Origin of the sequence: Luteibacter sp. W1I16 (genome assembly GCF_050434905.1) — a bacterium.
Taxonomy (GTDB): domain Bacteria; phylum Pseudomonadota; class Gammaproteobacteria; order Xanthomonadales; family Rhodanobacteraceae; genus Luteibacter.
Genome location: NZ_JBNDJJ010000001.1, coordinates 3616502 through 3674172, shown reverse-complemented (window position 1 = coordinate 3674172; position 57671 = coordinate 3616502). Strand labels below are relative to the sequence as shown.

Annotated in this window: 52 protein-coding genes, 2 tRNA genes and 2 pseudogenes (2 of these 56 running past the window's edge); 33 read left to right on the top strand and 23 right to left on the bottom strand. The window is 62.8% G+C overall.

The window, feature by feature from the left end; all coding sequences use genetic code 11:
* Positions 1-1809 carry the 3' portion of an aconitate hydratase AcnA gene (acnA, locus tag QFZ41_RS16130; RefSeq protein ID WP_429199672.1) on the top strand. It extends 936 nt beyond the left edge of the window, so the window shows 1809 of its 2745 coding nt (coding positions 937-2745); the start codon falls outside the window, past its left edge; the stop codon is at positions 1807-1809.
* A 73-nt stretch (positions 1810-1882) separates the two neighbouring features.
* On the opposite strand, the gene QFZ41_RS16125 is transcribed toward acnA, so the two are convergent.
* Complete coding sequence (locus tag QFZ41_RS16125; protein WP_429199671.1) at positions 1883-2314, bottom strand: hypothetical protein; 432 nt, start codon at positions 2312-2314, stop codon at positions 1883-1885.
* A 125-nt stretch (positions 2315-2439) separates the two neighbouring features.
* Here QFZ41_RS16125 and QFZ41_RS16120 point away from each other — a divergent pair, with 125 nt between their 5' ends.
* Positions 2440-4137 carry an AMP-binding protein gene (locus QFZ41_RS16120; protein ID WP_429199670.1) on the top strand — a complete coding sequence of 566 codons (1698 nt, stop codon included), beginning with the start codon at positions 2440-2442 and terminating at the stop codon, positions 4135-4137.
* A gap of 202 nt (positions 4138-4339) precedes the next feature.
* Here the strand turns inward: QFZ41_RS16120 and QFZ41_RS16115 are convergent, their stop codons facing one another.
* Both QFZ41_RS16115 and dinB read right to left on the bottom strand, forming a co-directional pair.
* Entirely contained in the window at positions 4340-4696 is a 357-nt protein-coding gene (locus QFZ41_RS16115; protein WP_429200270.1) for a PilZ domain-containing protein, read from the bottom strand.
* A 132-nt stretch (positions 4697-4828) separates the two neighbouring features.
* Positions 4829-6016, bottom strand: coding sequence for a DNA polymerase IV (gene dinB / locus QFZ41_RS16110; protein WP_429199669.1), 1188 nt, complete (start codon positions 6014-6016; stop codon positions 4829-4831).
* A 394-nt stretch (positions 6017-6410) separates the two neighbouring features.
* Between dinB and QFZ41_RS16105 the strand changes: the two genes are divergently transcribed.
* The 3 genes from QFZ41_RS16105 (at position 6411) to QFZ41_RS16095 (ending at position 9644) form a co-directional block, all read left to right on the top strand.
* Positions 6411-7217, top strand: a complete 807-nt coding sequence (locus QFZ41_RS16105; RefSeq protein WP_306850689.1) for a segregation and condensation protein A — start codon at positions 6411-6413, stop codon at positions 7215-7217.
* Between the two features lie 100 nt (positions 7218-7317).
* Positions 7318-8094 (top strand): SMC-Scp complex subunit ScpB, encoded by a 777-nt coding sequence (scpB, locus tag QFZ41_RS16100; protein ID WP_429199668.1) that lies wholly within the window; start codon positions 7318-7320, stop codon positions 8092-8094.
* The gene (locus tag QFZ41_RS16095; protein WP_429199667.1) at positions 8091-9644 is read left to right on the top strand and encodes a pseudouridine synthase; all 1554 of its coding nucleotides are present in this window, start codon (positions 8091-8093) and stop codon (positions 9642-9644) included. Before scpB ends, QFZ41_RS16095 begins: the two co-directional genes overlap by 4 nt.
* A gap of 357 nt (positions 9645-10001) precedes the next feature.
* On the opposite strand, the gene hisIE is transcribed toward QFZ41_RS16095, so the two are convergent.
* The 9 genes from hisIE to QFZ41_RS16050 are packed head-to-tail and all read right to left on the bottom strand — an operon-like array spanning position 10002 to position 17340.
* Positions 10002-10607 carry a bifunctional phosphoribosyl-AMP cyclohydrolase/phosphoribosyl-ATP diphosphatase HisIE gene (gene hisIE / locus QFZ41_RS16090; protein ID WP_429199666.1) on the bottom strand — a complete coding sequence of 202 codons (606 nt, stop codon included), beginning with the start codon at positions 10605-10607 and terminating at the stop codon, positions 10002-10004.
* Positions 10604-11374, bottom strand: coding sequence for an imidazole glycerol phosphate synthase subunit HisF (hisF, locus tag QFZ41_RS16085; RefSeq protein WP_429199665.1), 771 nt, complete (start codon positions 11372-11374; stop codon positions 10604-10606). The genes hisIE and hisF overlap by 4 nt, the downstream gene beginning before the upstream one ends.
* Positions 11368-12120 (bottom strand): 1-(5-phosphoribosyl)-5-[(5-phosphoribosylamino)methylideneamino]imidazole-4-carboxamide isomerase, encoded by a 753-nt coding sequence (hisA, locus tag QFZ41_RS16080; protein WP_429199664.1) that lies wholly within the window; start codon positions 12118-12120, stop codon positions 11368-11370. Before hisA ends, hisF begins: the two co-directional genes overlap by 7 nt.
* Positions 12117-12707 carry an imidazole glycerol phosphate synthase subunit HisH gene (gene hisH / locus QFZ41_RS16075; protein ID WP_429199663.1) on the bottom strand — a complete coding sequence of 197 codons (591 nt, stop codon included), beginning with the start codon at positions 12705-12707 and terminating at the stop codon, positions 12117-12119. The genes hisA and hisH overlap by 4 nt, the downstream gene beginning before the upstream one ends.
* Complete coding sequence (gene hisB / locus QFZ41_RS16070; RefSeq protein WP_429199662.1) at positions 12707-13771, bottom strand: bifunctional histidinol-phosphatase/imidazoleglycerol-phosphate dehydratase HisB; 1065 nt, start codon at positions 13769-13771, stop codon at positions 12707-12709. Before hisB ends, hisH begins: the two co-directional genes overlap by 1 nt.
* Positions 13768-14832, bottom strand: a complete 1065-nt coding sequence (hisC, locus tag QFZ41_RS16065; RefSeq protein ID WP_429199661.1) for a histidinol-phosphate transaminase — start codon at positions 14830-14832, stop codon at positions 13768-13770. The genes hisB and hisC overlap by 4 nt, the downstream gene beginning before the upstream one ends.
* Positions 14829-16136 (bottom strand): histidinol dehydrogenase, encoded by a 1308-nt coding sequence (hisD, locus tag QFZ41_RS16060; protein ID WP_429199660.1) that lies wholly within the window; start codon positions 16134-16136, stop codon positions 14829-14831. Before hisD ends, hisC begins: the two co-directional genes overlap by 4 nt.
* A complete protein-coding gene (gene hisG, locus QFZ41_RS16055) occupies positions 16133-16996 on the bottom strand; it encodes an ATP phosphoribosyltransferase (protein ID WP_429200268.1) in 864 nt (287 codons plus the stop codon). Before hisG ends, hisD begins: the two co-directional genes overlap by 4 nt.
* 26 nt (positions 16997-17022) lie before the next feature.
* Positions 17023-17340 carry a YerC/YecD family TrpR-related protein gene (locus QFZ41_RS16050; protein ID WP_429199659.1) on the bottom strand — a complete coding sequence of 106 codons (318 nt, stop codon included), beginning with the start codon at positions 17338-17340 and terminating at the stop codon, positions 17023-17025.
* Between the two features lie 146 nt (positions 17341-17486).
* On the opposite strand from QFZ41_RS16050, the gene QFZ41_RS16045 reads away from it, so the two are divergent.
* Positions 17487-18182: a response regulator gene (locus tag QFZ41_RS16045; RefSeq protein WP_429199658.1), complete on the top strand. Its 696-nt coding sequence runs from the start codon at positions 17487-17489 to the stop codon at positions 18180-18182.
* A 3-nt stretch (positions 18183-18185) separates the two neighbouring features.
* Here QFZ41_RS16045 and QFZ41_RS16040 read toward each other — a convergent pair whose 3' ends face one another.
* The gene (locus QFZ41_RS16040; RefSeq protein ID WP_429199657.1) at positions 18186-20078 is read right to left on the bottom strand and encodes an HAL/PAL/TAL family ammonia-lyase; all 1893 of its coding nucleotides are present in this window, start codon (positions 20076-20078) and stop codon (positions 18186-18188) included.
* A 35-nt stretch (positions 20079-20113) separates the two neighbouring features.
* Complete coding sequence (hisS, locus tag QFZ41_RS16035; RefSeq protein ID WP_429199656.1) at positions 20114-21499, bottom strand: histidine--tRNA ligase; 1386 nt, start codon at positions 21497-21499, stop codon at positions 20114-20116.
* A 154-nt stretch (positions 21500-21653) separates the two neighbouring features.
* Here hisS and QFZ41_RS16030 point away from each other — a divergent pair.
* A tRNA-Pro gene (locus tag QFZ41_RS16030) sits at positions 21654-21730 on the top strand.
* 255 nt (positions 21731-21985) lie between these two features.
* Here QFZ41_RS16030 and QFZ41_RS16025 read toward each other — a convergent pair.
* The 6 genes from QFZ41_RS16025 to QFZ41_RS16000 form a co-directional block, all read right to left on the bottom strand.
* Positions 21986-22078 (bottom strand) — tRNA-Ser (locus tag QFZ41_RS16025).
* A gap of 71 nt (positions 22079-22149) precedes the next feature.
* On the bottom strand, positions 22150-22347 hold the full coding sequence (csrA, locus tag QFZ41_RS16020) for a carbon storage regulator CsrA (protein WP_072323041.1): 198 nt from the start codon (positions 22345-22347) through the stop codon (positions 22150-22152).
* Between the two features lie 304 nt (positions 22348-22651).
* A complete protein-coding gene (alaS, locus tag QFZ41_RS16015; protein ID WP_429199655.1) occupies positions 22652-25285 on the bottom strand; it encodes an alanine--tRNA ligase in 2634 nt (877 codons plus the stop codon).
* Between the two features lie 71 nt (positions 25286-25356).
* Entirely contained in the window at positions 25357-25863 is a 507-nt protein-coding gene (locus tag QFZ41_RS16010) for a regulatory protein RecX (protein WP_429199654.1), read from the bottom strand.
* On the bottom strand, positions 25850-26890 hold the full coding sequence (gene recA / locus QFZ41_RS16005; protein WP_371023277.1) for a recombinase RecA: 1041 nt from the start codon (positions 26888-26890) through the stop codon (positions 25850-25852). Before recA ends, QFZ41_RS16010 begins: the two co-directional genes overlap by 14 nt.
* A 97-nt stretch (positions 26891-26987) precedes the next feature.
* Positions 26988-27497, bottom strand: a complete 510-nt coding sequence (locus tag QFZ41_RS16000) for a CinA family protein (RefSeq protein ID WP_429199653.1) — start codon at positions 27495-27497, stop codon at positions 26988-26990.
* 1160 nt (positions 27498-28657) lie between these two features.
* Here QFZ41_RS16000 and QFZ41_RS15995 point away from each other — a divergent pair.
* From QFZ41_RS15995 to mutS, 26 genes and pseudogenes are all read left to right on the top strand, one after another.
* Positions 28658-29002: pseudogene (locus tag QFZ41_RS15995) on the top strand (hypothetical protein); the annotation flags it as partial.
* Positions 29003-29161: 159 nt separating this feature from the next.
* Positions 29162-30190, top strand: a complete 1029-nt coding sequence (locus tag QFZ41_RS15990) for a VirB8/TrbF family protein (RefSeq protein WP_429199652.1) — start codon at positions 29162-29164, stop codon at positions 30188-30190.
* An 89-nt stretch (positions 30191-30279) separates the two neighbouring features.
* Positions 30280-31002, top strand: a complete 723-nt coding sequence (locus tag QFZ41_RS15985; protein ID WP_429200266.1) for a TrbG/VirB9 family P-type conjugative transfer protein — start codon at positions 30280-30282, stop codon at positions 31000-31002.
* Positions 30999-32264: a TrbI/VirB10 family protein gene (locus QFZ41_RS15980; protein WP_429199651.1), complete on the top strand. Its 1266-nt coding sequence runs from the start codon at positions 30999-31001 to the stop codon at positions 32262-32264. The genes QFZ41_RS15985 and QFZ41_RS15980 overlap by 4 nt, the downstream gene beginning before the upstream one ends.
* Before the next feature lie 7 nt (positions 32265-32271).
* On the top strand, positions 32272-33312 hold the full coding sequence (gene virB11, locus QFZ41_RS15975) for a P-type DNA transfer ATPase VirB11 (RefSeq protein ID WP_429199650.1): 1041 nt from the start codon (positions 32272-32274) through the stop codon (positions 33310-33312).
* Between the two features lie 38 nt (positions 33313-33350).
* Positions 33351-33851, top strand: a pseudogene (locus QFZ41_RS15970) (lytic transglycosylase domain-containing protein); the annotation flags it as partial.
* A gap of 703 nt (positions 33852-34554) precedes the next feature.
* Positions 34555-34983: a TrbC/VirB2 family protein gene (locus QFZ41_RS15965; RefSeq protein WP_429199649.1), complete on the top strand. Its 429-nt coding sequence runs from the start codon at positions 34555-34557 to the stop codon at positions 34981-34983.
* The gene (locus tag QFZ41_RS15960) at positions 34976-35290 is read left to right on the top strand and encodes a type IV secretion system protein VirB3 (protein ID WP_429199648.1); all 315 of its coding nucleotides are present in this window, start codon (positions 34976-34978) and stop codon (positions 35288-35290) included. The genes QFZ41_RS15965 and QFZ41_RS15960 overlap by 8 nt, the downstream gene beginning before the upstream one ends.
* 57 nt (positions 35291-35347) lie before the next feature.
* Positions 35348-37813: a VirB4 family type IV secretion/conjugal transfer ATPase gene (locus tag QFZ41_RS15955; RefSeq protein WP_429199647.1), complete on the top strand. Its 2466-nt coding sequence runs from the start codon at positions 35348-35350 to the stop codon at positions 37811-37813.
* A gap of 33 nt (positions 37814-37846) precedes the next feature.
* Positions 37847-38644 (top strand): hypothetical protein, encoded by a 798-nt coding sequence (locus tag QFZ41_RS15950; protein WP_429199646.1) that lies wholly within the window; start codon positions 37847-37849, stop codon positions 38642-38644.
* 79 nt (positions 38645-38723) lie between these two features.
* Positions 38724-39809: a type IV secretion system protein gene (locus QFZ41_RS15945; protein ID WP_429199645.1), complete on the top strand. Its 1086-nt coding sequence runs from the start codon at positions 38724-38726 to the stop codon at positions 39807-39809.
* An 8-nt stretch (positions 39810-39817) separates the two neighbouring features.
* Positions 39818-40315 (top strand): DUF4189 domain-containing protein, encoded by a 498-nt coding sequence (locus tag QFZ41_RS15940; RefSeq protein ID WP_429199644.1) that lies wholly within the window; start codon positions 39818-39820, stop codon positions 40313-40315.
* Between the two features lie 158 nt (positions 40316-40473).
* A complete protein-coding gene (locus QFZ41_RS15935) occupies positions 40474-40872 on the top strand; it encodes a DUF4189 domain-containing protein (RefSeq protein ID WP_429199643.1) in 399 nt (132 codons plus the stop codon).
* A 92-nt stretch (positions 40873-40964) separates the two neighbouring features.
* A complete protein-coding gene (locus QFZ41_RS15930) occupies positions 40965-41438 on the top strand; it encodes a DUF4189 domain-containing protein (protein WP_429199642.1) in 474 nt (157 codons plus the stop codon).
* Positions 41439-41656: 218 nt separating this feature from the next.
* Complete coding sequence (locus tag QFZ41_RS15925) at positions 41657-41959, top strand: DUF4189 domain-containing protein (RefSeq protein WP_429199641.1); 303 nt, start codon at positions 41657-41659, stop codon at positions 41957-41959.
* Between the two features lie 60 nt (positions 41960-42019).
* Positions 42020-42535, top strand: a complete 516-nt coding sequence (locus QFZ41_RS15920) for a DUF4189 domain-containing protein (protein WP_429199640.1) — start codon at positions 42020-42022, stop codon at positions 42533-42535.
* A 75-nt stretch (positions 42536-42610) separates the two neighbouring features.
* Complete coding sequence (locus QFZ41_RS15915) at positions 42611-43255, top strand: hypothetical protein (RefSeq protein ID WP_429199639.1); 645 nt, start codon at positions 42611-42613, stop codon at positions 43253-43255.
* A gap of 80 nt (positions 43256-43335) precedes the next feature.
* Positions 43336-44628 carry an XVIPCD domain-containing protein gene (locus QFZ41_RS15910; RefSeq protein ID WP_429199638.1) on the top strand — a complete coding sequence of 431 codons (1293 nt, stop codon included), beginning with the start codon at positions 43336-43338 and terminating at the stop codon, positions 44626-44628.
* A 171-nt stretch (positions 44629-44799) separates the two neighbouring features.
* The gene (locus tag QFZ41_RS15905; protein ID WP_429199637.1) at positions 44800-45402 is read left to right on the top strand and encodes a hypothetical protein; all 603 of its coding nucleotides are present in this window, start codon (positions 44800-44802) and stop codon (positions 45400-45402) included.
* Positions 45399-46829 (top strand): XVIPCD domain-containing protein, encoded by a 1431-nt coding sequence (locus tag QFZ41_RS15900; RefSeq protein WP_429199636.1) that lies wholly within the window; start codon positions 45399-45401, stop codon positions 46827-46829. The genes QFZ41_RS15905 and QFZ41_RS15900 overlap by 4 nt, the downstream gene beginning before the upstream one ends.
* 70 nt (positions 46830-46899) lie before the next feature.
* Entirely contained in the window at positions 46900-47421 is a 522-nt protein-coding gene (locus tag QFZ41_RS15895) for a hypothetical protein (RefSeq protein WP_429199635.1), read from the top strand.
* Positions 47418-48851, top strand: a complete 1434-nt coding sequence (locus QFZ41_RS15890; protein WP_429199634.1) for an XVIPCD domain-containing protein — start codon at positions 47418-47420, stop codon at positions 48849-48851. Before QFZ41_RS15895 ends, QFZ41_RS15890 begins: the two co-directional genes overlap by 4 nt.
* A gap of 36 nt (positions 48852-48887) precedes the next feature.
* Positions 48888-50570, top strand: coding sequence for a type IV secretory system conjugative DNA transfer family protein (locus QFZ41_RS15885; RefSeq protein WP_429199633.1), 1683 nt, complete (start codon positions 48888-48890; stop codon positions 50568-50570).
* A gap of 53 nt (positions 50571-50623) precedes the next feature.
* On the top strand, positions 50624-51166 hold the full coding sequence (locus tag QFZ41_RS15880) for a hypothetical protein (RefSeq protein ID WP_429199632.1): 543 nt from the start codon (positions 50624-50626) through the stop codon (positions 51164-51166).
* Between the two features lie 42 nt (positions 51167-51208).
* Positions 51209-52501: an XVIPCD domain-containing protein gene (locus QFZ41_RS15875; protein ID WP_429199631.1), complete on the top strand. Its 1293-nt coding sequence runs from the start codon at positions 51209-51211 to the stop codon at positions 52499-52501.
* 264 nt (positions 52502-52765) lie between these two features.
* Positions 52766-55351: a DNA mismatch repair protein MutS gene (gene mutS / locus QFZ41_RS15870; protein ID WP_429199630.1), complete on the top strand. Its 2586-nt coding sequence runs from the start codon at positions 52766-52768 to the stop codon at positions 55349-55351.
* A 192-nt stretch (positions 55352-55543) separates the two neighbouring features.
* Here mutS and QFZ41_RS15865 read toward each other — a convergent pair whose 3' ends face one another.
* From QFZ41_RS15865 to htpG, 3 genes are all read right to left on the bottom strand, one after another.
* The gene (locus QFZ41_RS15865; RefSeq protein ID WP_429199629.1) at positions 55544-55942 is read right to left on the bottom strand and encodes an RNA-binding S4 domain-containing protein; all 399 of its coding nucleotides are present in this window, start codon (positions 55940-55942) and stop codon (positions 55544-55546) included.
* 39 nt (positions 55943-55981) lie between these two features.
* On the bottom strand, positions 55982-56887 hold the full coding sequence (locus QFZ41_RS15860) for an AEC family transporter (RefSeq protein ID WP_429199628.1): 906 nt from the start codon (positions 56885-56887) through the stop codon (positions 55982-55984).
* A gap of 307 nt (positions 56888-57194) precedes the next feature.
* Positions 57195-57671, bottom strand: partial view of a molecular chaperone HtpG gene (gene htpG / locus QFZ41_RS15855; RefSeq protein WP_429199627.1) — the 3' end only. The gene runs 1389 nt beyond the window's last position; only the last 477 of its 1866 coding nucleotides appear in the window; its start codon lies beyond the right edge, outside the window; it ends in the stop codon at positions 57195-57197.

Genomic DNA, 57671 nt, shown 5'->3' with positions numbered 1-57671 from the left:
ATCTTCCCGATCGACCAGGAAGCGCTCAACTACATGCGCCTGTCCGGCCGCGACGAGGCGCTGATCGCCCTGGTCGAGACCTACGCCAAGGCCCAGGGCCTGTGGCACGACGCGAACACGCCGGAAGCCGAATTCACCACCACGCTCGAACTCGACCTCGCCGACGTTCGCCCGTCGCTGGCCGGCCCGAAGCGTCCGCAGGACCGCGTGCTGCTGGAGTCGGTCAAGGACAGCTTCCTCGATGCCGTCGGTCCGCTCACCGCGAACCGCAAGCCGAAGAACGGCGACGTGGCCCGCTTCAACAATGAAGGCGGCGGCACGGCCGTCGGCAACGAAGCCAACGCCGTGGACGGCGAAGGCGTGCTCGTCGAGAGGAACGGCAAGTCGTTCCGCCTCAACGACGGCTCGGTCGTGATCGCCGCGATCACCTCGTGCACGAACACCTCCAACCCCGCCGTGATGCTCGCCGCCGGCCTGGTGGCGAAGAAGGCCGCCGCGCGTGGCCTCACCTCCCAGCCGTGGGTGAAGCCCTCGCTCGGACCAGGCTCGCTGGTCGTGACCGAGTACCTGAAGAAGACCGGCCTGCTCGGGGAACTCGAGAAGGTGGGCTTCTACGTGGTCGGCTATGGCTGCACCACCTGCATCGGCAACTCCGGCCCGCTGCCGGTCGAGATCAGCAAGGGCATCGCCGATGGCGATCTCGCCGTGGCCTCGGTGCTCTCGGGCAACCGCAACTTCGAGGGCCGCGTGCATCCCGAAGTGAAGATGAACTACCTGGCCTCGCCGCCGCTGGTCGTCGCCTACGCGCTGGCCGGCACGCTGAACATCGACCTGACCAAGGACGCGATCGGCACCGGCAGCGACGGCAAGCCGGTCTACCTCAAGGACATCTGGCCGAGCAACCAGGAAGTCTCCGACGCCATCGCCGGCGCGATCAGCCCGCAGATGTTCAAGGACAGCTACGCCGACGTCTTCAAGGGCGACAGCCGCTGGAACGCCATCGCCTCGCCGGATGGCAAGACCTACGCCTGGGACGATTCCACCTATATCAAGAACCCGCCTTACTTCGACGGCATGACCGCCGAGGCCGGCACCATCGAGGACATCCACGGCGCGCGCGCCATGGGCATCTTCGGCGACTCGATCACCACCGACCACATCTCGCCGGCCGGCTCGATCAAGAAGGACAGCCCGGCGGGCCGCTTCCTGATCTCCAGGGGCGTGGAGCCGAAGGACTTCAACTCCTACGGTTCGCGTCGTGGCAACGACGACGTGATGGTGCGCGGCACCTTCGCCAACATCCGCATCAAGAACCTGATGCTCGATGGCGTCGAAGGTGGCTACACCAAGTACATCCCGACCGGCGAAGAAATGGCGATCTACGACGCCGCCATGAAGTACAAGGCCGACGGCACCCCGCTGGTCGTCCTCGCCGGCAAGGAATACGGCACGGGCTCGTCGCGTGACTGGGCCGCCAAGGGCACCTTGCTGCTGGGCGTCAAGGCGGTGATCACCGAGAGCTTCGAGCGCATCCACCGCTCGAACCTGGTCGGCATGGGCGTGCTGCCCTGCCAGTTCCAGGACGGCGAGAACGCGCAGACGCTCGGCCTGAAGGGCGACGAAGTGTTCGACATCACCGGCCTCAATGGCGGCGAGTCGAAGACCGCGACGGTCAAGGCCACGCGTCCGGACGGTTCGGTCAAGGAGTTCACCGTGAAGGTGCTGCTGCTGACCCCGAAGGAGCGCGAGTTCTTCCGCCACGGCGGCATCCTGCAGTACGTGCTTCGCCAGCTGGCGAAGGCGGCGTAAAAAACATCGCCGACAGGGTCGGCTCCCACCAGGGCTTCTTGCCTGGTGGGAGCCGACCCTGTCGGCGACGTGGTTACAACGCGCGCTTCCAGCTCGCCGTAAAGCAACGCCACTCGCGCCCTTCCTTCCGCCAGCCCGTCTCCACCACATACGCTCCGGCGTTATCGGGCAACACGCCCGCCCCGGCGGTCAGGGTGACGGTGAACGTCGCCACCAGCCGCTCGCCGCGCTTCTCGACTTCCGTCGGCCCCATCAGCACGTGGACCTTCTGCCCGCGCAGCGCATAAACGCGGACGAGGTTCGCCAGCGACGTGCGATCGAGCTGGCCCGCGTTGCCATCGAAGTCGTCGGTCAACGCCGCGACGGTATCCCCCGCCTTGCCTGCCTCGGCGCCTTCCGAAGCAGCCGTTATCGCCGCGCGCACCTGTTCTTCGTCCGGCGCATGCCGGCACCCCGTGACACCCGCCAAGGCGAGGAAGACCAGCAACGTTCCCGCTTTCCACATCGTGCTTTCCTCCCATCAAAACGCGCTGCAATGCGGCTTGCCGCTATACGCGGGCGTATGCTCCAATGCCACGGCCTTATGACGATGCGCCGTGCATCCGTCACTTCCTGGAGTTCGTCCGATTCATGAGCATTGAGCGTCCGTGGCTCGACCACTACCCTGCCGGCATTCCCGCCGACATCGACGTCAACGCGTACCGCTCCGTGGCGGCCGTCTTCGAAGACTCCTTTAAGAAATTTCGTGACCGCCCCGCGTTCGCGAACTTCGGCAAGGTCCTGAACTACGGCCAGGTCGACGAACTTTCGCGCGACTTCGCGGGTTATCTCTCCGGCGAACTCGGCCTGAAGAAGGGCGACCGCCTGGCGATCATGCTGCCGAACCTGCTGCAGTACCCCATCGCCCTGTTCGGTGCGTTACGCCTCGGCCTTACGGTAGTAAACACGAATCCGCTGTACACCGCGCGCGAACTGCATCACCAACTGGAAGACTCGGGCGCGCAGGCGCTGCTGGTTCTGGACAACTTCGCCGCCACGGCGCAACAGGCCGTGGAAGGCACGCAGGTACGCCATGTCATCACCACGGCCGTCGGCGACATGGTCGGCTTCCCGAAGGGCAACATCATCAACTTCGTGGTGAAGACGCTGCGCAAGGAAGTGCCGCCCTTCAAGCTGCCGAAGGCGGTGCGGTTCCGCGACGCGCTCGCCCGCGGCAAGGCGCACCCGTTGCCGGCCGTGGAGATCGGCCACGACGACATCGCCTTCCTGCAGTACACCGGCGGCACCACCGGCGTGGCGAAGGGCGCGATGCTCACCCACCGGAACATGATCGCGAACATGCTGCAGACCCGCCCCTGGGTCGCTGGCCACGCCACGCCCGGCGAGGAAACGATCATCACGGCGCTACCGCTGTATCACATCTTCTCGCTGACGGTGAATTGCCTGATCTTCACCAGCCTCGGCGGCCTCAACCACCTGATCACCAATCCGCGCGACATGCGCGGCTTCGTGAAGGAGTTGCAGAAGACGAAGTTCACGGCCATCACCGGCGTCAACACGCTGTTCAACGGCCTGTTGAACACCCCCGGCTTCGACCAGGTCGACTTCTCGCACCTGCACCTTTCCATGGCCGGCGGCATGGCGCTGCAACGGGCGGTGGCCGAGCGCTGGAAGAAGGTCACCGGCCATCCCATCATCGAGGGCTATGGCCTCACCGAGACCTCGCCCGTCGCATTCGCCAATCGCGTCGACATCAAGGACTACACCGGGTCCATCGGCTATCCCATCCCGGACACCGATGCCCAGATCCGGGACGAGGACGGCAAGGTGCTTCCGATCGGCGAAGTCGGTGAACTGTGCATTCGCGGTCCGCAGGTGATGAAGGGCTACTGGCAGCAGCCGGAAGAGACGGCCAAGGTGCTCGACGCCGACGGTTGGTTGCGCACCGGCGACATCGCCCGCATGGACGAAACCGGCCAGGCCTTCATCGTCGACCGCAAGAAGGACATGATCCTCGTCTCGGGGTTCAACGTGTACCCGAACGAGATCGAGGACATCGTCATGCGCCACCCGGGCGTGGGCGAAGTCGCGGCGGTCGGTATCGACGACGAGCATTCAGGCGAGGTGGTGAAGCTGTTCGTCGTGCGCAAGGATCCTTCGCTGACCGTCGAGGCGCTGAAGGAGTATTGCCGGGAGAACCTCACCGGCTACAAGCGTCCGAAACAGATCGAGTTCCGCGACGCCCTGCCCAAGACCAACGTCGGCAAGATCCTCCGCCGCGAGCTTCGCGACGAGGAACGGAAGAAGAGCCGCCCCACCGCTGCCTGAAAAAACTGCATAGGCCTGAAAGGGAACCGGTGGGAGCCGACCCTGTCGGCGATGGGTGCTTGCCTCATCCTGGCCCGCTGACGCGGGATCGCCGACAAGGTCGGCTCCCACAGGCCTGCTGCCACAGGTCTGCTCCTACCCGGCCTACCCGATGCTGTGGTGGGAAGCCGCTTAAGCGGCGATGGGGGCTTGCCTCAGCCAGTCAATCGTCGCGCCAGGCCTCGAGGGTGTCGGCGTAGCCGCCGAGCAACTCCCAGAGCGACGCCTGCTTGTCCTCGGGGATGAGGGTGTATTCCATGCCGATCTGCCGCGCGGATACGCGGGCCACCGAGGCTTCCAGGTGGATGTGCAGGTCGTGGCCGAAGATCATGTCCAGGATCCAGGTCTGACCCGGTTCGCCGCGCCAGCCGTGCGGACGGCGCAGGAGGGCGCCCGTGGCTGATATATCGACCAGGTCCGTCGGGTGCGCTTCGCCGCCGCGGCTCATCAGCACCGCGGTCTGCACCCTCATGCGCGCATGGCGATAGCGCGTTTGCGGGTCTTCCTTGTCATTCGACATCAGCTTCTCCACCCATCCCGATATTGCGTCCTTGTCCGCGGTGACCGGCATCACCCACCTCGTTCACTTACGTTCCGTGTCACAAACGGACACATTAGCGCAGTCCGTGGGTCCGTCCGCCATCCTGTCGCCTCACTCGCTGCCGCGGGTCTTCAGCACGCCCGCGCGTACCAGGGCTCCGGCGCCGAAGCGTCCGTTGATCAGGTCCTGCACACCATCGGAACGCTTATCCGGCGCCGGCGCAGCGAACATGTCCTGCTGCTCGTCGCCGTGCCGGGCGTCGAAACCCGACAGCGTCACGCCGAGCAATCGAAGCCGTGGCCGGGAGTGCTGGCTCCACCAAACCTGAAGCAAGCGTCGTGCCACGGCATGGATATCGGCCGTCGCGTTGCCGGGAACGGGCAACTGTGCCTGCCGGCTGTGGGTCACGAAGGGCGGCTCGCGCAATTTCACCGATACGGTGCGCGCATCCAGCCCACGGGCACGCGCCCGGGCGCCCACGCGCTCGCACTGGCGCAGCAGCCAGGCCTCGGCGATGGGCAACTCCTCCACGTCGTATTCGAAGGTCCACTCCGAGCCGATGGAAACCTCGGGGGCATCGGTCACCACCGGCCGGCGGTCCTCGCCGCGGCAAAGCTCGCGCAACTGCGCGGCATGGCGCTCGCCCACCGCCTTGTTCAGCCGCCAGGCGTCCGCCCGCACCAGATCGCCGATGGTGCGGATCCCGACCTTGTGCAGGGCCTCCTCGGCCACCTTGCCGACGGTCCACATGCGCCCGACCGGCAGCGGGTCCAGGTAGCCGCGCACGTCCTCCGGAGCGATGCGCAGGAAGCCATTCGGCTTGGACAGTTCGCTGGCGAGCTTGGCGATGAGCTTGTTATGCGCCATGCCGACCGAGGCATTGAGCCCGGTGCGCTCGCGGATGGTCTCCTTCACCCGGCGGCCGATGGCCTCGATCGACGAGAACAGGCGGAGGCTGCCCGTCACGTCGAGAAACGCCTCGTCGAGCGACAATCCCTCGATCATCGGAGTGACCTCGGCGAAGACGCCGAAGACCACGTTCGAGATTTCCTGGTAGCGCGCATGCCGGGGAAAGATGTAAACCCCACCAGGACAGCGCCGGCGGGCTTCCGAGGTGGCCATGGCCGAGCGGACCCCGTACTTGCGCGCTTCGTAGTTGGCCGTGGACACCACGCCGCGCCGGCCCAGGCCGGCCACGATGACCGGCTTTCCGGCCAGGGACGGGTCGTCCAGTTCCTCCACGGACGCGTAGAAAGCGTCCATGTCGACGTGGATGATTGCGCGCTGGCCCGGCTGCATGCCGCCTATTGTGCCGCAACGTCGTAGCGACCGGCTGCCCGTCCGCTGGACTTGGGCGAGCACAGGCGATACCCTGTATCTCAATCGGGTGAACTTATTCGGGCGTCGCGCCCTCACCGGTCCGTGGTCGAGGACCGGCCGCGCTCTGCTCCCGACGTTCCTTCACAGACGGTGACCCTCCTGGGGTGTCCAGCGGCCTTGCCCTTCGCTCGTCGGCGACGATGCGTGGCAAGCCGGGCGAGGTGGCGGTGTAGCCGCCGGACGGCATCGATTGTTGCGTTCCCGGTCGCACTCGCGACCCTTCTGACGTGTGCCGATGACTAACGAGACAACCGAAGTCCAGGTGGTCGAAAAAGCCCAGGATGCCTTCGCGGGCATCCCGCAGCAGCAGGAAATGCCTCTCGCGCTCGTGCGCGGGCAGCCTGTGCTGCAAATGCCCCAGGATCTGTACATCCCGCCGGACGCGCTCGAAGTCATCCTCGAATCGTTCGAAGGTCCATTGGACCTGTTGCTGTACCTGATCCGCAGGCAAAACCTCGACATCCTCGACATCCCTGTGGCCGAGATCACCCGGCAGTACATGGACTACATCGACATGATGCGCGAGGTGATGCGCCTGGAGCTCGCGGCGGAATACCTGCTGATGGCCGCGATCCTCGCGGAGATCAAGTCCAGGTTGCTGCTGCCGCGGCCGCCGGCCGAGGAAGGCGTCGAGGAGGATCCCCGCGCCGAGCTCGTCCGCCGACTGCAGGAGTACGAACGCTTCAAGCGGGCCGCGGCGGATATCGACGAGCTGCCGCGCCTGGAACGCGACACCACCGTGGTCCACGCCTTCGTCGGCGAGCACAACGTGGTACGCGTGCCGCCACCGCTGGACCTCAAGGAGCTCCTGCTAGCGCTCAAGGACGTGCTCACCCGCGCCGACCTGTTCACGCATCATGCGATCCAGCGCGAACCGCTCAGCGTGCGCCAGCGCATGGGCGACCTGCTCCAGACCCTTAGCGAGGGTGGCGGCTTCCACCGCTTCGAAACACTGTTCGACATCAACGAGGGACGGCTCGGCGTCGTGGTCACCTTCCTCGCCATGCTCGAACTCGCCAAGGAAATGCTCGTGGAAATCGTCCAGGAAGAAGCCCTCGGGCCGATCTACCTGAAGACGAAGGTACAGATGGAGGCCGAGCCCGAGGAAGCGCTCGCCTGAAGGCCCTCCAAGGGGCCACGAACCGGGGGGCGTCGCACGAGCGGCCGCTCCCGTGCACGAACCCATCCGCGCGTGAAAGGCGCGGTATAGCCCAAGGCCTATGCAACCCGAACAACTCAAACCCATCGTGGAAGCGGCGCTCCTGGCGTCGACCCAGCCGATGACGATCGCGCAGTTGAAGGCGATCTTCGGCGAGGAAGAAGACGTCGGCACGGAAGAACTCACGGCCGCCCTGGCGTCGCTCGCCGGGGATTGCGAAGGACGCGGCGTCGAACTGGTCGAGGTCGCTTCCGGCTGGCGTTACCAGGTCCGTCGCGACGTGCATGCCTGGGTCTCGCGGATGTGGGCGGAAAAACCCAGCCGCTACTCGCGGGCCCTGCTCGAGACGCTGGCCCTGATCGCCTACCGACAGCCGATCACCCGTCCGGAAATCGAACAGATCCGCGGCGTGGTGGTCTCCTCGAACATCATCAAGACACTCGAAGAACGCGAATGGATCCGCGTCGTCGGCCATCGTGACGTGCCGGGCAAGCCCGCCCTGTTCGGCACCACGCGCGGCTTCCTCGACTATTTCAACCTCAAGTCGCTGGACGCCTTGCCCCCGCTTTCCGAGATCCGTGATCTCGAGGAACTCAATCCGCAGATGCGCTTCGAAGGTGACGCGATACCCGCGTCCGCCCACGCCGCGATACCGGACGATACGAATACCGCTACCGAGACCGCGCCCATCGAGGGCGACGAGGTCGAGGTCGCGAACCAGCTGCCTGCCGGCGACGATGTCGCCGCGGCTTCCCCCACTGCCGACGAGGCAGAGAACCCCGTAGGCGACGCCGAAGACGACGACGCCGAGAAAGATACCGAGGAGTCACGCGCATGAACGCGCCACAGCGATCCCTGCTCACCCTTAAGCGCGGCGGCGACAACCCCGCCGATAGCAACCAACAGCTCGAGGAGCGCCTGCACAAGGTCCTCGCCAATGCCGGACTCGGCTCGCGCCGGATGCTCGAACAGCGCATCCAGGCCGGCGAAGTCGAGGTCAACGGCACCGTCGCCACGATCGGCTCCAGCGTCCACGCCGGTGACCGCGTGGTGCTCGACGGCAAGCAGTTCGTCGTCGCCACCGACAACCGCAACGACGCCGAAGTGCTGGTCTACCACAAGCCCGAAGGCGTGGTGACCACGCGCGAGGACACCGAAGGCCGTCCCACCGTGTTCGAACAGTTGCCGCGCCTGCGTGGCGCGCGCTGGGTCGCCGTGGGCCGCCTCGACATCAACACCACCGGCCTGCTCCTGCTCACCACCGATGGCGAACTCGCCAACGCGCTGATGCACCCGAAGAGCGGCCTGGAGCGTGAATACCTTTGCCGCGTGCACGGCGAGGTGCCCGACGAAGTCATCGAGCGGCTCAAGGCTGGCGTGGAACTCGAAGACGGCCCCGCTCGCTTCGACGAGATCGCCACCATCAGCCGTGGTGGAAGCCATAGCTGGTTCCGCGTCACCATCCGCGAAGGCCGCAATCGCGAAGTCCGCCGCCTGTGGGACTCGCAGGGCTTCCTGGTCAGCCGCCTAAAGCGCATTCGCTACGGCACCGTCGAACTGCCGCGCGCGCTGCGCCGTGGCGATTGCGAATCGCTGGACGACACCGCGATCAAGGAACTGCGCGAGCGCGCGGGCCTGGGCGCACCGGCGCCCGTGCTGACGCTGAGCGCCGTGGTGCATCAGCGCCGCGCCCCGCGTCATATCACCGAATACAAGCCGGATACCCGCACCACGGGTGCGTGGAGTTCGGCGCGTCACGACGAAGCGCGTGAACTCACCGCCTTCGACCGCCTGCGCGACGATAATCCGCGCGGTGGACGTGGCGGTGCCGGCGGCCGCGGCGGTCGTGGTGGCCAGGGCGGCGCTCCGCGCCGCGAGGTCAACGGAAACGTCGCCCGCCCCGAACGTGGCGGTGCCGCCGGTGGTCCCGGTGGCCAGCGCAAGTCGCGCCGCGTCGCGCCGGGCCAGGAACTTCCGTCGATCCGCACGTGGTTCGCGGGCGATAGCCGTACCGGTGGCGGCAACGCGGCCGGTAACGCTGCGGGCAACCGCGGCCCGCGTCCGGGTGGACGTCCAGGCAACGCCGGTGGCGGCAACCGGCCGATGGGCCAGGGCCGTGCCGAAGGCAACCGCGCGGCAGGTCCGGGCCGTTCCGACGGCAACCGTGCGGCAGGCCCGGGGCGTTCCGACGGCAACCGTGCGCCGGCTGGCGCGCGTTTCGACGGCGGCGGCAATCGTGGTCGTGGCCCGGCCGGTGGCGGCAATCGCACGGGCGGTGGCGGCCAGGGTGGCGGCAACCGTGCCGGCGGTCCGCGTCCGGGTGGCAACCGCGGCGGTCGTCCGGGTGGCGGCGGTGGCGGTGGCGGCAACCGTAGCGGCAACCGCTAAGCGGGAGCCCGCGGTCGCCTAGCGCGACCGCTTCAATTTTCTTCACGGAAGTACGGGGAAGTACGGGAAGCACGGGGCCAAAGCCGTTCCGTGTGAATCCCCGCACCCGGGTGGGAAGCGGGCTGGCCCGCGATCCGTCACCCTGGAACGGGCCGAATGAACCGATGCATCGCATCCAAGCGAGCGGTCACAAGCCTCGCCCGATCAGGGTAAGGCTTCCTTCGCCAGCACGAAGATTGAGGAATCGCGGGCCAGCCCGCTTCCCACCCGAGTGCGGCAAGTGACAAGCGACATGGCGAATGCGAGGGCGACACCGAGCCATGCACCAGGCGAACCCCGGTAACGCGTGAAGAACCTTCATTTCGCGTGCCGCGAAGCCAGCTTCGCGGCCACCGTGTCGAAACCGATGCCGCGCGCACGCAAAACCACCATCAGATGGAACACGAGATCGGCGGCTTCGCCGATCAGCGCGTCGTCGTCCTCGGCGACCGCGGCGAGCGCCGTCTCGACGCCCTCCTCTCCCACTTTCTGCGCCATGCGGCGGATGCCGCCCTCGAATAGCGTCGTCGTGTAGCTGCCTTGTGGCCGTTCCGCATGTCGCGAAGCGACCAGCGCATCCAGTTCCGCGAGGAATCCCAGCGCCGGCGCGACGTCGTCGCCAAAGCAGCTCGTCGTGCCGGTATGGCACGTGGGCCCGGCGGGCAAGGCGCGCACGAGGATTGTGTCGGCGTCGCAATCGAGTCGTGCATCGACCAGGGCCAGCGTATCGCCCGAGGTTTCACCCTTGGTCCACAAGCGCTGCTTGCTTCGGCTGAAGAAGGTGACCTGGCCGAGCTCTCGTGTCTTCGCCAGCGCGGCCTCGTCCATGTAGCCCAGCATCAACACCTCGCCCGTGCGCGCGTGCTGCACGATCGCCGGCAGCAAGCCGTCGCCCTTGGCGAAATCGGGAAGCCTTCCGCTCATAACCTCACCTCGATGCCTTGCGCACGCAAGTCGCGTTTGAGCGCGGGAATACCGATATCGCCCGAATGGAACACGCTCGCCGCAAGCGCCGCATCAACGTCGGCGTCACGGAACACCTCGGTGAAGTGCGCAGGCGTGCCCGCGCCGCCGGAGGCGACCAGCGGCACATGGCTGATCGCCCGTGCCGCCTTCAACTGCTCGATGTCGTAGCCGCGACGGACGCCGTCGGTGCCCATGCAGTTGAGCACGATCTCGCCCGCGCCCAACCGCTGCACTTCCTCGATCCAGTCCAGCGTGCGCTTGCGCAAGGCGCGGGTGCGCGAAGGGTCGCCCGTGTATTGACGCACGCGCCATTGACCGTCGTCGTCGCGCAAGCTGTCCACGCCGACGACGACGCACTGCACGCCGAACGCGTCGGCGATCTCGCCGACCAGGGCCGGCCGCTCCAGCGCGGGTGAATTGATGGAGACCTTGTCCGCCCCGGCATGCAGGACCTCGCGCGCATCCTCGACGCTGCGGATGCCACCGGCCACGCAAAAAGGAATATCGATTTCCCGCGCCACACGCTCGACCCAATCACGGTCCACGCGACGGCCTTCCGGACTGGCGGTGATGTCGTAGAACACCAGTTCGTCGGCTCCCTCATCGCGGTAACGCAGGGCCAGCTCGACGATCTCGCCGACCACCACGTGGTCGCGGAAGCGCACGCCTTTCACCACCTGGCCGTCGCGCACGTCGAGACAGGGAACGATGCGACGATTCAGCATGACGCGTTCGCCTTCTCTGCGACGGCGAACGCGTCGGGTAGCGCAAAAGCGCCTTCCAGCAAGGCGCGGCCGAGGATGATGCCCGCGACGCCTTGCAGCGCGAGGCCGGCGACGTCGTCGAGCGAACGCACACCGCCCGAGGCCTGCACGTCCAGCGACGGCGCCAGCGTGGAAAGATGGCGATAGAGCGCGACATTTGGTCCGGTCATCGTGCCGTCGCGATCGATGTCGGTACAGAGGACGTGGCGTGCGCCGGCGGCTTCGTACCACGGCACGAGCTCGTCGAGCGTACGGACTTCATGGGCGGTCCAGCCGGCACTCGGCAATGTCCAGGTGCCATCGCGGAAACGCGTGTCCAAGGCCAGCACGATGCGATCGGCACCGTAATGGTCGATCCATCCCGCGACCGTCTCGGGCGCGCGTATGGCCATGCTACCGACCACCACGCGCTGCGCTCCCGCCGCCAACAACCGGCGCACGCCGTCTTCATCGCGGATGCCACCGCCGGCCTGCACGCGCAGCCGTCCCGCCGAGGCGATGCCGGCGATGGTGGCGAGGTTCTCGAAACGGCCGGTACGGGCACCGTCGAGGTCGACCACGTGCAACCACGTGGCGCCTTCGTCGGCGTAACGCGCGGCCAGCGCTTCTGGCTCGAAAGCGAAGGTGGTCTGCTGCGCATAGTCGCCCTGGAAAAGGCGGACGACCTTGCCGTCGCGCAGGTCGATGGCGGGAATGGGAAGCGTCATAGGGAAAGGAAATTCCGCAGGAGCTGAGCGCCCACGCCCGCCGAACGCTCGGGGTGGAATTGCATGCCCATGAAATTGCCGGCGGCGACGACGGCCGCGAAAGGCATGCCGTGCTCGCTGGCCACGAGGGTGTAATCGCCGGTGGGCACGGCGTAGCTGTGCACGAAGTAGGCTGTATCTCCGTCACGCAGGCCGGAGACGAGCGGGTGGCCGGTGGTGACATGAAGGCTGTTCCAGCCCATGTGCGGCACCCGCAAGCCCGGCGTATCGACGAAACGCCGCACCGTCGCGGGAACCACGCCGAGGCATTCGGTATCCGCTTCCTCCGAGCGCTCACAGAGCAACTGCATGCCGAGGCAGACGCCGAGCACCGGTTGGGTGAGCCCACGCATCACGTCGACCAGACCGGCCTCGCGCAGCATGCGCATGCCGGGCCCCGCCGCGCCCACGCCCGGCAGGATCACATGGCTCGCGGCACGAATAGCCGCCGCACTGGAGGTCAGCTCGGCATCGGTGCCAAGACGCTGCAACGCGTAGCGCACCGAACCGATATTGGTGCCACCCGCGTCGACGAGGACGACCCGCATCACAGGCTCCCCTTCGTGCTGGGCAGTTCCTCGCCCTCGCGGTGGATAGCCTGGCGCAACGTGCGCGCGACCACCTTGAAGCAACCTTCGACCATGTGGTGCGCGTTCTCCCCGTGCACGGTGAGGTGCAGGTTCGCGCCGAGCGTCTCGCATAGCGAGCGGAAGAAATGCGGCACGAGTTCGGTGGGTACGTCGCCGACGCGTTCACGCGGAAATTCGCCTTCGAAGACGAAGTACGGGCGGCCGGAAAGATCCAGCTCGGCACGCGCGGCGCTCTCGTCCATCGGCAACGCGAAGCCGTAGCGACCGATGCCGCGCTTGTCGCCGAGCGCCTGGCGCAGGGCCTGGCCAAGCGCCAGCGCCGAATCCTCGATGGTGTGGTGTTCGTCGATATGGGTGTCGCCATCGCAGCGCAGTTCGAGCGCGAAGCCGCCGTGCTTGCCGATCTGTTCGAGCATGTGGTCGAAGAAGCCCAGCCCCGTATGTACGACGGGGTCGGCGAGACGGTCGAGGTCCACGGCGACGCGGATCGACGTTTCCTTCGTCTTGCGCAGCACTTCGGCGGTGCGTGGCGCGTCGAGCAAGGCGTGCGCCACCTCGGCCCAGCTCGCCCCCCGGGCACCGACGAGAAAACCACGCACGCCCATGTTCGCCGCGAACACGAGATCGGTGTCGCGGTCGCCGACCATGGCCGACTGCGCACGGCTCCAGCTGTCGTCGGCAAGCCAGTGCCGGGCCAGGCCGGTGGCGGGCTTGCGGGTGTCGCGGTTTTCGTGGGGAAGGCTTCGGTCGATCAGTTGTTCGCGGAACGTGATGCCTTGCGAGGCGAAGAGCCGCAGCAGGAGTTGGTGCGGACCATCGAAGGCTTCCTGCGGGAACGCCGGCGTGCCCAGGCCATCCTGGTTAGTCACCATCACCAGTTCGTAGCCCGCACTTACGATGCGTTGCAGCGCGGCGATCACACCTGGCATCAGCGACAGCTTCTCGAAGCTGTCGATCTGCTCGTCGGCCGGCTCCTCGATGAGGCAGCCGTCGCGGTCGACGAAGAGGATTTTCCGGCTCATGCGACGGTTCCCGCACGAAGGATCGCGAGCACGCGATCGTTCTCGTTACCCGTGCCCACGGTAATACGCAACGCGTCGCCAAGACCCGGATATCTCGTGATGTCGCGCACGACGATACCGGCGGCAAGCAGACGCCGGTAAGTACCGGCGGCATCGTCGAAACGCACCGCGAGAAAATTCGCATGCGACGGCAACACCTCGCGAACTCCCGGCATGGTCGGTAGCTCCGCGAACATGCGCGCGCGTTCGGCAAGAATTTCCTGCAGGTGGTGGCGCTGTACACGCCTTCCTTCATAGGAGAGCGCCCCAAGCGCCGCGTCCACGCAGGGAGACGGCAACGGGTACGGAGGAATGATCCGGCGCAACAATCCGGTCACCTCGGCACGCGCCACCAGCGCGCCGACGCGAGCACCGGCGAGTGACCATGCCTTGGACAAGGTGCGCAGCACGGCCACGTTGTCGTGGCTGTCGATCAGCGACGTCGCACTGGCCACGCCGCTGAACTCGGCGTACGCCTCATCGATCACCAGCACGGCACGCCCCGCGAGCTCGCGCGCCAGACGTTCCAGCACTTCGCGCGCCACGAGGTTACCGGTGGGATTGTTCGGCGTGCAGACGAAAACGAGCTTGGTCGCCGGGGTGACGGCGGCGAGCAGCTTTCCGGCGTCGAGTTCACCGCCTGCTTCGAGTGGCACGTCGATCACCGCCGCGCCCTGGATGCGCGCGCAGACCGCGTACATGCCGAAGGTGGGTGGCGAGACGACGACGGCATCTTCACCAGCGCGACAGAAGGCACGCACGAGCAGGTCGATCGCCTCGTCGCTCCCCCGGGTCACGAGCACGCGGTCCGGGTCGCTGCCGTAGAGCTCCGCGAGCGCTTCCACCAGGGCTCGCGGCTGCGGATCCGGATAGCGATTCAATCCGTCGCCGCCGGGAATGTTCGGCGGCCGCGAAGACTCGTTCGCGTTGAGCAGGACGGTGCCGCCCTGCGCTTCCATGCGCGCGCTCGAATAAGGCGAAAGCGCGCGGATATCAGGGCGGGCCAGGTCGAGGACGCTCATGCGGCGGCATCCATCGCGGCAAGCCTCAAGGTCACCGCACGGCGGTGCGCCTCGAGTTGTTCGGCGGCGGCCAGCGTCGCGGCGCACGGCCCGATGACACGCAGACCCGAGGCGGAAACCTCCTGCACGGTGACCTGCTTCTGGAAGCTGGCGACCGAGACGCCGCTGTAACTGCGCGCGTACCCATAGGTCGGCAACACGTGGTTGCTGCCGCTGCAGTAATCGCCGACGGATTCAGGCGTCCACTCGCCGAGGAAGACCGAGCCGGCCGATTCGACGGAGCCTAGCAGCGCGCGTGGATCGGCGGTCTGGATGATGAGGTGTTCGGGCGCGTAGCGATTGCTGACCGCCACGGCTTCGACGAGGTCTCCCACCAGCACGAGCCTGCTTTCCGCCAGAGCCTTGCCGGCGATATCCGCCCGGGGCAAGGTGTCCCGTTGCCGCTCTACCTCGACCGCCACACGGTCGAGCAAGTCCGCCGAGGGGCTGACCAGCAAAACCTGCGAGTCCGGACCATGCTCCGCTTGCGATAACAGGTCGGCGGCGACGAAGCGCGGGTCGGCATCGGCATCGGCGATCACCAGCACTTCGGACGGGCCGGCCGGCATGTCGATGGCTGCCCCGGCGGGGTCACCCGCCACCTGCAACTTCGCCTCGGTGACCCATGCATTGCCGGGGCCGAAGATTTTGTCGCAGCGTGGAACGCTTGCGGTTCCATAGGCCATCGCCGCGACCGCCTGCGCGCCGCCGAGCTTGAAGACGCGATGCACGCCGGTCACTTTCGCGGCGAACAACACGGCGTCGTCGCAGCGGCCATCGGCCTGCACCGGCGTGCAAAGCACCACCTCGCGGCACCCCGCGATGGCCGCCGGCACGCCGAGCATGATCGCGGTGGATGGCAAGGGCGCGCCACCCGCGGGCACGTACAGCCCTACCCTGCCGATAGGCCGCAAAACCCGTTCCACTCGCACGCCGGGAGCGGTGTCGACCGCTATAGCCTTCGGCGCCGTCGCGCGATGGAAGGCCTCGATGCGACCGGCGGCTTCGATCACGGCCGCTTTCAGTTCGGGCGCGAGACGCGCCTCGGCCGCGGCGAACTCCTCGTCGCCAACCTCCAATCCTTGCAGGCGGGTGCCGTCGTAGCGCGCCGTGAGTTCGAACAAGGCTTCGTCACCACGCCGGCGCACGTCGGCCACGATGATCTCCACGCCTTCGCGCAATGCCACCGAGCGCGACTGCGCGGGCCGCGCCAACGCGGCGTCGCGGCCCTTCTCGTCCAGGGTCGTCCAGTCGATTCGTTTCATGCCAGCATCTTCTCCACCGGCAGCACCAGCATGTCGCGGGCGCCGGCGCGTTTCATATCTTCGAGCTGGCGCCAGCTCACCGAGCCGGCGCACAGCGCCTGAAGGACGACCTGGTCGGGTGCGCCGTCCACCGGCGTCAGTGTCGGCACGGGGCTGCCCGGCAAGAGACGCGTGATGGCGGCCAGCGCGTCACGCGGCGCCTGCATCAGGATCAGGCGCGAGTCGCGCACCTGGATGACCCCATCGAGGCGACGCAGGAGCAGTTCGGCGATTTCGCCACGCTCGTCGGGCGGCAACTCGCGATGCCCGGCGAGTACCGCTTCACTCTCCACCACCATCGCCGCTTCCCTCAACTGGTTGGCGACCAGCGTGGCACCACTGGAAACCAGATCGCAGATCGCATCGGCCGTGCCCAGACGCGGCGCGATCTCCACGGAGCCCGCGAGCATCACGACCTTCGCGTCGATGCCATGGGTTCGCAGCCATTCGCCCAGCAGTCCGGGGTACGAGGTGGCGATGCGCTGGCCCTGGAGTTGTTCCGGGCCCTCGTAGGCATCTTCCTGGGGCACGGCGATGGACAGGCGGCAATGGCCGAAGCCCAGCGACCGCAACTCGTCGATACCCGCGCCGGCGTCCGCGTTGGACAGCTGGAACTCGCGAAGGACGTTGCGACCGACGATGCCGAGATCGCAGACGCCCTCGGCGATCAGGCCGGGTATGTCGTCGTCGCGGACCAGCAGGAGATCGACGGGCTCGCCTTCGCCGAAGCAGAACAGCTTGTCGCGGCTCTGTCGGAACTTGAGGCCACAGCGCGCGAGCAGCTCTTGTGCCGGTTCGGTGAGCCGCCCCGACTTCTGCATGGCGATCCGCAGGCGGTCGCGCGGCTTCACGCGGCACCTCCCAGGTTGCGCCGGGCCGCAGCGGCCATGTAGCCGCCACTGCCCTGGTTGAGGTAGCGGGCGACGCGGCCGATCGTGGTGATGCTCACCGCCGTCCGTTCGTGGATCTCGCGATACGAGCGGCCCTCCAGCAGATGGGGCACCACCCGCCAGCGGTCCACCATGACCTCGATTTCGGCAGGGGTGCACAGGTCATGCAGGAAAGCCCGCATCTCCTCCACCGTGGACATGCCCAAGAGGGCTTCGCACAGGCTGGTTTCCGCCGAATCGGCCGGGGTTTCGGGATCGAGGGAGCGACGCTTCATAGTGTACTAACGCGTTAATACGATAACGCATCCTACCTCTGCAACCCTGAAGTGGCAAGCGCCGACACGTGATTGCGCTTTTCTTCCATATATTTCGGGGCTTCGGCCCGCCACCATGACGAGATTCCATCGCCATGAGGCCTGACATGACGAGTACCGTGATCATCGCCGACGACCATCCGGTGGTCGTCGCGGGGGTCGAGACCATTCTCAAGGCGCACCGCTACGAGGTCGTCGCACGCGCCCACGATACCGACACGTTGTTCGACTCCCTCGCCGAACACCCCTGCGACGTCGTCGTCACCGACTATTCCATGCCAGAGGGGAGCCAGCCCGATGGCATGCCCATGCTCCGTCGCATCCGGGCTACCCGCCCGGATACCGGCATCGTGGTGCTCACGATGATGTCCAACCCGGCGATCCTGCGCAGCCTGCTCGACATGGGCGTCGCGGCCATCTTCGACAAGCGCACCAACCTGCGTGACATTCCGGTGGCGGTGCATGCCGCCGATGTAGGCCGCTCCTACCTCAGCCCCGCCATACGGCGTTTGTTCCATGAGGCCGACTGCGCGAATGGCCACGACGATTCCACCCGGTTATCCCCACGCGAGGTCGAGGTGCTGCGCGCTTTCGCGCAAGGGCACGGCCTGGGCGATATCGCGGTCCTGATGGGCCGCAGCTTCAAGACCATCAGCCGGCAGAAGCGCTCGGCCATGAACAAGCTGGGCCTCGTCAACGACGCCCAGCTCTACCAATACCTGGCCGGCGTACGCGCCGGCTTGCTCGACGACTGGTCCCCCGCGATGGAAGCCGCGTCGACGCTTCGTTTCGTCGGGTCGTGAAGGTCAGCCGTCGACGAGGCGCCCGGAGGCGACCAACTCGCATACCGCGCGCACGTCGCCATCCATCGCCCGATCGCGTTGCATGAAGGCGATGTGCTCGCGCAGGGACGCCAGGGCGGCTCGCACGGCCACGCCGCCATGGAAGTCGTCCGCGGCGGCGAGCGCATCCATAAGCGCACGCACTTCCCGTTCGAAGAGCGCGTAGTGCGGTGAATCCGGACGTGGCGCGCCCGAGATCTTCGCTGCCAACGCCTGCCAGTCGCCCCGATGGGCCAGCGAGCGCGCCGCGTTGAGCATGTCCTGCCGGTATTCCAGCGCCTGCGCCGCCGTATAGAGCTCCATCGCGAGCACATGGCCGAGGTCTTCGGTCATCTCCAGCACGTGGCGCGCCTCGTTGGCACCCATCGAGACATGATCCTCCGCGTTGGCGCTGGTCGGCACCGAATACACCGATGCCGGATGCGCACGCGTGGCCAGGTCGTTGACGAGCGCAGCCGCCGTGTACTGGACGATCATGAAGCCGGAGTCGGTCGCGTCCTCATTGCCGATCAGGAAGGCCGGCAGGCCATCGTTGTTGGCCGGGTCGACCAGCTTGGCCGTGCGCCGCTCGGAGATCGACGCCAGCACCGGGATCGACGCCTTGACGTAGCTCATCGCCAGCGCCAGCGGCATGCCGTGGAAATGGCCGGCGGAGATCACCTGGTCTTCGATGACCTCCGCGTTCTCGGCGTCCGGGAATACCAACGGATTGTCGGTCACCGCGTTCAGCTCGACATCGAACACCCGGCAGGCCTGTTCCCAGGCATCGCGCACCGCGCCGTGCACCTGGGGCGCGCAACGCAGGCAGTAAGCATCCTGTGGCTGGTGCTTCTTGCCGCCCTTGAACGGGAGGAAGCGCGAGTAGAAGGCTTCTTTGCCGTGACGTTGCGTGGCCGGCACCCAGTCCCAGCCGATGTCGAAACGATGCCCCTGGTCGGCGGGATCGGACCAGGCGTCCGACAGCCACGGGCGGAAACGGGGCACGAGGTGGTAAGGAATATCGGCAAGCGTCGACCCTTCGAGCAGGCTGCGGATATTCCGCGCCGCATCGACCTGGCCCGGATGCGGGCGCAACGCGTGCACCTGTTCGGCATAGGCGCCAGTGCGGCCGGCAAAGGCGTCCAGCGTCATCGCGGCGGCGAGATCCGCGGTACGGATCAGCATGTCCATCGTGTCGAGCGCGAGTACGCCCGTGGCGAGCATCTGCGTCGTGCCGTTGTTCAGGGCCAGGCCTTCCTTGAAGGAAAGCCGCACCGGCTCGAGGCCGGCCGCGGCCAGGGCCTTGGCACCCGGCATGCGCTCGCCCTTGTAGAAGGCTTCGCCGCCACCGAGCAGCACGATCGCAAGATGGGATAGCGGCGCGAGATCGCCGCTGGCGCCGACCGAACCTTTCTCCGGAATGACCGGAATGACGTCACGGTTGAGCAACTCGGCCAAGGCACGCAGCGTTTCCACGCGGATGCCGGAGTGGCCGCGCATCAACGTGTTGACGCGGATGGCCAGCATCGCGCGAACGACTTCCGCGGAGAACGGCTTACCCACGCATACGGCGTGCGTGATGATGAGGTTGTGCTGCAGCTCTTCCAGCAACGTCCCTTCGCGCGGCTCCGGGTTGCCACCAGGAAGTTCGTCGCGCACACGATGCGCGCCGAGCAGCTTGTCGGCATTGCTGCCGAAACCCGTGGTGACGCCGTAGATCGGTTCGCCGCCACCCACCTTCTCGGCAAGGAAATCGGCGGCGCGCTTCACCTTGACCAGTTGCGCCTCGTCGAGGCGGATCGTGGCGCCGCAGCGAGCGATGTCGGCGACCTGGGCCCGCGTGAGGCTGCGCCCGTCGAGAAGGATACTGCTGGTCATGGGAAAGGCCGTGATAAGTCGAGGAATAGGATGGATCAGACGCCGATTTCAGCCTGGGCCAGTTCGACGCGCAGTGTCTTCACGAGCTCCGCGCGAGGCACCTCGAACTGATCCTCGCGGCGAAGATCCTTCACCGTGACGACACCCTTGGCGATCTCGTCCTCACCGAGCACCACCACGAAGCGGATGCCTGCGCGGTCGGCGTATTTGAACTGCTTGCCCAGCTTGCCGCCCTCGAGCACCACCTCGGTGGCGATGCCGGCCGTACGCAACTCATTGGCCACGGCGAGGTAGGTGGGCAACTGGGCCGGGTCCATCTGCGTGACGAGGACGTCGACCGTACTCCGCGCGGTGGAGATCAAGCCGGCGTCGCGAAGCTGCCAGTAAAGACGGGTCAGCCCGATGGAAATACCCACGCCCGGCAGGTGCGACTTGGTGTATTGGCCAGCGAGGTTTTCATAACGCCCACCCGAGCAGATCGAGCCGATGCCGGGATGATCGTCCAGCGTGGTCTCATACACGGTTCCCGTGTAGTAATCGAGACCGCGGGCGATCGACAGGTTCAACGCGAAGTGTGTCTCCGGCACGCCGAAGTCACGGATCAGGGAAAGCACTTCCTTCAGCTCGGCCCTGCCCTGTTCGAAGGTTTCCGAGCCCTGGCCCAGCGCGTCGAGCTTCGCGAAGGCATCGTCCACCGAGGTGGAGCGCACTTGCACGAAGGCGAGGATCTTGGCGGCCACTTCGGCGGAGAGGCCGAACGTCTCGCCCGTGAGGGTATCGCGCACATAGTCGGCGCCGCGCTTGTCGAGCTTGTCGACCTCGCGCAGCACGAGCATCTGCTGTTCGGTGTCGGCGATGCCGAGGTTCTCGAAATAGCCGCGCATCAACCTGCGGTTGTTGAGCTGGATGGTGAACGCGCCGATGTTCAGTTCACGGAAGACGCTGTAGATCACCGCCGGGATTTCAGCGTCGTAGCGGACGGACAGGGAATCCTTACCCACCACATCGATGTCGCACTGGTAGAACTCACGGAAGCGGCCACGCTGCGCACGCTCGCCACGGTAGACGCGCTGCATTTGGTACCGGCGGAACGGGAAGCTCAGGTCGTGCTCGTGCTCGGCGACGTAACGCGCCAGAGGCACGGTGAGGTCGAAACGCAGTGCCAGTTCCGGCACACCGCCCTTTTCCGCCGCCGCGCCCAGGGAGCCGGTCGACTGGACGAAGTACACCTGGCGCTCGGTCTCCCCACCCGTCTTGGTCAGCAGCACGTCGCTATGCTCGATGGCCGGCGTCTCGATCGGCAGGAAGCCGAATCGCTCATAGTTACGGCGGATCGTATCCAGCATGCGCTGGAAGGCGATCTGGTCGAGCGGCAGGAGCTCGAGGACACCGGGCATGGTGCGGGCCGGGGTGAGTGCCATGCAATTCCTCTTCGGACAGGCTGTACGGGCGCCGCCATGCGGCAGCCGCATAGATTAGCAGATGGCCGCCGGTAGCCCGGCCGCCAAAATGTAAAAAAGATGCGAGGACCTGTTGCCAAGGGTGGGCCCCGTGGCTAATATACGCGGCTCCCGTCGGGGTGTAGCTCAGCCTGGTAGAGCGCTACGTTCGGGACGTAGAAGTCGCAGGTTCGAATCCTGTCTCCCCGACCAATGTTTGATGAAAGCACCGGCCCATTGGCCGGTGTTTTTGTTTGTGCGCCTGGCGAAGTGTCGCTTGAGGTGGGAGCCACTTGGGGTGGGAGCCGACCCTGTCGGCGATGGGTGCTTGCTGTAACCTGGCCCGCTGCCGCGGGATCGCCGACAGGGTCGGCTCCCACCGAGCTGGCGGCTCCACACATTGGCGGCTCCACAAAAACTGCCATTCCCACAACGCAAAACGCCCCACGAGGGGGCGTCTTGCGTAACTGGCGGAGAGTGAGGGATTCGAACCCTCGATAAGGCTTTTGACCCTATACTCCCTTAGCAGGGGAGCCCCTTCGGCCTCTCGGGCAACTCTCCGTGATCGTCGTCGAGGAACGAGCCTTAACGAGCCAGCAAGGATACTTTGCCTTGCTGCGGCCGTAAAGACTTTACTGGTCGTCCCCGGAATGGCCGGCCGGATCGTTCTCGTTCTTGATGCGCTGGTAAATTTCCTCGCGATGCACCGCGACGTTCTTCGGCGCATTGATGCCGATGCGCACCTGGTTACCCTTCACACCCAGAACGGTGACGGTCACCTCGTCGCCGATCATCAGGGTTTCACCGACCCGGCGGGTCAGAATCAGCATGATTGATACTCCATAAAATCAGGTATTGGCTTCCCCACCAACGACAACCTCACCCCGAGTGCTTGCCGTCAATGGATCGACGTTCCGACCATCGAAGGCCGATTGCCTTCCCCGGCTCTTGTTGTGTGTGTGTCGCTGACCAGCTGTCCTGCCACTCTCGATCCGAAGGATCGATGCCGAAGGATGCATTCGACATTCGGATGATACTAGCCGAGCCAAACCGGGGGACGCAACGCACATAGCCGTGAATGCGCGCGTCGAAGCGCCTTTTGGCGTGTCGACGCGCACTCCGGCTATCTCCCGTTCAGCGCAGGCGGGCTTCCACCCACGCCGGAATGCCAGCAAGAACGGCCGGCAGGGCCGGACTGTCGAGACCACCGCCCTGGGCCATGTCGGTCCGGCCGCCGCCTTTGCCTTCGATGTGGGAAGCCACCTCGGCGACCAGATCGCCTGCCTTGACCCGGCCCAACGCCGAGCCACCGACACCGGCCACGAGCGAAACGCGGCCATCCGCCGCGCCCGCAAGGACGACGGCACAGTCACCCAGCTTCTGCTTCAACGCATCCAGGCTGTCACGCAGCGACTTGGCATCCAGGCCCTCGATACGCGCCGCGACGACCTTGATCCCGGCCACGTCCACGGCGGCGGCGGCGAGATCGGCCGACGCCGAGCTAGCCGCCTTGGCCTTGTAGGATTCGACCTCGCGCTCGAGCTTCTTCTGCCGGTCGAACAACTGGCGCAGCTTCTCGATCACTTCGTCGCCGTTAGCGCCGACCAAGTTCGAGACTTCACCCAGCACGCGTTCCTCATCCGCGACCCGGGCCAGGGCACCGGCACCGGTGACCGCCTCGATACGGCGCACGCCAGCGGCGACGCCCGATTCGGAGACGATCTTGAACAAGCCGATATCGCCGGTACGCGACACATGCGTGCCGCCGCAGAGTTCGGTCGAGAAGTCGCCCATCTTCAGAACACGTACTTCGGAACCGTACTTCTCACCGAACAAGGCGATGGCGCCGAAGTCGATCGCCTCGTCGTAACCCATGTGATGAACTTCCGCCTGGGCGTTGCGACGGACCTCGGCGTTGACCATGCGCTCGATCTGCGCCAGTTCCTCGGCGGTGACCGGCTTGAAATGCGAAAAATCGAAGCGCAAGCGCTCAGGCGCGACCAGCGAGCCCTTCTGAGCCACGTGGTCGCCGAGCACGGTGCGCAAGGCTGCGTGCAGCAGGTGCGTCGCCGAATGGTTGAGCACGGTGGCCTGGCGCTGCGCCGCATCCACCGATGCGACGACGATGGCGCCTTTCTCGAGCGGCGCGGAACCTTGCCATGTGCCGAAGTGTGCGAAGAACGCGCCTGCGACCTTTTGCGTATCCTCAACAGCGAACGCGCCCGAAGGATTGCGCAGCATGCCGGTATCGCCGACCTGCCCACCGGACTCGGCGTAGAAAGGCGTGCGGTCGAGCAGTACGAACGCGTCCTCGCCATCGGTGAGCCGGTCGACGGCCTTGCCGTCGCGGACGATGGCGAGGACTGTCGCATCGGCAAGATCAAGGATGTCGTAGCCGGTGAACACCGTCGGTGCCAGCGCGCTGGCGACCTCGGCGGGAAGCTGCGCCTTGCTGCCGAAGTTACTGGCGGCGCGGGCGCGGGCGCGCTGCTCACCCATGGCGCGTTCGAAACCATCCATGTCGACGGTCATGCCGCGCTCGCGCGCGATATCGGCGGTGAGGTCGACGGGGAACCCGTAGGTGTCGTAAAGCCTGAAGGCATCGACGCCCGGGATGATCTGGCCCGACTTCGCGGCGATATCGTCGAACAGGCGCATGCCGTGCTCGAGGGTTTCGCCGAACCGCTCTTCCTCGGTTTTGAGCGCCTGCTCCACGAAGGATTGCTTTGCGGCGATCTCGGGATACGCCTCACCCATTTCAGCGACGAGCGGCGCCACCATCTTCCAGAAGAAATCGCCGCGCACGCCGAGCATCCAGCCGTGCCGCAAGGCACGACGAATGATGCGGCGGAGCACGTAGCCACGGCCTTCGTTGGACGGCAGGACCCCGTCGACGATCAGGAACGAGCAGGCACGGATATGATCGGCGATGACACGCAACGACTTGTTCGCGAGGTCGGCCGTGCCGGTCAGACGCGAGGCCTCCGCGATCAGGTGCGCAAACAGGTCGATTTCATAGTTGGAGTGCACGTGTTGCAGCACCGCGGCCAGACGCTCCAGGCCCATGCCAGTGTCGACGCACGGCGCCGGCAGCGGCGAGAGCGTGCCGTCCGGGGCACGGTCGAACTGCATGAACACGAGGTTCCAGATTTCGATATAACGGTCGCCGTCCTCGTCGGGCGAACCCGGGGGGCCGCCAGCCACGTCAGGGCCATGGTCGTAGAAGATCTCGGTGCAGGGCCCGCAGGGGCCGGTATCGGCCATCTGCCAGAAGTTGTCCGACGCGAAGGGTGCCCCCTTGTTGTCTCCAATGCGGACGATGCGGTCCGCCGGCACGCCGACTTCCTTGTTCCAGATGTCATAGGCCTCATCGTCGGTGTGATAGACGGTGACCCACAGGCGGTCGGCAGGAAGCTTGTAAACCGAGGTGAGCAATTCCCAGGCGTAGCGGATGGCGTCGCGCTTGAAGTAGTCGCCGAACGACCAGTTGCCAAGCATCTCGAAAAAGGTGTGATGCCGCGCGGTGTAGCCCACGGCGTCGAGATCGTTGTGCTTGCCACCGGCGCGCAGGCAGCGCTGGACGTCGGCCGCACGCACGTAGCCTGGCTTTTCACTGCCGAGGAATACGTTCTTGAACGGGACCATGCCCGAGTTCGTGAACAGCAGCGTGGGGTCGTTCGACGGCACCAGCGATGCCGAGGGCACGATGGTGTGGTCCTTGGAGCGGAAGAATTCGAGGAAGGTCGAACGGATCTGGGCGGTTTTCATGAGCGATCGTGGCGTGGGAGCTGCGAGATATGTCGCGGGGACGCTCCGTCCAGAATCAAGGCTCACTGCCTTCAGTCGTCGTCGGCGTCTTCCGCATCGGCGTGGGTAAGAACACGTACTGTGGCGGCGGCGAAGCCGCGACGCAAGAGGAATTGCGCCCTCCGTGCCCGCTCGGCAGGGTCAGGGGATGGCTTGCCATAGCGTCGGCGAAGCTGATTCGCTGCCAGATCGTGCCAATCGACGTCCGCCTTCTCGATCAATTCGCGGATGCGGGCATCGGCGATTCCCTGGCTACGCAGTTCCGCCCTGATGCGGGCGGGCCCGTATCCCTGACCGACCCGGCTACGCACGAGAGAGCCGGCGAAACGGTCGTCGTCCTGGTAACCCTGGTCGCCCAGTCGTTCCAGCGCGGCTGCGGACTCGTCACGTTCGAAACCGCCGCGCTCGAGCTTCTGCTTGAGTTCGCGGCGGGAGTGCTCGCGCCGGGCCAACAGCCCAAGCGCCTTGTCATATGCGGCGCGGGTGGGGCGGCCGTTCTTGCCGCCGCCCTCCCCCGCCTCTTTATCAGACTTCCTCAAGCTCGTCGGCCTCGGTCGAGGCTTCGGCCTTCGGGCCCGCCTTGACCAGCAGGCGGGCGCGCAACTCAGCGTCCACTTCATTGGCGATGGCGGGGTTGTCGCGAAGGAACTGGCGCACGTTTTCCTTGCCCTGGCCGATGCGGTCGCCCTTGTAGCTGTACCAGGCGCCGGACTTGTCGATCAGGTTCTCCCGAACACCCAGTTCGATGATCTCGCCTTCGCGTGACGTACCTTCGCCGTAGAGGATCTCGAATTCAGCTTGGCGGAACGGCGGCGCCACCTTGTTCTTCACGACCTTGACGCGCGTCTCGGAACCGATGACTTCCTCGCCCTTCTTCACCGCGCCAATGCGGCGGATGTCCAGGCGAACCGAGGCATAGAACTTCAACGCGTTACCACCGGTGGTGGTTTCCGGGCTCCCGAACATCACGCCGATCTTCATGCGGATCTGGTTGATGAAGATGACGAGGCAATTGGTCTTCTTGATGTTGGCCGTGAGCTTGCGCAAGGCCTGGCTCATCAGGCGGGCGTGCAGGCCGACGTGGGAGTCGCCCATCTCGCCTTCGATTTCGGCTTTCGGCGTCAGGGCGGCCACGGAATCGACCACCACCATGTCCACGGCACCGGAACGCACCAGCATATCGGCGATTTCGAGCGCCTGTTCACCGGTATCCGGCTGGCTGACCAGCAGGTCCGCCACGTTCACGCCCAACTTTTCGGCGTAGCTGGGGTCGAGAGCGTGCTCGGCGTCGACGAACGCCGCCGTGCCACCCGCGCGCTGGCAGGACGCGATGGCCTGCAGGGTGAGCGTCGTCTTGCCCGAGGATTCCGGACCATAGATCTCGACGACGCGGCCACGCGGGAGGCCGCCGATGCCCAGGGCGATGTCCAGGCCGAGCGAACCGGTCGACACCGTGTCGATCTGGTCGTCGACGCGGTCGCCAAGACGCATCACGGCACCCTTGCCGAACTGCTTTTCAATCTGGCCGAGGGCACTCGCCAGCGCCTTGCGCTTATTGTCGTCCATCGTGGTTTCCAGTCTCTTGTGTAGGTGAGTATCTTGCCCGACCGTGGTCTCAGGGACTGCGATCCGCAATCGCCAAGTTTGCCATAGGCGGCCTGGTTCAGCCCTTTAGTTCGTCGGTCATTCCAACAAGCGCGGCGGCCACCGTCTGTCGCCGGACCGCCTCGCGATCCCCGTCGAAATGGTAGAGCCTGGCGTGAGCGTAGCCCCCGCGCCGCTTCCAGCCGATCCATACCGTTCCGACGGGCTTTTCCGGCGTGCCACCGGAGGGGCCCGCGATGCCTGTGACCGCCACGGCTACACCCGCGCCATACCGGGCCAGCGCCCCCGAGACCATCTCGAGCACCGTCTCTTCGCTCACGGCACCGGTCCGCTCAAGGGTGCGGGGATTGACGCCAAGGAGAGCCTCCTTGGCGCTATAGCTATAGCTGACGACACCGGCCTCGAACCAGGCCGAACTCCCTGCCAGATCGGTCAACGTCTTCGCTATCCAACCGCCGGTACACGATTCGGCGGTGGCGACCATCACCCGCCGCTCCAGCGCGGCGGCAGCGACATCCTGCGCGAGCGCCATGAGCTCGGCGTCTGAGGGAATGACTGCGGAATCCATTGGGGGTCCTATCGCTAAAGGGAGAGGTTCTACTACCGACGATTCGCGGTGTCGACGTGTGGATCGTCAGAAAACTGTTTTTTTGAGAATTATTCTATTGTCTCGATTGAAATACGTTTCTACCATGCACGACTGCATTGACAATTGGATGCTCATAAATTTGCCGTTCCCCTGCTGGAAGGACCGCCACAGGCCGCACGGCAAGGGATATTCATAAGACGCGCACATTGGCAACCGGGCGGTCTCCGCCATCCGTTTGCCTGGTCCTTCTAAACCATCCGACGCGGCATTCGCGGGCGCGCCCGCATGGCGGTATAGACGGATGCCGACAACGCACCCTGACACTCATCCACTGACGTGACGCTTGCCGTTCAGTCAGCATTTCACATACGCCCGCCGCGCCGCCGGTGCCCCCATTCGACCGGCTCCTCCAAGCTCTTGGATTAAAGAGGATGTCGCACGGCTGACACGACTGAATGACAACTTATGGCGCAGCCAGAAGGACGCTTAATGGTTACAACCGCAACCTTCACGAGACATGCACGAATCCGGCAGTTACGTGACGCAACGCGCGCGTACGGAGCGAACCCGTCAATACTTTGGCGCGTTTCAGGCATATTACATGCCCAGAATGTGTGACAAGAGTCCCAAAAACATGCACATCCACCACTAGTCAGGAATTTGTCGTTGCGTTATCTTTACATCGCGGACAGGGGTCCGCATCAGGGGTGGGGAATACACGGTCAGTAAGGCGCAACTCTGAGTAGGCGATCATCGCATCGCCACTCAAGCGCATGACCATTCTTCGCTGGCACGTTATGCAAGGGCGCCTACGCGCTCCTACAGGATGTTGTATGGATGATTTGCATGTCGCTCGGAGCCGGTTGGCTCAAGGCTCCAGCTACTGTCAGGGGCGTCACCTCCGCCAGCGCATTCCGCGCGGCGGTACATCGACTGATCCAGGGGCAGGAGGGCTACCTCGCCTGCCGCGCCGCCCTGCGCCCTTCATAACGATGTAAACGCTTTCCGGCTTCGCACGCGGCGACAAGCCGAGCGAAGCGCTGCCGACGTTTTCTCTTTGGTCATCTGATGAATACGAGCCACGCGTGAATAGAACCCTGCCCCCTGCCCTTTCCATCTGCCTTGTCTCCGCATTCGCCATGCTGCTTTCCGCTTGTGGCACCCCAGCCGCCAAGGATTTCGGGGGACGTTGGAAACCGGTGAACCGGTTTGAGGACAAGACCACTGAGATTCCACTCGCCGTCCCGTACACCTATTACGCCGCGCCCATGGACGGGACGTTGAAGACGATGTTGACGCGGTGGACGAGCGACACGGGAATGAAACTGCAATACAAGCTTCGTTCGGACTTCACGTTGACGAAAGCCGCGGCTGCCATCCACACCTCGGAACTACGTGATGCGGCCTCTCAGATCAGCACGATCTACGGCCCGCAAGGTGTAGCCGTCATGGTCAACGGTCCAGACCTCATCGTTGAGGAAGTCAACGCCATCACTACGCCGCAACCAGCTTCGAAACCTGTGACAGCCGCCCCGAAACCCGCAAACACACCCGCGCCGCCTGCTCCCTCCGAGCAAGCCGACACCACCGCGGAAACGAAGTAGCCGGCCGCGTAAGCAACAACGAACAGGCAGCCAGTCACAATGCTGAAGAAAAAGAATTCGCCGAAGATCGACGAGACGGTCGCGCGGAGCGTCAACTTCGAGGTAACCATCGCCGATATCGCTCGACGGAACGAAAAACGGGCGTGGATAGTGGCTACCTGCTCTCTTGTGGTTTCCCTGTGCCTCATCGGTGGCTACTTCTACATTCTCCCGTTGAAGGAGAAGGTGCCCTACCTGGTGCTCGCGGATCCATATTCAGGGACCAGTTCGCTCGCTCGCCTGACGGACGACGTCGTCAATCGGCAAGTCACCACCAGCGAAGCGGTAAACCGTAGCAACATTGCTCACTTCGTGCTCGCCCGGGAGTCCTACGACCTGGCACTCACGAACATGCGCGACTGGCCCACGGTGATGACCATGGCTGCGCCAAATGTATCGGGCCCATACCGGAGCTTGCACTCGCCAGGCAACGAATACAGCCCATATAAGCTGTACGGAACGAACAAGGCCATCAGGGTCAAGATCCTTAGCATCGTACTTATCGGCGGTGGTATCAACGCGACTCCGAAGGGTGCCACGGTGCGCTTTCAGCGCAGCGTGTATGACAAAGCCAACGGGGGCACCACTCCACTCGACAGCAAGATCGCGACGATGGAATTCGTATACAAGCCAAACCTCCGCATGGACGACCAAAGCCGAATCGAGAATCCGCTAGGCTTTCAGGTCACCAGTTACCGCGTCGACAATGACTACGGAAATTCGGTGCCTGCGGAAGTTCCGCAGCCTGCTGCCGCCGGCGTTGCGCCTGCTGCTGCCGCGCCGGCGGCTCTCGAACAGTCGATGGATCCCGACGACATGCCCACCCCAGCCGCGACATTACAGCCCGGCCAGGCGAACCCCGTGCCACTCGCACAGGACACACTCCAGAGCGGAGCCCTCCCACCTTCGCCTCTCCCAAACGCCCCCGTATATCCCGCGGCCGCGCCTGGCGCTTCCGTGACTCCCACCGCGACCGCTCCGGCGGTCCGCTCCACTCCACGAAGCGCCGCCAATGGAGGGCGCCGTTGATGAATCCATCCAGCAAGCTGAGCCTGCGAAGTGCCGTAGGGGCCGCAGCCCTTTGCCTTGGTCATTTCGCTTTCGCAGAAAATTCGCAAATGCTTCCGCCGGCGTCCAATCCGACCGCATCACCCGCCCTCACCACCTATGAGTATTCCGCAGACGGCATCTATCAGGTGCGGACCGGACTGGGAATCACCACGCAAATCGAGTTGAGTCCGAGCGAAAAGATCCTCGACTACAGCACGGGCTTCAGTAGCGGTTGGGACCTCACTCGGCGCGACAACGTTTTCTACGTGAAGCCGAAGAATGTCGACGTGGATACGAACATGATGATTCGTACAGCCACTCATTCGTATATCTTCGAGCTCAAGGTAGTCGCCACCGACTGGAAGACGCTGGACCAGGCTCGCCGTGCAGGCGTGCAGTACAAGATCGTCTTCAACTATCCCGCCGACACGAGTTTCATGGCGGAAACGAAGAAGGTCGAGGCTGCGCCCATGCTCGACACGGAGCTCGTAAAGGGACGCGATTACAACTTCGACTATGACTATTCGAAGACGGGACGAACAGCCATCTGGCTGGTCCCGACCAACGTGTACGACGACGGTCGCTTCACTTATATAAAGATGCCTGACCTCAAGCAGTTCCCAACGGGTAACTTCCCGACGGTGTACATGCGTGAGAAAGAACATGGAGAGGACTCGGTGGTCAATACGACCGTGGAGGGCAATACCCTCGTTGTCCACGGCACGTACCCTTACCTGGTTATTCGTCACGACAACAACGTCGTGGGTCTGCGAAGGAACACAAAGAAGTGAGCCCGAACACGCCACATCACCCCGAAGACGAGTCTGGCCGCGGCAACACGTCGCCCCAGGACAATGCCGCCGATCAACGCGACCCGCTGGCGGGAAATCCGTACGTCTCGCAGACTCGCCACGCGCAGCCTGACCTCGACAGCGGCGCGCCCCAACTCACCACCAGCGACATGCGCCGAATGAATCGACGTGCGCTGGGATTGCTTGCCAGCATTGCCTTGCTACTGGTGGTCATCGCCGTTTGGGCGTTCGGAGGCCTGGGCGGCGAAAAGCAGAAACCCAAGCAACGCGAGGAAACAGTGACCGTTCCGGAAGCGCCGATGGCGCCCACGCCGGCACCACCACCCGTATTGCCGCCGCCGCGTCAGCCGGAACCGATCCCCCTCGCCACTCAGCTTCCACGCGAACCCGTTCGCGAGGCAAACGAGGCCGAACGCCCGCGTGGTCCTACCTTGCTCGAACGCCGCATCGCTGCGGCAAGCCAAGGCACCACCGGTGTCGCCAACGGCATTACTGGTGGAGGGCCTGGCGGCACAGGCAATCCCATGCAGGGGTACATGATGCCGGATCCCAATGGCGGCGTTCCTCAGGCCGCTCCGCGGATGAGCAATAACAACAATCTCGCTTATACCGCGGGCGCGCTGCCTGATGTGTCAAGTGCTGCACCGCTCACGCACCCCGATACCTTGATGTTGCGCGGCACGTTCATTCGTTGCGTGCTCGAAACCCGCATCATTACGGATATCCCTGGATTCACATCCTGCGTCGTTACCGAACCGGTTTACTCGTTCACCGGGAAGCGCCTGCTCCTACCTAAAGGGTCCAAGGTGCTCGGCAAGTACGATATGGAACCCGATGGACCGCGCGTCGCGGTGATCTGGGATCGCATCGTCACGCCGACTGGAATCGACGTGAATATGGCGAGCCCCGGTATCGACACGCTTGGCGGTGCGGGACATCCGGGCCATTACAATGCCCACTGGGGTAGCCGAATCGGCGCCGCCTTGCTGATCAGTCTTCTCAGCGATGCATTCAAGTACGAAGCTGCGGAGCACGGCCCCCGGACGACCACCATCAGCAACGGCGTCGTCACGCAGACCCCGTTCGAGAGCAATACCGCCGCTACGATTCAGCAGCTTGCGAACCAGGCAGTCCGGCGCGCGTCAAACCGGCCTGCAACCGTCACTATCAATCAAGGAACCGTTCTCGCCATCTATGTCGCCAAAGACGTGGATTTCGCGGGCGTGGTCGCACGGTATTGAGAACGGCATGAGCGAAAGCGCACTCGCTGCCGTCAGCACGGATTTTCTCGACTACCAGTACGAGGTGCTGGGAGTCAGGGATTTCCTGGCCGCGCAGGATGTCACGGAGATCTGCATCAACCGCCCCGGAGAGCTCTATCTCGAGCGCCGAGGGGGTTGGCAGCGCGTGGAAGTTCCTTCGTTGACGTTCGAGCGCGCCCGTCAGTTCTGCACTGCCGTGGTCAACGAGAGCAACACGGGCCAGCGGATCACGGACACCGACCCGGTGGTATCGCTGACATTCCCGACGGGGCAACGCGCCCAGTTTGTCATTCCACCGGCCTGCGAAGCCGGCCGGGTGTCCATCACGATCCGACTTCCTTCAAAACAAACCCGCACGTTGGAACAGTATCGCGAAGATGGCTTCTTCGATGAGATTCTCGAAGGTGCCAACACGATATCGCAGACAGATAAGGAATTGCTCGAACTGCGTGGAGAGCGACGTTACGCGGACTTCTTTCGTCATGCCGTGCTCAACAAGAAGAATATCGTCGTCGCCGGTGCCACCGGCAGCGGCAAAACCACCTTCATGAAGTCGCTGGTAAATCACATCCCGGCCGACGAGCGCCTTGTGACGATCGAGGATGCCCGGGAACTGTTCATCGACCAGCCGAACGTAGTTCACCTGCTCTATTCCAAGGGCGGGCAAAGCGCAGCCAACGTTACCGCCAAAAGCTGCATGGAGGCCTGCCTTCGCATGAAACCCGACCGCATTATTCTTGCGGAGCTACGAGGCGACGAGTCGTTCTATTTCATCCGAAACTGTGCATCCGGCCACCCCGGGTCGATCACAAGCTGCCACGCAGGCAGTGTCGAGCAGACCTGGGATCAGCTGGCGCTGATGGTGAAGGCCTCCACCGAAGGTGCTGGACTCGAGTTTTCAACGATCAAGCGTCTTTTGATGCTGACCATCGACATCGTCGTACATATCAAGGCACATGCTGGCAGGCGATATATCACGGGCATCGATTTCAATCCGGCTCGCGCGCTGGGCGCGGACGGGGGATAGAGCGATCAACCACTGGGTCATTAGACAGGAGTTGTAAGGTGCTACCAGGACTGGAAATGATGAGCTGCCAAAACCTCGCCGTCCCGGCTGAGGTGATGCAACACGTCGTCAACGTAGAGTCGAGCCGTAACCCATACGCCATTGGCGTGGTGGGCGGTCAACTTGTGCGCCAGCCTCAAAACCTGCCCGAGGCAGTCGCCACTGTTCGGATGCTCGAGGAACGGGGCTACAACTACTCGCTTGGTATTGCACAGGTAAACCGCGCCAACTTCGGAAAGTACGGTCTCGATACGTACGAAAAGGCGTTCGCATACTGTCCCAACCTCGTGGCTGGATCTCGGATCCTCGCACAGTGCTATGCCAGCGCAGGCAAAGATTGGGGCAAGGCTTTCAGCTGCTATTACTCCGGAAATTTCACGACCGGGTACCAGGACGGTTACGTCCAGCGGGTGTTCGACTCCATGGCGCGCAGTGGGACGTTCGCCGGTGCGAAACCCATACCGCTGACCGGCACGGCTCCTACCAGGGTGGCCAGCGTCGGCAAAGGGATCGAGGGAGTCACCCCCGATAGCCCGTTGTACCGCGTAGCGATGCGGAGTGTTCTTGATTCCGCGACATCCGCGGCTATCTCACCGGCGCTCGCCGCCGCTACCGGCATGCCGAATGGTTCCGGCCAGACCATGCAGGACTTACAGGACATGCAGGAAGGCAATACCGGCCTTTCAATCCCCGGTTCCGTGCCGATCACCAATCCGGCTCTGGTCAATACCCCGGACCCTGCGCCTGGCCCGATTCCCACCGATCCGGCGACGGCCGCACTGATGAAACAAATCGGTGCCCAGTTACCGCAGAACACACAACTCCAACCTGGACAAATCCGCACGGACCCGGGAACAGCCGCCGTCATGTCTCAGATCGGTATATCCGCCTCTTCGCCCGCTGGGAACGAAGCCGAACCCGCGTCTTTCAACGACGTGTTCGTTCCTCGGGTTCGCGGTCCTAACGATCCCGTGCCAGGTGCGGCACCTCAACCGCCACAGGCGCCATCGCGACCCGCGGTAGACAACGCCGATCTACGTAACGGAGGCTCGGACGATGCCTTCGTGTTCTGACTCGAGGCAGATGCCGGATGGAATGCCGGCCGCCCTCGCACCGCTGGCCGCGCGGAACGTGGCCATTTCAGCACAGGCGGATAGGTCAGGCCGCCTCATTCGATTCAAACCGTAACGAAGGAACCCAACGATGTCCCTGTCTACCCTCAGCACCACCATCGCCAAGTCGAAGCATCCGCTCCTCCATACGGTTGCGCTGTTTGCCGTGATTGCCCTATTCGTGATGCCTGAACTCGCGTTTGCCCAGGATACGAAAGACAAGGTCTGCGGCTTCTTTACGAGCATCAAGGGCATCCTGAATGCGGCCTCGATCGTTGTCGTGACCGTGGCGGTCATCTTCTCCGGGTACCAGATCGCGTTCGCCCATAAGCGGATTTCCGACGTTACGCCCGCGCTCATCGGCGGTGTACTGATCGGCGCCGCTGCACAGATCGCCAAGACCGTCGTCGGCGACGACACCACCGATACCAATCAATGCCAGGGCCCGGGCACCAGCGGCGTAAGCATGATCATGAACGTCATGCAGGTAGCGATGCATTTCCTGCACTTCCATGCATAAGAACGTACTGTTCCGCGGCTGCACTCGCCCACCCATGTTCATGGGTGTGCCCTACGTGCCCTTCTTCATGGGCGCCGGATCGTGCCTGCTGCTGGCCATGTACTTCAATTACTGGTTCCTGCTTCTCATCCCGGTCGTCATCTTCATCATGCGGATGATGGCGAAGCGCGACGAAATGATTTTTCGTCTGCTTGGACTGCGTTTTCAGTTCAAGACCCGGATCAGGAACGTGCAGGAGCACGGCGGCATGTGGGTATTCACGCCCAACAGCTACCGCGATCCCGCCAAGGACAAACGGAAGAAATAGGAATCCGCCCTGGCAGTTCATGCCAGGGCCTTTTGAGCTCCTAACGGTATAGCAAACATGTTTACGCCCGACGCGCCTATATCCTCCCACATCACGCTCTCGAGCCATGTCTCACCCACGGTCGTGAAAACGACTGGAGGTGACTTCATGCTCGTGTGGCGACTGGCGGGCCTTCCGTTCGTCGGCCGGGAAGAATGGGAAATCGAGCATCGCCACAACACCTTCAACAGAATGCTGCAGACGTTGAGGGCACCGGACTATCCGAACGTCGCATTCTGGGTGCACGACATCCGGCGGCGCCGTCCTATCCGTGACGGATCCAAATTCAGCCAGGCTTTCAATCAGGCCCTGTCGGATGCGTACTACGCGTCGCTATCCGGTCAGAAGCTCATGCAGAACGAGCTCTACCTGACGATGATCTACCGCCCGGTCGTCGAGGGAAAGCGGTGGATCGAAAAGAGCGCCAATATCGAGCGGCTCGAGCAGGAACAAGCCCAGGCGATAGGCACCATACTGGAGCTCGCAGGTAACGTCGAAGCCGTTTTGAAGGACTACGCACCGTATCGACTGGGCCTTTACGAGGCACCCAACGGCATTGTCTTTTCCGAAATCCTCGAGCTCTACGGTTACATCCTCAATCGCCTGGACGAGCCCGTTCCTTCGCTGAGCGCACCTATCTACGATTATCTACCCGTCAGTCGCCAGCGTTTCTCGGCAAAGACCGGTGACTTCGTCCTTACCACGCCCGACGGCCAGAACCACTTCGGCGCCATTCTGAATGTCAAGGAGTACGTGGAAAGTACCTATCCGGGCATCCTGAACGGCCTTAAGTACCTCGACTTCGAATACGTCATCACGCACTCCTTCTCTCCCATGGGGAGACAGAACGCGCTTTCGGCGCTCGAGCGTACGAAAGGAATGATGATCTCGTCCGGTGACAAGGCCGTCAGCCAGATCATCGAATTGGACCACGCGATGGATCAGCTCGCCTCGGGCAACTTCGTCCTGGGCGAGTACCACTTCTCGATAGCCATCTATGCGGCGAGCCAGGAACTGCTATCTCAGCAGATCGCGTCCACCCGGGCCGAACTATCCAATGCCGGCTTCGTCTCCGTGAAAGAAGACCTGGCCGTCACTGCGGCTTTCTATGCACAGTTTCCCGGTAACTGGAAGTACCGCACGCGCCTGGCCAACGTCAGTTCGTTGAATTTCCTCGGCCTTTCTCCGCTGCACAACTTCGCCACGGGCAAGAAGGAAAACAACCCGTGGGGCAACTGTGTCACCACCTTGCAGACCACGAACGGACAGCCTTACTACTTCAACTTCCACGCCACACATCCCGCGGAAAATTCCCTGGGTGAGAAGGCGATCGCCAACACGATGGTCATCGGCAAGTCCGGCACCGGCAAAACAGCACTGATCAACTTCCTGCTCAGCCAGGTACAGAAGCTCGATCCGTCGCCTACCATCTTCTTCTTCGACAAGGATCGCGGTGCTGAAATTTTCGTTCGTGCCTGCGGCGGCAATTACCTAGCCCTCGAAAATGGCAAACCGACCGGCTTCAATCCTTTCCATTGTGAGCGCACGGAAGAGAACGTGCAGTTCCTCGCGGATCTCATCAAGGTACTCATTGGCAAGAGCGTGTACAGCTCCCGTGAGGAAGAAGACGTCTTCCGCGCAGTGGAAAACATGCTCGACACCCCGATGCACCTGCGCAACATGACGAATTTCCAGAAGAGCCTGCCGAACCTGGGCGATGATGGCCTCTTCATTCGTATGCGTAAGTGGACCGCCGGCAACTCGCTCGGATGGGTCTTCGACAACCCTAAAGATACGATCGACCTCAAGAAGGCCAACATCATCGGCTTCGACTATACGGACATCATCGACAACGCCGAAGTCCGCGCCCCCGTCATCAACTACCTCCTCCACAGGCTGGAAGATCTTATCGATGGCCGGCGCCTCATTTATGTGATGGATGAGTTCTGGAAAATCCTCGACGGCAAGGGCGGTCTGAAGGAATTCGCGAAGAACAAGCAAAAGACCATCCGAAAGCAGAACGGCATGGGCATCTTCGCGACCCAAAGTCCCGAAGATGCCTTGGCAAGCGACATCTCTGCCGCGTTGATCGAGCAAACGGCGACGATGATTCTCCTTCCCAATCCCAATGCCAGCAGGGAAGACTACGTCGACGGCCTGAAGCTTACCGATGCCGAGTACCAGGTCGTCGTCAGCCTTGACGAAAGGTCACGCTGCTTCCTTGTCAAGCAAGGCCACGCATCCGCTGTTTGCCAGTTGAATCTTCGCGGACTCGATGATGCCTTGTCCGTTATTTCCGCGTCCACAGACAACATCGAGATCATGCACGAGATCATTAAGGCACGCGCCGAAAGTGAGGGCGTATCTCCTGACGATCTGAGGCCTGAGCAATGGCTGGAAACGTTCTATGAAAATCGGAAAGGTAGCGGCAAAGGCAGGCCCTCGCCGCGCCCCACTCCGTCGTCGTCGAAGCGCGTCGCTTAATTCCCACTTATTGATTCAGGACAGGAAGACGCCATGAGCATCAAGACTCCTTTGAAGACCCTGCACCACAATTTTCTCAAAGTGACGGCAGCAGCGGCGCTCACGCTTGCCTGCGGCACCCATACCGAACCGGCCCGGGCAGGTGTCCCGGTGATCGATTACACCGCCATCGTCAACGCTCTCCAGAACTATTGGGAACAGTACGGTCGTTGGATCGATACGGCACAGCATTATCAGCAGGTCCTCGATCATTATACGAAGCAAGCCGCGTTCTGGGAGACGCAGCTCAACAAACTTCAGCACCTCAACTTCACGCTTTTCAAACTCAAGCACCAGTTCACGGAAGTAGCTGAGGACTTTGGCGTTGAAGTCGAGTGCCCGGGCCGGGTTGCCTCCGGCGGACTCGCTGGCGTCCTCGACTCCGCACTGGACAAGCTTCTTCCGGACATGAATGGCGATGTCATTGAGCAACAACAAAAAATATGCGCCCTCATCGTCCAGGCAAAAAACATCAAGTACAACGACACGGTCCGCTACCTTAACTATGTGGCGGAGAAAGGCACTGAGATGGAAAACGTTCAGACCAGCCTGATTGGTAAGATCGGGGAATCCGAGGGTAATACGACTGCCTTCGCTGCGCAGCTGACGGAGTTCGGCCAGACGCTGAGCACGGCCCGGGCTCAGTGGGAGTCGAACCAGAAACAGGCGGATGCACAGATCGACATGCTCCTCACCATGCAGGCGAACCTTTCCCGGCGAGCGATGAACGGCTCACCCAGTGTCCTCGGCACCGTCGTCGATGCCGCGGCCCTGAAAGCCGCATTCAACTGATCCAGCCACACGGACGGCACGGATTCGTTACATACAACTGCGCTAGCCACGGCTTGCGCGACACAGGGACAAAGGCAACATGCCAAACATTACTGGTTATATTTATTTTCGGCTGGTCTACGATTACCTCAACACGCAGATCAGCGAGTTCGGCATGGACCTGATGGGCCGCATGATGTCGTGGGCGAGCGCGATTGCACTGGTTCTGGTGACGATCTGGATCCTCCTTCAGGGGTATCGCATCCTGACCGGACAATCCCGGGAACCTCTCATGGCTACCGTACTCAACATGGGACGTATCGTGGTCATCGTTGGAGCCGCGACCACGATGGCTGTAGCTGGCACAGGACTTCACCACTTCCTGACCGTCGACCTGGACAAGGAGGTCCATGAACTCTTCACCGGTGACGGCAACAATACAACCGCCGAATCGATCGACCGCAACCTTGCCTGGACTCAGCTGGCATTGAGCACGATCAATTCGGTACAAGTCGTTCCCACCGATGCGGAAATGCTCGCAAGCAAAGAACGGGCGTCGTGGATAGCAACCTTCGGATCGGCCAGCCCTCCGATGGCGGCCGGCGTGATGCTGCTCCTCTACCAATTCGCCATGGCGCTCTTTATCGGCCTTGGCCCACTCTTCATCCTCTGCCTGATCTTCGACCAGACAAAGTCGCTATTCCAACGCTGGCTCATGTACGGCATCGGTACCGTATTCTCGATGGCCCTCCTCAGCGTGGTGTGCAGCATCGTGCTCACGCTCACCATCAAGATCAGCGAGGCCATGTGGGGCGCGAAGATCGTCAACAAACTATTGGGCAGCAGCAGTGAAGGCTTGAACAGCATCGCCATGCAACAAGGCGGCATCGGCCTGTTGCTGACGGCCCTGATAGTTTCCGTGCCGCCCATGGCCGCCATGTTCTTCCAGGGCACCCTGGGCAATTTCCTGACGTACTCTGCGTTTGGCGGGGCGGGGAGCAGCATAGGCCCCAATGGGCAACCGCCTGGGTCATGGGCGGGGCATAAGCTTGCTGGGGGCGATAGTCAGTATTCAATTTCTAGAGGCGATAATGAGCGTCCGGGAAACTTTACACCGCGTTTCGCAACGGGATCAGGGCCAACTCAACAGTCGGACGAAGTGAAAAACTCCGTTCATAGGACTTGAAATTAGTCATGCGAGCATACGTAAAGATCGCCCTATTAGCTGCGCTTTCCCGCACCGCTCTCGCCTATGCAGAGGGGGGGTGTCCCCCGGGGCAAGTTCCTCAGCAAGGCAACGGATGGCGTTCATGTATCCCAGTAAATGGGGCATCGCAACAGCAGGGTCCCTCCGATAATTTTGTCGGCCCGCAGTGGACTGCTCGGTGGATTTCGGTAGCAGTCGATACCGATAAGGCCATACTCGGTAAATCAGCAGAAAGCAGGACAGAAGCCGAAGCAGAGAATTCAGCGGTGCGCGATTGTGCTTCCCAAGGCGGCCTAACGTGTCATGCAATTGTCACAGCAAAGAACGGCTGCGTTGCGATGGTGGTCGGAAACAACCGTCTCACAACAGCGGGCGACCCGATCCAAAGAAAAGCCGAGGCCAAAGCGATTGACTCATGCAAGAGCAGTCCCGACACCAATTGCACGGTCTATTACTCAGCATGCGTACAACCGGTCCCGGAGTAGGGAGTGAAGTTGTATGTCTCCCGGATGCATCCATGCGAGAATGACAGGAATCGTAAACTTGCATGTTCTCATTGCACTACTGACCACGACTTTCTCACCTCCTGCGACGTTCGCGGAAGGGGCTGTCCTTCCGGCCAGTATTCTCGGCGAGGGAACGGATGGAGTCCTGTGTGCCGATGGGAAACTCCGCGCAACCTGGTGGCGCCAACGATACTTTCGTTGGACCGACAGCGGTCGCGAGCTGGGCGTCCGTAAGCATAGATACCGATAAGGGAGTGCTCGGCGAATCCGCTGATAGTCGCACGAGCGCCGATGCTGAAAGTAGTGCGATGAATGCTTGCGTTGCCAAAGGCGGAACAAGTTGCCATATCGTCGTGACCGCGAAGAACGGATGTATCGCAATGGCGGTGAGTAGTGACATCTTGGCGACCGCATCCGGGCCTACGACAGGGACTGCCAACTCGGCTGCGATTGCGAAGTACAAGAAATGGAAGGATCCGGATTGCCAGATCATTTACTCAAGATGCGTACAAGCCGTCTATCAGGGATTTAGTTGACTGCCTGAGTTAACAAGAATCCATCGTCCAAAGCGCTCCATTCTCCTAACAAGCGGGTCAGCCCTACACCAGTGCGAAGCAAAGAAATATTCATGAGGTTCGCCATGCTCTCTATGTTGTCATGTGGCACTGCGGCCGCCGAAGGCGGCTGCCCCGCTGGCCAACTTCCTCAACGGGGACAAGGGTGGCAGAGTTGCGTTCCTATTCCCAATCAAAATACCGGCCGGGGGCGCAGGGCCGAACCCCGCTGGGAAGATCGCTGGCAAGCAATTGCTACGGATACAAGCAAAGGTATTCTCGGAACGTCCGTTGACAAGGCAAACATGATGGACGCCGAGAGTTCCGCGATCCGTGACTGTGCAGGTAAAGGTGGCACCCAATGCGCGGTCGCCATTTCTTACGGCAATGGATGCGTCGCTATGGTTGTGGGCACCAAGTTGCTGACTACGGGATCTGGACCGACCAAGCTCACTGCTGAAAACAATGCTACCGAAACGTGCACCAAGAATGACAATGCTTGCACTGTCTACTATTCAGCTTGCAGTTTACCGTCGCAGGTCAAATAGTGATTTCCCTTCATAAACTAAATCCAATCCATGGTACTTTTCTAGCGTTTGTGCTTGTTCTGTCGCTTTCCTCCGCGGCCAGCGCAGAAGGAGGCTGCCCCCCTGGCCAGTATCCTCAACAGGGCCAGGGCTGGCGGACATGTATCCCGATGGCAACACCGAACGGCCAAGGGACCGATGACGTATTTCGTGGACCAAGGAAGGAAGCCAGATGGCTCGTGCTCGTGGTCGATTCGGGCAAGGCGATTCTTGGCAAGGGCATCAACGGCGTATCTGAATCGGACGCTACACAGACAGCCATGATCGATTGTAAAGGCCAGGGAGGGGCTACCTGTCATGTCATTGCATCTGTAAAGAATCAATGTGCAGCGATGATCGTAGGCAAAAAAATGCTTGTCACCTCAGATGGGCCATCGCAGCGGCAAGCAGAGTCAAATGGAAAGAAGAAGTGTGAAGATGCCCCCGACACGGACTGCCAAGTCTATTTTTCTGCATGCGTCTTTCCCGCAATAGCAGACTGATGGGCCTGCCAGCGAAGCGACGCAGGATCGGCTATCGGATGAAGGAATGAGATCTCTACAATGGAAGTCGAATTAACCATGCGACCTTGCTCGAAAGCGATGCTTACTGTCATGGCGTTGGCCCCTTCATTTGCGATTGCAGAAGGTGGATGTCCGCCAGGACAAGTGCCTCAGGAAGGGAGCGGATGGATATCTTGCGTACCTATCGGAAATTCTATGCAACCTGGCGGCACGAATGACACTTTCATTGGGCCGACTGCGGTTGCGAGCTGGGCATCCTTGAGTGCGGATACCGACAAGGGAGTGCTTGGCGAATCTGCGGATAGCCGAACAAGGGTAGAGGCGGAAAACAGCGCACTGGCTACCTGTATGGCCAAGGGCGGAAAGACCTGTCATATCATCGTGACAGCGAAGAATGGATGTATCGCAATGGCGCTTAGCAGCGACATCTTTGCAACGGCATCCGGCCCCACTACAGGAACTGCCAAATCGGCTGCGATCGCGAGTTGCAAGAAGGGGAAAGATCCAAACTGCCAAATCATGTATTCGAAATGCGTACAGCCCGTGTATCAATGACCCATCAGGTACCCGTAGTGAGATCAGCCGCGTCCTGACCGACCAATTGCAATATTGACTTACGCAGGTGGTTCCATGAGATACCGCATTCACACTGCTGCCATCGCAGTCGGACTGTTCGCCATCTCGGCGGCAAACGCCCAATCCTCCAATCCCTATGCCAAGCCCCACCCTGCCCAGACCGCCACGGCGCAAGACAAAGGAAGCCAGATGGACGACATCAAATCGTTTGCCACTGCTGGCACAAGGATCCTCGATTCGCAAACTGGCGACCTGACTGGAACTGGCCAACCCGGTGTGCTGTTGATACTCGAGCCGACGCCCACCGGTAACGAGAAGCTGGGCGAAGGTCCCAGGCGCGATGTTGTATTGCTTACGCGCGATGCTTCTGGCCATCTGCAAAAGGCGGCGTCGAACGCCTTGGTTGTTCCTTGCGGCACCTGCGGGGGCACAGCAGGCGACCCTTATGGCTACGCTCGTATTACCCACGGCGCGTTCACCATCGCCAATGGCGGCGGCAGCCGTGAACGCTGGTCAGACGAATATACCTTCACCTATGCCGCGGACAAGAAGGACTGGTTCGCCACGAAGGTGAAGCGCTCCGTATCCGACATCGATACTGGCAAGCAGAAGCACATCGACCTGAAGGCGAAGGAACTGGGTGTCGTATCGTTCAAGGATTTCGATCCATCAAAGCTGCCAGAGGTCACTCTGCCTTAATTGCATCAACCCCGTCCGGATCGGCGGGTTATAAGGTACGCAGGAGGCGATGCCGAGCGTAAGTCAAACAGGAGTTACACATGACGATTGATCGTGAAACACAGATGTTGGCGGACGCTACAGCCGCCGGCATCACATCCCCAAGGGAACTGGCCAATTTCATGGCCCAGGTCACCCATGAATCGAATGGCCTCAACCGCCTGGAAGAAAGCTTCCGCTATACCCGAAACATCTCGCAGATCCCGGTGCAATCGGCGTGGCGTGAAGGCCCCGAGGCGCTCGAGTCCGCCCGGGTGCAGGCCCTGCAGGGCCACCCGGAGCGCTTGGCCGAACTCATGTACGGTGGGCGCAACGGCAACGACCAACCGGGAGATGGCTGGCGTTACCACGGACGGGGCTACATCCAACTCACGGGCAAGGATAATTACCGCGCCGCCGGCGAGGCGCTCGATCTCGACCTGGTCGGTCATCCCGAACTCGCAGCCGAACCGCAGAACGCGTCGCGCATCGCCGTCTGGTATTGGGAGAACCGGGTACCGGAGGCCGCTCGTGAAAACGTGCGCGCAGCGACCCTTGCGGTCAACGGCAAGTACAACGGCCTGGAAGATCGCGAAGCCCGCTTCGAGGACTGGCAGCGTCGCCTGACACCCGAAGTGATGCAGCGCCTCGGCGAAGGTACCGTCGGTTATCCTTCGCCCTCGCCCAGGCATGCCGATCCAGAGCAGCGGGCAATGAAGGAAGGGATGCACGGGGAAGATGTGCGCGCGCTCCAGGCAAATCTCGCCCGCCTCGGCTACACCGATAACCGTCATCAGCCCCTGCATACCGACGGACACCTTGGCCCGGTAACACGGTCCGCGCTCGAAGCTTATCAACGCGACCACCAACTGGTGGTGGACGGGGTTGCCGGGCCGAAGACGTTGGCAGCCATCGAACAACAGATCCATGCGGAAGCTACGCGACAGGCGACGCCTGTCATCCGGTTGGACAACCCGGCCCATCCCGATCACGCGCTTTACGAACAGGCCCGCACAGCCGTGCATCGTCTGGATGCCCAGCATCAGCGAACGCCGGATCAACAGAGCGATAACCTCGCTGCCTCGTTGACAGTCGCTGCGAAACGGGAAGGCCTGACGTCAATTGACAATGTCGTGTTGAGCGAGGATGCCAGCCGCGCATACGCCGTGGCCGGTGACATGAATTCTCCGCACAAGCGCATCGCCGAGGTTCCGACGGCGCAAGCCGTCAATACGCCGGTCGCACAGAGCGCGGAAGCATTGGCCAAGTCCCTGCCCGCCGACCCCACGAACGAGCAATCCCAAAGGCAAGCCGGCCCCCAGCCACATTCTTCGCAGCCTACGTTCGGCGTGTGACCCGGAGAGCCATATGACTACGTATGCTCGGCAGGTCCGGACTTACCCCCATTGCAGATCCGACTTCAGCTGCGAGAAGGTGCCTGCCCTCGTGTTTCAAACTTTCACTCGGTGTCTCAGGCACCTGGTGATCCCTTTTTTGCGCGATTCGTCCCTAGCGCACCTCCCCGCATGAACCCTCTGGGCCTCATGCGACGGATCGTGCAGGTCACCGTCCCTGGCCTGTTTCTTTCACTTACAGCATGTGGTGGAAACATGGAAGCACCGAAGATAGAGATTAATCACGAAGCGAAGGAACAATACGAGGTTCTCCTTCATATTGAAGGAGTCGCTGGACCATTCGATCTAGTCGAAGCACAGGTCAACTACAGCATAGAGAACGAGGACTGCGTTCCGCCGGCGCCTTTCTCAGGTGCCAGGGACATTCCGAGAAAAGTACTACCACTCTCACTTCAGAAAGTAGCCGTCGATACCTACAAAGGTATTGTCGCAATTGACGCAATAAAGGACGCAAACTACTTCGGTCAGGGCATCTGCCGTTGGAAATTGATAGCTGTGAGCGTGGATCTAAGGAGACGAAACACCACATTTCACGCAGCGGTGTTTCATGACGACCTGATGAGCGAGAGGGGTTCCGTCAGCTACTTTCCTGGTGAGGCCTACCGGCGAAACGAGATCACTCGTCTTGTGTCCGGAGCTATGGACATCAAGGAACTTGAGACTCCTAACGATGCGTTCTCGTTACGCATCGGCACAAAGGAGATTCGCAAGTGACTCTCCGACCGCTGGATTATGCGCTGATCGCCAAAGACAGCTATGTGACAGAGCGACAAACTTCCGAGGTTGAACTTGGAGGGATTTCTTACACGATCATCGACCGAGCAGAAGACACCGCCTCTGGCTTTCAGGCCGTCGCGTATAGAAAAATTGGTACGCCAGATATCGTCATTGCGTACCGAGGAACGGAAATCGATAGAGAACCGATCCGGGATGGATTGGTTGACGTGGGAATGGTTCTCGGCGGATTCAACGCCCAACAAGCCGACGCGGAGCGATTTACTCGTCGAATACTCGAAAGAGCCAAGGAAGACTCGATCGGAAGGCGGCTACCTTACGAAGTGACAGTGACTGGTCACTCGCTCGGCGGGACACTTGCGGAGATCAATGGCGCACGTTTCGGACTACATGGCCAGACCTTCAACGCCTACGGTGCGGCCGGTCTGTATCGAGACGTTCCAGAAGGCGGACACAGCGTCATCAATCATGTTCGCGCGGGAGATCCGGTCAGCGCCGCGAGTCGCCATTTCGGCGAGGTTCGAGTTTACGCAAACGCCAAAGACGTCGAAGCATTCACCAAGTCTGGTTATACCAGCGAACATTTCGACATCTTTAGAACCGTCAAGGCGCTAGACCCTGGTGCGCACGGAGTAGAAAATTTTGCCCCGCCCGGCGACCGACCAGTTACCTCGATCATCTCTCCGGAAGGAGAGAAATTGTATCGAGATAACAGGGATATCATCGACCGATACCGCGCAGATGTCTTCGAGATTCGAAAACACGCCTCGGTCATCTGGGAAACCCGCGACATGGTTATCGACGGGATGCTAGCTGCCGGTCACACCGCAGCGGACCAGGCCAAGCACGGCGCGCAGCTTATTGGAACGGGGGCGCGCCATGCCGCGTCGGACGCGGTAGATGTCATGCGCGCGGCCGGACTGGTCGCGGAACCAGCGGCGACGACGTTGTGGGGATCGAAATACGGTTCATCGGAACTCGAGAAAATGGTAAACCCGCCGCAACTAAACGACGCCGCGCATCCTGATCACCTATTGTTCGAGCAAGCGCGCCAAGCCGTTTATCAGCTGGATACGAAGCACGGCCGAGCGCCAGACACGCTGAGTGAAAACCTGGCCGCCTCGCTAACCGTCGCGGCGCGACGCGAGGGCATGAGCCGTATCGACCACGTAGCCCTGAGCGAAGACGCCCAACGGGCCTACGCCGTACAGGGCGAGTTGAATTCACCGTTCAAGAAGGTCGCCGATATTTCCACCGAGATTGGCATTTCCACGTCGGTCAAGGAAAACACATCCGCGCTCCATGACCTGACGGTGCGACAACCATCCGTTCAAGAGGTGCCTTCGCAAGCACTTTCCCTGCAGCAACAAAATCACACGCCGGCCGGACCGGCCATGAGCAGGTAGGCCGATGAGATCAACGACCGCTCTATTCGCCACGCTCCTCCCCCTGACTTCCGCCGCATACGGTGCCACGATGAACAAGCCCGATATCAAGTTCAACCCCCATCCGCGGATGCGCTACGAAATCACCGTCAAGGTGGATGGGGCGCCCGGCCCGTTCGATCGCGTCGAGGGAGTGGTGGACTACCGAGTGACCAACGAAGCATGCGTGCCGCTGACGCCGGTTACCGGAGCCACCGTGGCGCCCGAGAAACGCGTACCTATCACTCTTACGCCAGCCGGAAACAACGTCTACAAGGGTGAAGTGTTCGCCGACCTTCTCCAGGACGAAGATTACTACGGCAAGGGAGTCTGTCATTGGGCGGTGGTCGCGGCGAGCGCGAACCTTTTTGTGAAACAGGTCGATTTCAGCGCGCCGCTCTTCCGCGACGAACTCTTCAAGGGCAAGCCCGTCACTCGCTATTACTCGAATCGCTCCTATGCGACGACGCACCTGGATCGTGTGGACGTCGGCGAGACGGATCGCGCGCAATACCAGGATGAGGCCAACGCCACGTTCTCCATCACCGTCCATGCCGAGGAGAAGCATCCATGAGCCTCTCATCCACGGACTACGCCTTACTCGCCCAGGATTCGTACCACGATCCGGTCCTCAACAAGCCGAAAGAACTCGGTGGCATTGCCTATGAGGCCATCGATGTTGCGAGCAATCCGCTCACGGGATTTCAGGCCACGGCATATCGCCGGATGGATACGGGTGAAATCGTCATCGCGTATCGTGGTACGGAGTTCGATCGCGAGCCGGTGCAGGATGGCGGAGTGGATGTGGGCATGGTTCTCACCGGCCTGAACCTGCAGCGTTCCGATTCAGAAGCGTTCACGGAGCGCGTGCTCGAACGTGCGAAGTTGGAAGCCGATCTGCATCACCGTCCGATGCAGGTCACGGTTACCGGTCATTCCCTTGGCGGCACCCTCGCCGAGTTGAACGCATCTAAATATGGTTTGAAAGGCGAGACCTTTAACGCCTATGGGGCCGCCGGTTTGCGAGAAGGGGTGCCTGAGGGCGGAACACAGGTCATCGATCACGTACGGGCCGGCGATCTGGTCAGCGCGGCGAGCCCACATTTCGGCGAGGTCAGGATCTATGCCGCGCAGAAAGATATCGATACCCTGACGCACGCCGGTTATCGCGACGACAGTGGCATCCTGAGCCCCCGTAATCCGATCAAGGCGACGGATTTCGACGCGCACGCCATCGACAATTTCGTGCCAGATAGCAAACTTCTCGGTCAGTCGATCATCGCCCCCGAGAATCAGGCCCGCTATCGCGCGCACGAGGGCATGGTCGACCGGTATCGCAATGACGTAAGAGATATTCGTCTGGGCCTGTCGGCTTCCTGGGAAATTCCCAAGGCCATCGGGGAGTTCAAGGATGCCGTCGAACATCGGGTTGCAGAGGCGGTCGAACACGGTGCCCGAGCCATCGAGAAGGGTGTCACCCAGGTGGTCCACGAAGCGCGGGAGGGCCTCGACCATCTGAAGCAGGGTGCGCAGCACCTGGGCAACGGTATCGCCGACGGATGGAACACCCTCACCCATCCCGGGTCATGGTTCGAACACGATAAGCCTTCCGTGCCGTTGGACCACGTCGCCCATCCGGACCACGGGCTGTTCAAGCAGGCCCGCGAAGCAGTTCATCAACTCGATCGGGCGCATTCCCGCACCCCGGACGTCACGAGCGACAACGTCGCCGGAAAACTTGTCGTATCCGCCCGCAAGGACGGGCTCGATCGTATCGATCGTGCCGTTCTCAGCGACGACACGTTACGCATCTACGGCGTTCAGGGTGACCTGAACTCGCCCTTGAAGAAGTTGACCGAGGTGCAGACCCAACAGGCTGCGCAGACGTCGGTAGCTGAAAGCAGCGTTGAATGGAAGCAAGTTGCAGCACGCGCCCAGGAACAGGCGCAAGCGGCAGTCCAGCAGACGACCCAGGAAAGGACGCGGCCAGCACCTGGCCCGTGACATTGAAGAACGAAAAAGGAAGAGGCAAGAAACACGATGACAAGAACCAGGGGACTTTGGGCGGCCGGACTGCTCGTACTAGCACTCATCGCCGGCGAATTTTTCTCCGGCTATCTGACGCTGTTGTTCCTCAGGCTCGGGCAGGTGCCGCTAAAGCTGGGTACGTACGTCGACTACCTGCGCGTGCTCGATCTGCCCCAGGTGCAGTCGTACGCGTGGAAGATAAAGACCGCTGGTGGCCTCGGCTTCGGACTTCCGTTGCTGACATGGTGCGCATGTCTCTTCTTCCTCATGCGAAAGAAGAAGGCTTCCATGCACGGCGACGCCCGCTTCGCCACCGCCTCCGATCTGCGCAAGCAAAACATGCTCTCCCCCGCCCCGAATGGCATCCTCGTGGGCAAGTTCAAGGGTAACCTCGTCCGTCTCCCCGGCCAGCAGTTTGTGATCCTCGCCGCCCCCACCCGCTCGGGCAAGGGCGTCGGCGTGGTGATCCCGAACCTGCTCGACTACCAGGAATCGGTGGTAGTGCTGGACATCAAGCAGGAGAACTTCGACCTGACCAGTGGCTGGCGCAAATCACAAGGGCAGGAAATCTACCTGTTCAACCCCTTTGCCGAAGACCGTCGCACGCACCGCTGGAATCCACTGAGCTACGTCTCCAAGGATCCCGCGTTCCGCGTGTCGGATCTCATGAGCATCGCCTCGATGCTCTATCCCGACGTGTCCGACGACCAGAAGTTCTGGGTGAGCCAGGCGCGCAACGCCTTCATGGCCTTCTCGCTGTACCTCTGCGAGAAGTGGGAAGACGACGAGGCGAAGGGCCGGCCGGCGATCGTGCGCAGCAAGCCCACCCTGGGCATGATCTATCGCCTGTCGTCGGGCGACGGCACCGACCTGCGCGAGCTGTATACGCGACTCTCGAAAGAACCCTTCCTCAGCGCCAACGCTCAATCGGCCTTCGCCAACCTGCTTTCGCAGGCCAACGAAACCTTCGCGTCCATCCTCGGCACCTTCAAGGAACCATTGAACGCCTGGATCAACCCCGTGCTGGACGCGGCCACCAGTGAAGACGATTTCCTGCTCACCGATGTGCGCAAGAAGAGGATGACGATCTATATCGGTATCCAGCCGAACAAGCTGGCCGAGAGCAAACTGATCGTGAACCTGTTCTTCAGCCAGCTCATCAACCTCAACACCAAGGTGTTGCCGCAGAACGACCCGACCCTGAAGCACCAATGCCTGTTGCTCATGGACGAGTTCACCTCCATCGGCAGGGTGGAAATCATCGCCTCGGCAGTGTCGTACATGGCGGGTTACAACATTCGCCTCCTTCCCATCATCCAGAGCATGGCCCAGCTCGACGCCACCTACGGCAAGGATGTCTCGCGCACCGTCATCACCAATCACGCGTTGCAGATCGTCTACGCCCCGCGCGAACAGCAGGATGCCAACGACTACTCCGACATGCTCGGCTATACGACCGTGCGCCGCGAGAACATCACCAAGAGCAAGAAGGGTGACGTCTCCAAGAGCCATTCCGAAGAGAAGCGCGCGCTCATGCTTCCGCAGGAATTGAAAGCCATGGGCACCGAGAAGGAAGTGTTCCTCTATGAAGGTATTCCTCACCCGGTGATGTGCGAAAAGATCCGCTACTACCAGGACAAATACTTCACGTCGCGGCTGATGGAAAAGGCGAAGATCGAACCACTCTCCATTTGACAAGACCGCATACACGCACCTGCTGTTTTCCTTCCACTGAACAGAGTCGTCTCATGAAACCTGCCGCAAAAGCACTATTAGTGATCGCCGCAACCGCCGCCCTTCCGGCAACCACCTTGGCAGCTACCGCACCGGCCAATATGTGCGGCAAGTCCGACCAGGTCGTGTTTTCCTGCCCCCTCGCGGGCAGCACCAAGACCGTCTCCCTGTGCGCCGCGGGAGACGTGGCTCACGGTGGCGGACGCTTCTACTACGCCTATGGCCGTGACGCGGCGAAACCCGAAATGACCTACCCGGCCACGGGCAACGAGGGTGAGTTCACGCGCACGCATCTGACATTCGCCGGCAATACCGGGGGTTACGCCTATGCCTTCACGAACGCCGGTTTCAAGTACGTCGTCTATTCCGTGTCGGGCTCCAACAACTTGCAGGACGGCGGTCTGGTCGTCTTGAAGGACGGCCAGGCCAAGCCGGTGAAGCAAAGTACCTGCCAGGCCGGCAAGGTCACCGACACGGATGAAGACGCACTCATCGACGCGACGCTCAAATGGAAGAGCGACCCCGCGATCGAGAAAAACGGGATTCCCACACGCTGACCGCGTCTCGAATCCTTCCTTTCATTAGCCAGGAGTTACACCATGTCCGCGAAAGAAAACGCCGACTATCTGATGGACGCCGCCATGAAGGCGGGTATTACAGACCCCAAGGAACTGAGCAATTTCATGGGCCAGATGCAGGTCGAGTCGGGAGGCTATTCCCGCATGACCGAAGGCCTCGGCTACTCCGGTAGCCGTCTCCTCGAGGTGTTCCCCGGCCGCAACGGCATGAATACGCTTGCCGAGGCCAACAAGATCGCAGCGGGTGGCCCCGAGGCTATCGCCAACGAAATCTATGGCGGAGCCTGGGGCAAGAAGAATCTCGGCAATACGGAGCCGGGAGACGGTTGGACCTTCCATGGTCGCGGCTATGTGCAGCTCACCGGCCGCGCCGGCTACGAGAAGATGGGCAAGGAACTGGGACTCGATCTCGTGAATCATCCCGAGCTCGCGGAAGACAAGGAGGTGGCCGCGAAGATCGCCATCCAGTACTGGAAGGATCGCGTCCAGGCCAACGGTCACCAGACCGACGTGGACGCCGCATGCAAGGACATCAACGGTGGCCACAACGGTCTCGGCGCGCGCAGGAACGCAGCCGAGGCGTGGCAGAACGCCATCGAGAAAGGTTACAAGCCCGGGGGCCCCGAAGCGATGCCCACCACCGCGAAGGCCTCGCACGGCATGAGCAAGGAAAAGACGGAGCATGTGCAGACGCTGCTCAATGCCCATGGCTACACTGATTCGGCGGGCCATCCTCTGAAGGTCGATGGCCATGCCGGTAAGGAAACCCGCCTCTCCATCGAGCGCTTCCAGGCTGACCACCACTTGAAGGTGGACGGCGTGGTAGGACCGGCCACGCTGAAAGCGCTGGAGCAGACACCGCAACGGCAGAATGTCCCGCCCACCGCACCGGATACCGGCAAAGCCGCCCCACACGCCGGAGCTCCTTCGCTCGACGACGTCAATCATCCGTCGAACGGCTTGTACCGCCAGGCACTCGATGGCGTCCAGCGTCTCGATGCCCAGCATGGGCGGGTTTCCGGACCGCATACGAGCATGATCGCCGGCTCACTCACGGCGGCTGCCGTAGCGAATGGCATGCAACGGATCGACCACGTGGCGCTCAGCGACGATGCCAGCAGGGCCTACGCCATGCAGGGCGATTCGAAGTCGCCGTTCAAGCAGGTCGCCGAAGTCGACGTGCTCCAGGCCACACGGACGCCGCTTGCGCAGAGCAGCGCGGAAGCCATGCCGCAGAGCCAGACACAAGCTCAGGCACAACAGCACGCCGAAACGCAGGTGCAAGGCCAGCAACAGGGTACGTTGCGCGTGTAAGACCGAAGGAGCCGCCTCGCAAGGGGGCGGCTCCCTCACGGCAACAGAACCCTCAATTCGTGTCGGATGGGCGATTCTTCTCGATCGATGGCATACCTCCTTTTGGCTCCCTGACAGACAGTACGGCCACCATCGCGTGGAATCCGCGCTCAGGTCAGCCCCCCGGCGCGGTGGCCGCCACCGGCAAGCCCGCCCGACGTCGCTTATCATGTACGGCCAGCGTGCCGGCACCGGCCCGCCTCTATCGATCGATCTCGGAAAATCATGGCTTTAGCAGAAGACATCTCGGCGGCCGCCGGGCATACGCCCTTCATGCGCCAGTACCTCGCGGCGAAGGCCGAGCATCCGGACATCCTCCTGTTCTTCCGGATGGGCGACTTCTACGAGCTGTTCTACGACGATGCGCGTAAGGCGGCGCGGTTGCTCGACATCACCCTCACCCAACGCGGCCAGTCGGCCGGTGCCCCGATTCCCATGGCGGGCGTGCCTTACCACGCCGTGGAAAATTACCTGGCGCGGCTGGTGAGGCTGGGCGAGTCGGTGGCGCTGTGCGAGCAGATCGGCGATCCGGCCACGTCCAAGGGGCCGGTCAAACGCGAGGTCGTGCGCATCGTCACCCCAGGGACCGTGACCGATGCGGCGCTGATGGAAGAGCGCCGCGACAACCTGCTGCTTTCCATCGCCGCCGGCCCAAAGGGCTACGGTCTGGCGTGGGTGGATCTCTCCACCGGCCGTTTCCTGCTCACCGAAGTATCGTCGGCCGAAGGGCTCGCCGCCGAGCTGGCCCGCTTGCAGCCCGCCGAAACGCTGGTCGGCGAGGACGTGGCCTGGCCGAAGCTCGTGTCCTCCCTGCCGGGCCTGCGCAAGCGCCAGCCGTGGCACTTCGATGGCGATGCGGCCACGCGTGAATTGTGCCGCTTCTTCAAGACCCGAGACCTGCTCGGCTTCGGCGTGGATGGCATGCCCCTGGCGATCGCCGCGGCCGGCTGCCTGCTCGGCTACGTCGAGGAAACCCAGAAGAGCGCCCTGCCCCATCTCACGGGCATGGCGGTGGAGAACGCGGGCGAGACCATCGCCATGGACGCCGCCACGCGGCGCAACCTGGAGATCGACACGCATCAGAGCGGCAACGTCGAGAACACCTTGCTGGGCGTACTCGACGAGACGGTGACGCCCATGGGCGCACGCCTGCTGCGCCGCTGGCTCAACCGTCCGCTGCGCGACCGCCACGTGCTGCGTGGCCGCCACCAGGCGATCGGCAGCCTCATCGACGCACGCCGTCACGCGACGTTGCGCGAGCGCCTGCGCGGCATCGGCGACCTCGAACGCATCCTGGCCCGCGTGGCCTTGCGCTCGGCACGCCCGCGCGACCTTTCCACGCTGCGCGATGGTCTCGCCGCGGCCCCCGGCCTGCGCGACGACATCGCCGGCATCGACAGCCCCTTGCTGCACGGCCTCGTCGAACGCATCGGCGACCACGCCGAGACCGCCGCCCTGCTCGCTCGCGCCATCGTCGAACAGCCGCCCGTGCTGCTTCGCGACGGCGGCGTGCTCGCCGAAGGCTACGACGAGGAACTGGACGAACTGCGCCGTCTTTCCACCAACGCCGACCAGTTCCTGGTCGACATGGAGGAACGCGAGAAAGCCGCCAGCGGCATTTCGACACTGAAGGTCGGCTACAACCGGGTCCACGGCTATTACATCGAAATCACCAAGGCACAGGCGGAGAAAGCCCCGCAACACTACACGCGCCGGCAGACCACGAAGAACGCCGAGCGCTACATCACCGAGGAACTGAAGCAGTTCGAGGACAAGGTGCTGTCCGCGAAGGAACGCTCCCTGATGCGCGAGCGGGCCCTGTACGAGCTGCTACTCGACAAGCTGATCGAACACCTGCCCGAACTGAAAACCGCCGCCGCCGCGATGGCCGAACTGGACGTGCTGGCCAATCTCGCCGAACGCGCCGAGACGCTCGACTGGGCCGCACCGGCATTGACCGATGTGCCCGGCATCCGCATCGAACGCGGGCGCCACCCCGTCGTCGAGAAGGTTCGCGACGAGCCCTTCGAGCCCAACGACCTCGCGCTCGACAAGAACCGTCGCATGCTGGTGATCACCGGTCCGAACATGGGCGGCAAGTCCACGTACATGCGCCAGAACGCATTGATCGTGCTGCTCGCGCACGTGGGCAGCTACGTGCCCGCATCGGCCGCCACCATCGGGCCGATCGATCGCATCTTCACCCGCATCGGAGCGGGTGACGACCTGTCGCGCGGCCAGTCCACCTTCATGGTGGAGATGAGCGAGACGGCGAACATCCTGCACAACGCCACCGAGTGCAGCCTCGTGTTGATGGACGAAGTCGGCCGCGGCACCAGCACTTACGACGGCCTCTCGCTGGCACGCGCCGCGGCCGTCCATCTGGCCGCCACCAGCTGCGCATTCACCTTGTTCGCCACGCATTACTTCGAACTCACCGAGCTGGCGGGCGAATTCCCGACCATCGCGAACGTCCACCTCGATGCCGTCGAGTACGGCGAACAGCTGGTCTTCATGCACACGGTCAAGGACGGCCCGGCAAACCGCAGCTTCGGCTTGCAGGTGGCCGCCTTGGCGGGATTGCCCAAGTCCGTGATCGCGGATGCGCGCCGTTATCTGTCCGCGCTGGAACAGGGACACGAAGTCACGGCCGCCGTCGTGACACCGCCTGCCGCGACGCCGCAGATGGGGTTGTTCGCACCGCCGCTGCCATCCCCCGTGGAGGAAGCGCTGCGGGCGGTCGATCCGGACGACCTGTCGCCGCGCGAAGCGCTCGACCAGCTCTACAAGCTGCGGAAAATGCTGCGATGAACCATAGGGCGGCACTATCGGTTCGATTCGAACAAACGAATTCCCTAAGCCGGCGGCGCTACCTATAGTTTCCAGGCCGCTTTCACGGGGCCCTATGACTCTCCATCTTCCGGTCCCGTGGCGTCCCCCTTCCCTACCCGAGTCAGCAGCCCGGGTAAGGAATCGGGGGGCGGTTTTTCCCGGGGCTTTGGATCAGAGGGACTTCTTCAGGTCCTGGATCAGACGCCGAGCATGCTTGTCCGGACGTGAGTCAGGGCGCAGCAGCGCACCGCCCGTGAGGCGGCGATCCTCTTTCCGGCGCGCACGTTCGGCGATGCTTTCTTCCGTTTCCGTATAGAGCTTCTGCGCTTCGGATGCCGGTCCGCGCTTTTCCGAAAGCGCCGTTACCATGCACGTCAAGCGCTCCTCGCCCCGGTTGACCCGAAGCGTGTCACCCACGTGCACCAGCTTGGCGGGCTTGCACGTCGCGTCGTTGAGTTCCACCTTGCCACCGTCGATCGCCTGCTTGGCCAGGCTGCGGGTCTTGAAGAAGCGTGCGGCCCAAAGCCACACATCGGCGCGTACACCCGGAGAAGTCGTCGGATCGGTCATGCGCAGAGGGTATGGTCGTGCCCGTGCGTTCCCAAGGCTTCATCCTGCCGGCAGGAACAGATTGCCCACCGGAATTGTCACCAGGGACAGCAGGATGCCTGCACCGAGCACGGTATTGGCCAAGCGTGGCTCCAATCCATACTGGTCGGCGAGGATCGCCGCCGAAATCATCGGCGCCATGGCGGCCTGGAGAACTCCGACCGTGAGCGTCACGCCCCCAACGCCGGCGGCCAGACCGATGCCCAACGCTGCCAAGGGGGCCAACAGGAGCTTCCAGCCAAGCCCTGCGAGCAACGGTCCGATCTGCTCTCGACGCAGATGCAGGCTGAATTGCAGACCGACGGAAAACAGAGCCAGTGGCGTCAGCGTCTGACCGATCTGCAGCAATAACTTCTCCACCGCTTCCGGCCAGCCGCCGGCCAGGCCCACTAGCACGCCAGCCACCAGCGCAAGGAACGCCGGGAAGGTCAGCACGCGACGAGCGATCGCGGAGAAGCTCGCACCCCTCCCGGAGTAGATCGACGCCACGACGATGCCCCCGGCGGCCAGCAGCGGAAAACATCCGAGCTGGTCGGCGATCACGGCGATCGAAAGCCCCGCCTTGCCGTGCAGGGCCTCCATCATCGGATAACCCATGAACGAGGTATTGCCGAGCCCGCAGACGAGGGTCAGGCAGCCGACACGGTGCGGCGACCACGCGAGGACCTTGCCCAGCGTGGCGAACACGGCCCATGCGCCGAAGAAGGTCACGTACATGCCCGCGACCGGAAACCACAGCTGCGCATCAACCGTCACCTTCGGCACGAGCGCCAGCACCAATGCAGGCAGCGCGATATTCAGCACCCACCAGTTGATCCCGGGCACGATCCCGTCGGGAAGCGCGACGAAGCGCCGGCAAAGCATGCCGAGGGCGAGGCAGACGAAGAGGATCAGCAAGGCGGACATGGACGGCGACGATAGCAGTGGCTGCTGCGGGCTGTCATTCGTGCAAGGCCTTGCTTACGAGGGCCCTGATGGTGAGGACCCTGCTTACAAGGGGCCCTACTGACAAGGACCCTGCTTACAAAAAAGGCCCTGCTTATCTGTGGGAGCCGCTTCAGCGGCGATGGGTGCTTGCCGCTACCTGGCCCGCTGCCGCGGGATCGCCGACAAGGTCGGCTCCCACCAAGCCAGATCCCACCAAGCAAGTCCCGCGACTTGGAGGGAGCTTGGCTGCCTGGTGGGAGCCGACCCTGTCGGCGATTCGCCGCGACTAACCCAGCAACACGCGATTCATCCGCTGCACGAACGCCGCCGGATCGGCCAGCTGCGCGCCAGCGGTGATCTCCGCCTGCTCTAGCAATAACCCCGCGATATCGCCGGCCTTGGCCTCATCGCTCTCGCCAGCCAGCCGCTTCACCAGCGGATGCTCCGGATTGAGTTCCAGCACGGCCTTCGACTCCGGCACATCCTGGCCGGCTTCGCGCAACAGGCGTGCGAGGTGCGGGGCCAGGTCGAAGTCGGCCAATGCCAGGCACGAGGGCGAATCGGTGAGGCGAGCGGAGACACGCACATCGCCCACGCGATCGCCGAGCAGCTTCTTCGTGCGTTCCAGCAACGGTGCAGCCTCGGCGGCGGCCGCTTCCTGCTTCGCCTTGTCGGCTTCGTCCAGCGGGAACTCGCCCTTGGCGACGTTGCGCAGGCGCTTGCCTTCGTATTCCGTCAGGTAACCGAGCATCCACTCGTCCAC

Bases quoted from the DNA above. Each gene is read 5' to 3' on its own strand.
- QFZ41_RS16125 (WP_429199671.1), bottom strand. From the start codon at position 2,314: ATGTGGAAAGCGGGAACGTTGCTGGTCTTCCTCGCCTTGGCGGGTGTC.
- QFZ41_RS16120 (WP_429199670.1), top strand. From the start codon at position 2,440: ATGAGCATTGAGCGTCCGTGGCTCGACCACTACCCTGCCGGCATTCCC.
- QFZ41_RS16115 (WP_429200270.1), bottom strand. From the start codon at position 4,696: ATGTCGAATGACAAGGAAGACCCGCAAACGCGCTATCGCCATGCGCGC.
- dinB (WP_429199669.1), bottom strand. From the start codon at position 6,016: ATGCAGCCGGGCCAGCGCGCAATCATCCACGTCGACATGGACGCTTTC.
- QFZ41_RS16105 (WP_306850689.1), top strand. From the start codon at position 6,411: ATGCCTCTCGCGCTCGTGCGCGGGCAGCCTGTGCTGCAAATGCCCCAG.
- scpB (WP_429199668.1), top strand. From the start codon at position 7,318: ATGCAACCCGAACAACTCAAACCCATCGTGGAAGCGGCGCTCCTGGCG.
- QFZ41_RS16095 (WP_429199667.1), top strand. From the start codon at position 8,091: ATGAACGCGCCACAGCGATCCCTGCTCACCCTTAAGCGCGGCGGCGAC.
- hisIE (WP_429199666.1), bottom strand. From the start codon at position 10,607: ATGAGCGGAAGGCTTCCCGATTTCGCCAAGGGCGACGGCTTGCTGCCG.
- hisF (WP_429199665.1), bottom strand. From the start codon at position 11,374: ATGCTGAATCGTCGCATCGTTCCCTGTCTCGACGTGCGCGACGGCCAG.
- hisA (WP_429199664.1), bottom strand. From the start codon at position 12,120: ATGACGCTTCCCATTCCCGCCATCGACCTGCGCGACGGCAAGGTCGTC.
- hisH (WP_429199663.1), bottom strand. From the start codon at position 12,707: ATGCGGGTCGTCCTCGTCGACGCGGGTGGCACCAATATCGGTTCGGTG.
- hisB (WP_429199662.1), bottom strand. From the start codon at position 13,771: ATGAGCCGGAAAATCCTCTTCGTCGACCGCGACGGCTGCCTCATCGAG.
- hisC (WP_429199661.1), bottom strand. From the start codon at position 14,832: ATGAGCGTCCTCGACCTGGCCCGCCCTGATATCCGCGCGCTTTCGCCT.
- hisD (WP_429199660.1), bottom strand. From the start codon at position 16,136: ATGAAACGAATCGACTGGACGACCCTGGACGAGAAGGGCCGCGACGCC.
- hisG (WP_429200268.1), bottom strand. From the start codon at position 16,996: ATGCAGAAGTCGGGGCGGCTCACCGAACCGGCACAAGAGCTGCTCGCG.
- QFZ41_RS16050 (WP_429199659.1), bottom strand. From the start codon at position 17,340: ATGAAGCGTCGCTCCCTCGATCCCGAAACCCCGGCCGATTCGGCGGAA.
- QFZ41_RS16045 (WP_429199658.1), top strand. From the start codon at position 17,487: ATGACGAGTACCGTGATCATCGCCGACGACCATCCGGTGGTCGTCGCG.
- QFZ41_RS16040 (WP_429199657.1), bottom strand. From the start codon at position 20,078: ATGACCAGCAGTATCCTTCTCGACGGGCGCAGCCTCACGCGGGCCCAG.
- hisS (WP_429199656.1), bottom strand. From the start codon at position 21,499: ATGGCACTCACCCCGGCCCGCACCATGCCCGGTGTCCTCGAGCTCCTG.
- csrA (WP_072323041.1), bottom strand. From the start codon at position 22,347: ATGCTGATTCTGACCCGCCGGGTCGGTGAAACCCTGATGATCGGCGAC.
- alaS (WP_429199655.1), bottom strand. From the start codon at position 25,285: ATGAAAACCGCCCAGATCCGTTCGACCTTCCTCGAATTCTTCCGCTCC.
- recA (WP_371023277.1), bottom strand. From the start codon at position 26,890: ATGGACGACAATAAGCGCAAGGCGCTGGCGAGTGCCCTCGGCCAGATT.
- QFZ41_RS16000 (WP_429199653.1), bottom strand. From the start codon at position 27,497: ATGGATTCCGCAGTCATTCCCTCAGACGCCGAGCTCATGGCGCTCGCG.
- QFZ41_RS15990 (WP_429199652.1), top strand. From the start codon at position 29,162: ATGCTGAAGAAAAAGAATTCGCCGAAGATCGACGAGACGGTCGCGCGG.
- QFZ41_RS15985 (WP_429200266.1), top strand. From the start codon at position 30,280: ATGCTTCCGCCGGCGTCCAATCCGACCGCATCACCCGCCCTCACCACC.
- virB11 (WP_429199650.1), top strand. From the start codon at position 32,272: ATGAGCGAAAGCGCACTCGCTGCCGTCAGCACGGATTTTCTCGACTAC.
- QFZ41_RS15965 (WP_429199649.1), top strand. From the start codon at position 34,555: ATGTCCCTGTCTACCCTCAGCACCACCATCGCCAAGTCGAAGCATCCG.
- QFZ41_RS15960 (WP_429199648.1), top strand. From the start codon at position 34,976: ATGCATAAGAACGTACTGTTCCGCGGCTGCACTCGCCCACCCATGTTC.
- QFZ41_RS15955 (WP_429199647.1), top strand. From the start codon at position 35,348: ATGTTTACGCCCGACGCGCCTATATCCTCCCACATCACGCTCTCGAGC.
- QFZ41_RS15950 (WP_429199646.1), top strand. From the start codon at position 37,847: ATGAGCATCAAGACTCCTTTGAAGACCCTGCACCACAATTTTCTCAAA.
- QFZ41_RS15945 (WP_429199645.1), top strand. From the start codon at position 38,724: ATGCCAAACATTACTGGTTATATTTATTTTCGGCTGGTCTACGATTAC.
- QFZ41_RS15940 (WP_429199644.1), top strand. From the start codon at position 39,818: ATGCGAGCATACGTAAAGATCGCCCTATTAGCTGCGCTTTCCCGCACC.
- QFZ41_RS15935 (WP_429199643.1), top strand. From the start codon at position 40,474: ATGGAGTCCTGTGTGCCGATGGGAAACTCCGCGCAACCTGGTGGCGCC.
- QFZ41_RS15930 (WP_429199642.1), top strand. From the start codon at position 40,965: ATGAGGTTCGCCATGCTCTCTATGTTGTCATGTGGCACTGCGGCCGCC.
- QFZ41_RS15920 (WP_429199640.1), top strand. From the start codon at position 42,020: ATGGAAGTCGAATTAACCATGCGACCTTGCTCGAAAGCGATGCTTACT.
- QFZ41_RS15915 (WP_429199639.1), top strand. From the start codon at position 42,611: ATGAGATACCGCATTCACACTGCTGCCATCGCAGTCGGACTGTTCGCC.
- QFZ41_RS15910 (WP_429199638.1), top strand. From the start codon at position 43,336: ATGACGATTGATCGTGAAACACAGATGTTGGCGGACGCTACAGCCGCC.
- QFZ41_RS15905 (WP_429199637.1), top strand. From the start codon at position 44,800: ATGAACCCTCTGGGCCTCATGCGACGGATCGTGCAGGTCACCGTCCCT.
- QFZ41_RS15895 (WP_429199635.1), top strand. From the start codon at position 46,900: ATGAACAAGCCCGATATCAAGTTCAACCCCCATCCGCGGATGCGCTAC.
- QFZ41_RS15890 (WP_429199634.1), top strand. From the start codon at position 47,418: ATGAGCCTCTCATCCACGGACTACGCCTTACTCGCCCAGGATTCGTAC.
- QFZ41_RS15885 (WP_429199633.1), top strand. From the start codon at position 48,888: ATGACAAGAACCAGGGGACTTTGGGCGGCCGGACTGCTCGTACTAGCA.
- QFZ41_RS15880 (WP_429199632.1), top strand. From the start codon at position 50,624: ATGAAACCTGCCGCAAAAGCACTATTAGTGATCGCCGCAACCGCCGCC.
- QFZ41_RS15875 (WP_429199631.1), top strand. From the start codon at position 51,209: ATGTCCGCGAAAGAAAACGCCGACTATCTGATGGACGCCGCCATGAAG.
- mutS (WP_429199630.1), top strand. From the start codon at position 52,766: ATGGCTTTAGCAGAAGACATCTCGGCGGCCGCCGGGCATACGCCCTTC.
- QFZ41_RS15865 (WP_429199629.1), bottom strand. From the start codon at position 55,942: ATGACCGATCCGACGACTTCTCCGGGTGTACGCGCCGATGTGTGGCTT.
- QFZ41_RS15860 (WP_429199628.1), bottom strand. From the start codon at position 56,887: ATGTCCGCCTTGCTGATCCTCTTCGTCTGCCTCGCCCTCGGCATGCTT.